General features: G+C 61.6%; 58 protein-coding genes, 1 tRNA gene and 1 riboswitch (2 of these 60 cut by a window edge). Of the genes, 31 read left to right on the top strand and 28 right to left on the bottom strand.

Going from position 1 to position 55584, the window contains the following annotated elements:
* A protein-coding gene (locus GTP23_RS15450) for a phage holin family protein (protein WP_161035969.1) crosses the window boundary here: on the bottom strand, positions 1–23 show its start. Its footprint begins 328 nt before the window's first position; 23 of the gene's 351 nt are visible here — the first part of the coding sequence; the start codon lies at positions 21–23; its stop codon lies beyond the left edge, outside the window.
* A 91-nt stretch (positions 24–114) separates the two neighbouring features.
* Positions 115–1542, bottom strand: coding sequence for an adenosylhomocysteinase (gene ahcY / locus GTP23_RS15445; RefSeq protein WP_155435410.1), 1428 nt, complete (start codon positions 1540–1542; stop codon positions 115–117).
* A 28-nt stretch (positions 1543–1570) separates the two neighbouring features.
* Positions 1571–1659, bottom strand: a riboswitch (S-adenosyl-L-homocysteine riboswitch).
* On the opposite strand from ahcY, the gene GTP23_RS15440 reads away from it, so the two are divergent.
* Positions 1632–2264, top strand: coding sequence for a hypothetical protein (locus tag GTP23_RS15440; protein ID WP_161035968.1), 633 nt, complete (start codon positions 1632–1634; stop codon positions 2262–2264). It overlaps the preceding riboswitch by 28 nt.
* A 128-nt stretch (positions 2265–2392) precedes the next feature.
* On the opposite strand, the gene metK is transcribed toward GTP23_RS15440, so the two are convergent.
* Positions 2393–3559, bottom strand: coding sequence for a methionine adenosyltransferase (gene metK / locus GTP23_RS15435; RefSeq protein ID WP_161035967.1), 1167 nt, complete (start codon positions 3557–3559; stop codon positions 2393–2395).
* 195 nt (positions 3560–3754) lie between these two features.
* On the opposite strand from metK, the gene GTP23_RS15430 reads away from it, so the two are divergent.
* Genes GTP23_RS15430 through dapF form a run of 3 tightly spaced genes read left to right on the top strand, consistent with a single transcriptional unit; the run spans position 3755 to position 6366 of the window.
* The gene (locus tag GTP23_RS15430; protein WP_161035966.1) at positions 3755–4606 is read left to right on the top strand and encodes a lysophospholipid acyltransferase family protein; all 852 of its coding nucleotides are present in this window, start codon (positions 3755–3757) and stop codon (positions 4604–4606) included.
* Positions 4603–5487, top strand: a complete 885-nt coding sequence (locus tag GTP23_RS15425) for an LpxL/LpxP family acyltransferase (protein ID WP_161035965.1) — start codon at positions 4603–4605, stop codon at positions 5485–5487. Before GTP23_RS15430 ends, GTP23_RS15425 begins: the two co-directional genes overlap by 4 nt.
* A gap of 15 nt (positions 5488–5502) precedes the next feature.
* A complete protein-coding gene (gene dapF, locus GTP23_RS15420) occupies positions 5503–6366 on the top strand; it encodes a diaminopimelate epimerase (RefSeq protein ID WP_161035964.1) in 864 nt (287 codons plus the stop codon).
* 9 nt (positions 6367–6375) lie between these two features.
* On the opposite strand, the gene GTP23_RS15415 is transcribed toward dapF, so the two are convergent.
* Positions 6376–7956: a tetratricopeptide repeat protein gene (locus GTP23_RS15415; protein WP_202412215.1), complete on the bottom strand. Its 1581-nt coding sequence runs from the start codon at positions 7954–7956 to the stop codon at positions 6376–6378.
* A 423-nt stretch (positions 7957–8379) separates the two neighbouring features.
* Here GTP23_RS15415 and GTP23_RS15410 point away from each other — a divergent pair, with 423 nt between their 5' ends.
* The 10 genes from GTP23_RS15410 to GTP23_RS15365 all read left to right on the top strand — a co-directional run bounded on the left by GTP23_RS15410 (position 8380) and on the right by GTP23_RS15365 (position 17123).
* On the top strand, positions 8380–9438 hold the full coding sequence (locus tag GTP23_RS15410; protein ID WP_161035962.1) for a porin: 1059 nt from the start codon (positions 8380–8382) through the stop codon (positions 9436–9438).
* 122 nt (positions 9439–9560) lie between these two features.
* Positions 9561–10229, top strand: coding sequence for a DUF484 family protein (locus GTP23_RS15405; RefSeq protein WP_161035961.1), 669 nt, complete (start codon positions 9561–9563; stop codon positions 10227–10229).
* A gap of 10 nt (positions 10230–10239) precedes the next feature.
* On the top strand, positions 10240–11175 hold the full coding sequence (locus GTP23_RS15400) for a tyrosine recombinase XerC (RefSeq protein WP_161035960.1): 936 nt from the start codon (positions 10240–10242) through the stop codon (positions 11173–11175).
* A 135-nt stretch (positions 11176–11310) separates the two neighbouring features.
* A complete protein-coding gene (locus tag GTP23_RS15395) occupies positions 11311–12381 on the top strand; it encodes a CobW family GTP-binding protein (protein WP_161035959.1) in 1071 nt (356 codons plus the stop codon).
* A gap of 89 nt (positions 12382–12470) precedes the next feature.
* Positions 12471–12920 carry an RNA polymerase-binding protein DksA gene (gene dksA / locus GTP23_RS15390; RefSeq protein ID WP_155435421.1) on the top strand — a complete coding sequence of 150 codons (450 nt, stop codon included), beginning with the start codon at positions 12471–12473 and terminating at the stop codon, positions 12918–12920.
* 66 nt (positions 12921–12986) lie between these two features.
* Positions 12987–14105: a hypothetical protein gene (locus GTP23_RS15385; RefSeq protein ID WP_161035958.1), complete on the top strand. Its 1119-nt coding sequence runs from the start codon at positions 12987–12989 to the stop codon at positions 14103–14105.
* A gap of 68 nt (positions 14106–14173) precedes the next feature.
* Complete coding sequence (gene hslV / locus GTP23_RS15380; protein WP_161035957.1) at positions 14174–14716, top strand: ATP-dependent protease subunit HslV; 543 nt, start codon at positions 14174–14176, stop codon at positions 14714–14716.
* On the top strand, positions 14713–16047 hold the full coding sequence (hslU, locus tag GTP23_RS15375) for an ATP-dependent protease ATPase subunit HslU (RefSeq protein WP_202412214.1): 1335 nt from the start codon (positions 14713–14715) through the stop codon (positions 16045–16047). Before hslV ends, hslU begins: the two co-directional genes overlap by 4 nt.
* A 14-nt stretch (positions 16048–16061) precedes the next feature.
* The gene (locus GTP23_RS15370) at positions 16062–16271 is read left to right on the top strand and encodes a hypothetical protein (RefSeq protein WP_161035956.1); all 210 of its coding nucleotides are present in this window, start codon (positions 16062–16064) and stop codon (positions 16269–16271) included.
* Positions 16272–16373: 102 nt separating this feature from the next.
* Positions 16374–17123 carry a helix-turn-helix domain-containing protein gene (locus tag GTP23_RS15365; RefSeq protein WP_161035955.1) on the top strand — a complete coding sequence of 250 codons (750 nt, stop codon included), beginning with the start codon at positions 16374–16376 and terminating at the stop codon, positions 17121–17123.
* On the opposite strand, the gene GTP23_RS15360 is transcribed toward GTP23_RS15365, so the two are convergent.
* The 18 genes from GTP23_RS15360 to gpmA all read right to left on the bottom strand — a co-directional run bounded on the left by GTP23_RS15360 (position 17113) and on the right by gpmA (position 37241).
* The gene (locus GTP23_RS15360) at positions 17113–19362 is read right to left on the bottom strand and encodes a patatin-like phospholipase family protein (RefSeq protein WP_161035954.1); all 2250 of its coding nucleotides are present in this window, start codon (positions 19360–19362) and stop codon (positions 17113–17115) included. The genes GTP23_RS15365 and GTP23_RS15360 overlap by 11 nt on opposite strands.
* A gap of 7 nt (positions 19363–19369) precedes the next feature.
* Positions 19370–19918, bottom strand: coding sequence for a type II secretion system protein N (locus tag GTP23_RS15355; RefSeq protein ID WP_161035953.1), 549 nt, complete (start codon positions 19916–19918; stop codon positions 19370–19372).
* Between the two features lie 21 nt (positions 19919–19939).
* Positions 19940–21160, bottom strand: coding sequence for a type II secretion system inner membrane protein GspF (gene gspF / locus GTP23_RS15350; RefSeq protein ID WP_155435428.1), 1221 nt, complete (start codon positions 21158–21160; stop codon positions 19940–19942).
* Positions 21161–21170: 10 nt separating this feature from the next.
* Complete coding sequence (gene gspE, locus GTP23_RS15345; RefSeq protein WP_161035952.1) at positions 21171–22592, bottom strand: type II secretion system ATPase GspE; 1422 nt, start codon at positions 22590–22592, stop codon at positions 21171–21173.
* A gap of 1 nt (position 22593) precedes the next feature.
* On the bottom strand, positions 22594–24813 hold the full coding sequence (gene gspD, locus GTP23_RS15340) for a type II secretion system secretin GspD (RefSeq protein WP_161035951.1): 2220 nt from the start codon (positions 24811–24813) through the stop codon (positions 22594–22596).
* Positions 24814–24833: 20 nt separating this feature from the next.
* Positions 24834–25607 carry a type II secretion system protein N gene (gene gspN, locus GTP23_RS15335; RefSeq protein ID WP_161035950.1) on the bottom strand — a complete coding sequence of 258 codons (774 nt, stop codon included), beginning with the start codon at positions 25605–25607 and terminating at the stop codon, positions 24834–24836.
* Positions 25608–25623: 16 nt separating this feature from the next.
* On the bottom strand, positions 25624–26154 hold the full coding sequence (locus GTP23_RS15330) for a type II secretion system protein M (protein WP_155435432.1): 531 nt from the start codon (positions 26152–26154) through the stop codon (positions 25624–25626).
* On the bottom strand, positions 26151–27398 hold the full coding sequence (gene gspL / locus GTP23_RS15325) for a type II secretion system protein GspL (RefSeq protein WP_161035949.1): 1248 nt from the start codon (positions 27396–27398) through the stop codon (positions 26151–26153). The genes GTP23_RS15330 and gspL overlap by 4 nt, the downstream gene beginning before the upstream one ends.
* A gap of 27 nt (positions 27399–27425) precedes the next feature.
* Positions 27426–28475: a type II secretion system minor pseudopilin GspK gene (gene gspK / locus GTP23_RS15320; RefSeq protein WP_161035948.1), complete on the bottom strand. Its 1050-nt coding sequence runs from the start codon at positions 28473–28475 to the stop codon at positions 27426–27428.
* A complete protein-coding gene (locus GTP23_RS15315; RefSeq protein ID WP_161035947.1) occupies positions 28472–29128 on the bottom strand; it encodes a type II secretion system protein GspJ in 657 nt (218 codons plus the stop codon). Before GTP23_RS15315 ends, gspK begins: the two co-directional genes overlap by 4 nt.
* Positions 29125–29496 (bottom strand): type II secretion system minor pseudopilin GspI, encoded by a 372-nt coding sequence (gene gspI / locus GTP23_RS15310; RefSeq protein ID WP_161035946.1) that lies wholly within the window; start codon positions 29494–29496, stop codon positions 29125–29127. Before gspI ends, GTP23_RS15315 begins: the two co-directional genes overlap by 4 nt.
* A 1-nt stretch (position 29497) precedes the next feature.
* On the bottom strand, positions 29498–29965 hold the full coding sequence (locus tag GTP23_RS15305; protein ID WP_161035945.1) for a GspH/FimT family pseudopilin: 468 nt from the start codon (positions 29963–29965) through the stop codon (positions 29498–29500).
* A gap of 20 nt (positions 29966–29985) precedes the next feature.
* Complete coding sequence (gene gspG, locus GTP23_RS15300) at positions 29986–30429, bottom strand: type II secretion system major pseudopilin GspG (protein ID WP_161035944.1); 444 nt, start codon at positions 30427–30429, stop codon at positions 29986–29988.
* A 152-nt stretch (positions 30430–30581) separates the two neighbouring features.
* Complete coding sequence (locus GTP23_RS15295; protein WP_229256113.1) at positions 30582–32699, bottom strand: amidohydrolase family protein; 2118 nt, start codon at positions 32697–32699, stop codon at positions 30582–30584.
* A gap of 22 nt (positions 32700–32721) precedes the next feature.
* Positions 32722–33480 (bottom strand): HesA/MoeB/ThiF family protein, encoded by a 759-nt coding sequence (locus tag GTP23_RS15290; protein ID WP_161035943.1) that lies wholly within the window; start codon positions 33478–33480, stop codon positions 32722–32724.
* The gene (locus GTP23_RS15285) at positions 33477–34997 is read right to left on the bottom strand and encodes a S41 family peptidase (protein WP_161035942.1); all 1521 of its coding nucleotides are present in this window, start codon (positions 34995–34997) and stop codon (positions 33477–33479) included. Before GTP23_RS15285 ends, GTP23_RS15290 begins: the two co-directional genes overlap by 4 nt.
* 14 nt (positions 34998–35011) lie before the next feature.
* Complete coding sequence (locus GTP23_RS15280) at positions 35012–36421, bottom strand: murein hydrolase activator EnvC family protein (RefSeq protein WP_371866939.1); 1410 nt, start codon at positions 36419–36421, stop codon at positions 35012–35014.
* A gap of 73 nt (positions 36422–36494) precedes the next feature.
* On the bottom strand, positions 36495–37241 hold the full coding sequence (gene gpmA / locus GTP23_RS15275; RefSeq protein ID WP_155435440.1) for a 2,3-diphosphoglycerate-dependent phosphoglycerate mutase: 747 nt from the start codon (positions 37239–37241) through the stop codon (positions 36495–36497).
* A gap of 106 nt (positions 37242–37347) precedes the next feature.
* On the opposite strand from gpmA, the gene GTP23_RS15270 reads away from it, so the two are divergent.
* The 5 genes from GTP23_RS15270 to GTP23_RS15250 all read left to right on the top strand — a co-directional run bounded on the left by GTP23_RS15270 (position 37348) and on the right by GTP23_RS15250 (position 40289).
* Positions 37348–37749, top strand: coding sequence for a rhodanese-like domain-containing protein (locus GTP23_RS15270; protein ID WP_161035941.1), 402 nt, complete (start codon positions 37348–37350; stop codon positions 37747–37749).
* A 14-nt stretch (positions 37750–37763) separates the two neighbouring features.
* Complete coding sequence (gene grxC / locus GTP23_RS15265) at positions 37764–38024, top strand: glutaredoxin 3 (protein WP_155435442.1); 261 nt, start codon at positions 37764–37766, stop codon at positions 38022–38024.
* A gap of 151 nt (positions 38025–38175) precedes the next feature.
* Positions 38176–38661, top strand: coding sequence for a protein-export chaperone SecB (gene secB, locus GTP23_RS15260; protein ID WP_161035940.1), 486 nt, complete (start codon positions 38176–38178; stop codon positions 38659–38661).
* A 104-nt stretch (positions 38662–38765) separates the two neighbouring features.
* On the top strand, positions 38766–39209 hold the full coding sequence (locus GTP23_RS15255) for an SH3 domain-containing protein (RefSeq protein ID WP_161035939.1): 444 nt from the start codon (positions 38766–38768) through the stop codon (positions 39207–39209).
* 42 nt (positions 39210–39251) lie between these two features.
* Positions 39252–40289, top strand: coding sequence for an NAD(P)H-dependent glycerol-3-phosphate dehydrogenase (locus GTP23_RS15250; RefSeq protein ID WP_161035938.1), 1038 nt, complete (start codon positions 39252–39254; stop codon positions 40287–40289).
* A gap of 80 nt (positions 40290–40369) precedes the next feature.
* On the opposite strand, the gene GTP23_RS15245 is transcribed toward GTP23_RS15250, so the two are convergent.
* From GTP23_RS15245 to mscL, 3 genes are read right to left on the bottom strand one after another with little or no spacing between them, the layout of a single operon-like run.
* Positions 40370–41059 (bottom strand): DUF2461 domain-containing protein, encoded by a 690-nt coding sequence (locus GTP23_RS15245; RefSeq protein WP_155435446.1) that lies wholly within the window; start codon positions 41057–41059, stop codon positions 40370–40372.
* Positions 41060–41067: 8 nt separating this feature from the next.
* Positions 41068–42237: a Do family serine endopeptidase gene (locus GTP23_RS15240; protein ID WP_161035937.1), complete on the bottom strand. Its 1170-nt coding sequence runs from the start codon at positions 42235–42237 to the stop codon at positions 41068–41070.
* Between the two features lie 36 nt (positions 42238–42273).
* The gene (gene mscL, locus GTP23_RS15235; protein ID WP_155435448.1) at positions 42274–42708 is read right to left on the bottom strand and encodes a large conductance mechanosensitive channel protein MscL; all 435 of its coding nucleotides are present in this window, start codon (positions 42706–42708) and stop codon (positions 42274–42276) included.
* A gap of 366 nt (positions 42709–43074) precedes the next feature.
* Between mscL and petA the strand changes: the two genes are divergently transcribed.
* The 12 genes from petA (at position 43075) to GTP23_RS15175 (ending at position 53022) form a co-directional block, all read left to right on the top strand.
* Positions 43075–43683, top strand: coding sequence for a ubiquinol-cytochrome c reductase iron-sulfur subunit (petA, locus tag GTP23_RS15230; protein ID WP_155435449.1), 609 nt, complete (start codon positions 43075–43077; stop codon positions 43681–43683).
* Between the two features lie 3 nt (positions 43684–43686).
* Positions 43687–45099, top strand: coding sequence for a cytochrome b (locus tag GTP23_RS15225; RefSeq protein WP_155435450.1), 1413 nt, complete (start codon positions 43687–43689; stop codon positions 45097–45099).
* 32 nt (positions 45100–45131) lie between these two features.
* The gene (locus tag GTP23_RS15220) at positions 45132–45896 is read left to right on the top strand and encodes a cytochrome c1 (protein WP_155435451.1); all 765 of its coding nucleotides are present in this window, start codon (positions 45132–45134) and stop codon (positions 45894–45896) included.
* Positions 45897–46017: 121 nt separating this feature from the next.
* Positions 46018–46629, top strand: coding sequence for a glutathione S-transferase N-terminal domain-containing protein (locus GTP23_RS15215; RefSeq protein WP_072788101.1), 612 nt, complete (start codon positions 46018–46020; stop codon positions 46627–46629).
* Between the two features lie 87 nt (positions 46630–46716).
* A complete protein-coding gene (locus tag GTP23_RS15210; RefSeq protein WP_161035936.1) occupies positions 46717–47202 on the top strand; it encodes a ClpXP protease specificity-enhancing factor in 486 nt (161 codons plus the stop codon).
* 26 nt (positions 47203–47228) lie between these two features.
* Positions 47229–47304, top strand: a tRNA-Thr gene (locus GTP23_RS15205).
* A gap of 214 nt (positions 47305–47518) precedes the next feature.
* A complete protein-coding gene (locus GTP23_RS15200; protein ID WP_202412213.1) occupies positions 47519–49078 on the top strand; it encodes a hypothetical protein in 1560 nt (519 codons plus the stop codon).
* 216 nt (positions 49079–49294) lie between these two features.
* Positions 49295–50128, top strand: a complete 834-nt coding sequence (gene rhlP / locus GTP23_RS15195) for a rhombotarget lipoprotein (protein WP_161035935.1) — start codon at positions 49295–49297, stop codon at positions 50126–50128.
* Complete coding sequence (rrtA, locus tag GTP23_RS15190; protein ID WP_161035934.1) at positions 50103–50711, top strand: rhombosortase; 609 nt, start codon at positions 50103–50105, stop codon at positions 50709–50711. Before rhlP ends, rrtA begins: the two co-directional genes overlap by 26 nt.
* 116 nt (positions 50712–50827) lie before the next feature.
* Complete coding sequence (locus GTP23_RS15185) at positions 50828–51832, top strand: hypothetical protein (RefSeq protein WP_161035933.1); 1005 nt, start codon at positions 50828–50830, stop codon at positions 51830–51832.
* 205 nt (positions 51833–52037) lie between these two features.
* Entirely contained in the window at positions 52038–52220 is a 183-nt protein-coding gene (locus GTP23_RS15180) for a hypothetical protein (RefSeq protein WP_161035932.1), read from the top strand.
* A gap of 34 nt (positions 52221–52254) precedes the next feature.
* Entirely contained in the window at positions 52255–53022 is a 768-nt protein-coding gene (locus GTP23_RS15175) for a GIN domain-containing protein (protein ID WP_161035931.1), read from the top strand.
* 94 nt (positions 53023–53116) lie between these two features.
* Here the strand turns inward: GTP23_RS15175 and GTP23_RS15170 are convergent, their stop codons facing one another.
* The 3 genes in view from GTP23_RS15170 to GTP23_RS15160 are tightly spaced (at most 8 nt apart) and all read right to left on the bottom strand, a layout consistent with a single transcriptional unit that may run on beyond the window.
* Complete coding sequence (locus tag GTP23_RS15170) at positions 53117–54049, bottom strand: type II secretion system F family protein (protein WP_161035930.1); 933 nt, start codon at positions 54047–54049, stop codon at positions 53117–53119.
* An 8-nt stretch (positions 54050–54057) separates the two neighbouring features.
* A complete protein-coding gene (locus GTP23_RS15165; RefSeq protein ID WP_161035929.1) occupies positions 54058–55035 on the bottom strand; it encodes a type II secretion system F family protein in 978 nt (325 codons plus the stop codon).
* Between the two features lie 4 nt (positions 55036–55039).
* Positions 55040–55584, bottom strand: the 3' portion of a protein-coding gene (locus tag GTP23_RS15160) for a TadA family conjugal transfer-associated ATPase (RefSeq protein WP_161035928.1). 802 nt of this gene lie beyond the right edge of the window; the window shows 545 of its 1347 coding nt (coding positions 803–1347); the start codon falls outside the window, past its right edge; the stop codon is at positions 55040–55042.

Here is a 55584-nt window from a genome sequence, read left to right as displayed (position 1 = left end):
AACCAGGTAAGGACCAAACGCATAATAGAGACTCGCTGCAAGTGGGAACGCTGTGGCAGCGCCCGCCATTGCTGGCGGACGGCAGCACAGCGCCGGCCTAAGCCGGATTACGGATTAATAACGGTAGTGCTCAGGCTTGTACGGACCTTCCTGCGACACGCCGATGTAGGCGGCCTGTTCGGCGGTCAGCACGGTCAGCTGGGCATTCAGTTTCTTCAGCTGCAGACGCGCCACTTTTTCGTCCAGATGCTTAGGCAGCACGTACACGCCGACCGGATATTTATCGGTGTTAGCGTACAGCTCGATCTGGGCGATGGTCTGGTTGGCGAACGACGACGACATCACGTACGAAGGGTGGCCCGTACCGCAACCGAGATTCACCAGACGGCCTTCGGCCAGCAGGATGATGCGTTTGCCCGATGGGAAGATCACGTGATCGACTTGCGGCTTGATGTTTTCCCAGGTGTACTTCTTCAGCGCAGCAACGTCGATCTCGTTGTCGAAGTGGCCGATGTTGCAGACGATGGCCTGATCCTTCATCTTCAGCATGTGCTCTTCGGTCAGGATGTGGTAGTTGCCGGTGCAGGTGACGAAGATGTCGCCGTGTTCGGCAGCGTAGTCCATGGTCACAACGCGGTAGCCTTCCATCGCCGCCTGCAGTGCGCAGATCGGATCGATCTCGGTGACCCAGACTTGCGCCGACAGGGCGCGCATGGCCTGGGCCGAACCTTTGCCCACGTCACCGTAACCGGCGATCACGGCGATCTTACCGGCCACCATCACGTCGGTGGCGCGCTTGATGCCGTCGACCAGCGATTCGCGGCAGCCGTACAGGTTGTCGAACTTCGATTTGGTGACGGAGTCGTTGACGTTGATTGCCGGGAAGTGCAGCTTGCCTTCCTTGTGCATCTGGTACAGGCGGTGCACGCCGGTGGTAGTTTCTTCGGTCACGCCCAGAATGTGCGGCAGACGCTTGGAGTACCACTGCGGATCTTGGGCCAGATGGGCCTTGATGGCGTTGAACAGGCAGATTTCTTCTTCCGAACCGGGGTTGGCCAGCACCGAGATATCGGTTTCGGCCCGGGCGCCCAGATGCAGCAGCAGGGTGGCGTCGCCGCCGTCGTCCAGAATCATGTTGGAGTACACAGCATTGCCGGCTGCGTCGGCTGGCCATTCGAAGATGCGGTGGGTGTAGTCCCAGTATTCGTCCAGGGTTTCGCCTTTGATGGCGAACACCGGCGTGCCGTTGGCAGCGATGGCGGCGGCAGCGTGATCCTGGGTCGAATAGATATTGCAGGAAGCCCAGCGCACCTGGGCGCCCAGCGCTTCCAGCGTCTGGATCAGCACGGCGGTCTGGATAGTCATGTGCAGCGAACCGGTGATGCGCGCGCCTTTCAGCGGCTGGCTGGCGGCGTATTCCTCGCGGATCGCCATCAGGCCCGGCATTTCGGTTTCTGCAATCTTGATTTCTTTATTGCCCCAGCCTGCCAGCGAGATGTCGGCAACGAGGTAGTCCTGGGAAGATTTGAGTACGGCGTTCATCACGCCCTCCTTTCATGTTTAGAAAAAAGTAACGTGAGCGCGGTTTGGAACTCCGAGCCTGGCGCATCAAGCGGCTGATTCAGCACTTGTTGACGCGTCGCAACGCTCCTCGGAATGCGGATTTTACCATCAAATGCAGCAAAAATCAGCAATTCCAAGCAATGGAGGCGTGCAAAACCATGGGAAGCGATCCGCGCGACGTCATCTGGACAGAAACCTATCAATTGAAATATCAGGTCAGCTACACGGCTGAAATTGAACAAACTCTGCTAGCGAGATGGATCAGGCTGGACAGCATTACGCGCGTGACACTTGCCGTTACGTCGGCGGGTTCGGCACTGGCCGGTCTCATCTTCTGGGACGCCAACGCTTTCGCCTTCCTTTGGCCATTACTCACTTCCTCCAGCGCCCTGCTGGCCATCATTTCAAAGCAACTAAATGTCGTCGAACGGGTCAAATTACATACAGCTTCCGTATCCACGCTGACGGCATTAACTGTCGATACGGCGACGTTAATGGTGCGTATGCGTATCAACGCACGCTTCCCCGTCGCCCTGTTTGAACGACGCTTGCTGGCACTTCGAGAGAGATATCGCACCGAATTGCAGAATGCGGATTCCGATCTATTGCTGACTAGGGGCGTCAGGCGCCGAGCTCAGGACAAAGTTGATCGGGAATTTAATAGTGCCTCAAAGTTAGGTGGATCCAATGACCAGAGATGAAATCCTCAGACGCTATCTGCCCCTCAAACCACCTCCGCCCGCGCCGCCACGCCCCAAATGAAACGCCCCGCTGGCACAGGGCGAGCGGGGCGTTTTAAAACAGGCGGCGGGGGCCGCGCTGGGCAGGATTATTTCAGGCCGGCGGCATCGCGCAGGATGGCAGCCTTGTCGGTGCGCTCCCAGGTGAACTCTGGCTCTTCGCGGCCGAAGTGGCCGTATGCAGCCGTCTTGCCGTAGATAGGACGCAGCAGGTCCAGCATCTGCACGATGCCTTTCGGACGCAGGTCGAAGTGGGCCATCACCAGTTCGGCGATTTTCTCGTCCGGAATCACGCCCGTACCTTCGGTGTAGACGGTGATGTTGATCGGGCGGGCCACGCCGATCGCGTAGCTGACCTGCACCTGGCACTGGCGTGCCAGACCGGCAGCCACCACGTTTTTGGCCACGTAACGGGCTGCGTAGGCAGCCGAACGGTCGACTTTCGACGGGTCTTTACCGGAGAACGCACCGCCACCGTGCGGGCTGGCGCCGCCGTAGGTATCGACGATGATCTTGCGGCCGGTCAGACCGCAGTCGCCCTGTGGGCCACCGATGACGAAACGGCCGGTCGGGTTGACCAGGAAGCGGGTGTTGGTCAGCCATTCGCGTGGCAGCACCGGCTTGATGATCTCTTCGATCACGGCTTCTTCGATCTGCTTGTGTTCCATTTCCGGCGCGTGCTGGGTCGACAGCACCACGGTATCCACTGCTACCGGACGGCCATCGACGTAGCGCAGCGTGACCTGCGATTTGGCATCGGGACGCAGCCATGGCAGACGGCCATCTTTACGCAGCTGCGACTGGCGTTCGACCAGACGGTGCGAGTAGTGGATGGCGGCGGGCATCAGCTCGGCCGTTTCATCGCAGGCGTAGCCGAACATCAGGCCCTGGTCGCCAGCGCCTTGATCGAGATCAATGCCCGCGCCTTCATCCACGCCTTGCGCGATGTCGGGCGACTGCTTGTCGTAGGCCACCAGCACGGCGCAGCCTTTGTAGTCGATACCGTATTCGGTGTTGTCGTAACCGATACGTTTGATGGTTTCGCGCGCAACTTGAATATAATCAACATTGGCGTGGGTGGTGATTTCACCGGCCAGTACCACCAGACCGGTATTGCACAGAGTTTCTGCGGCAACACGGGCTTTCGGGTCCTGGGTCAGAATCGCGTCCAGAATCGCATCGGAAATCTGGTCGGCAACTTTGTCGGGGTGGCCTTCCGAAACGGATTCGGAAGTGAAAAGATAATCATTAGACATCGCAAGCTCCTGAAGATTGGTGAAGAATAACGGTCGCTTACCAATACGGCTTGCGACGCTTTAGCGACATTTATATTCCGCTTCGCAAGTTGTCTGTTAACTCAGCGGTTACTGCTAACGTGGTATTTTACGCTTCTTTGAAAATTTTGGCACAGCAACACCGGCCCGCAGCACCGTAACCTAGATGAATTTCTCATGTTAGTTCCCATATTTCGCGCTCTTTCCATCTTACCTTTGCCAATTTTGCATGCTCTGGGCAGCGTGCTCGGCTGGCTGGTGTACCTGAGCTCGGCCTCGTACCGGCGCCGCATGCGCGACAATCTGCGTCAGGCCGGCTATGGCCAGCACCTGTCCGCCGCCATCGCCGAAGCGGGCAAATCCATCGTCGAACTGCCCTTCATCTGGTGTGCCCGGCCCGAACGGGTTTCACGCCATGCCAGCGATGAAGGCTGGTCGCTGGTGCAGACCGAACTTGATGCAGGTCGCGGTATTGTGTTTTTAACACCCCATCTGGGCTGCTTCGAAATCGTCGCCCAGGAAATCGCCCTGCGCACGGAACTGATGGTGATGTACCGCCCGCCCAAAAAAGCCGCGCTCAAGCCGCTGATCGAGGGCGCCCGTGCGCGCGACAACCTGCTGCTGGCCCCCGCCAATATGTCGGGCGTGCGCATGCTGGCCAAGACCCTGAAGAAAGGCAAACCTATCGGCCTGCTGCCCGATCAGGTACCGCAGGAAGGCGAAGGCGTGTGGGCCACCTTCTTCGGCCGTCAGGCTTACACCATGACGCTCCCGGCCAAGCTGGCCCAGCTGGGCGATGCCACCATCATCGTCACCTATGCGGAGCGCCTGCCGGGCGGACGCGGTTATGTGATCCGCTTCGTACCGTTCGAAGGGTCGCTGGAAGGCAGTGCGGCCGAACAGGCCCAGACCATCAATCACGCAATGGAACGCCTGATCGCGCGCTGCCCGGCGCAATACTTCTGGAGCTACAACCGCTACAAGGTGCCTGCCGGTATCAGCGCTCCGGCAGAAGGAGCACAGGCATGAAGCTGCTCCTCGGTTTTATGTGGCTGCTGCACTGGCTGCCCCTGCCGGTACTGGGCCGCTTCGGTAATCTGATCGGCAGCCTGCTGTTCATCCTGCTGCCGTCGCGCCGTCACATCACCCTGACCAATCTGCGCCTGTGCATGCCGGAACTGACGGAAGCCGAACGCGTGGTGCTGGCACGCCAGCATTTTCAGGCCTACTCGCGCAGCGTGTGGGAGCGCGGCATCCTGTGGTGGGCTTCGGAAGCCCGTCTGCGCCGTCTGATCCAGCTCGATCCGGGCAGCGTGCCGGTGGAACAGATGACGGCCCAGCCGACCATCCTGCTTTGCCCGCACTTCGTCTGCCTCGACGTGGCCGGTGCCGCCGTCGCGATGGAGACCAGTGCCTCCTCGATGTATGTGCAGCAGAAGAATCTGGCCTTCGACCGCGTGCTGCGCGCGGGCCGCTCGCGCTTCAAACCCGTCAAACTGTTCACCCGTCAGGATGGCATCAAGCCCATCATGCGCGCGCTGCGCGACAAGCTGCCCTACTTCATGCTGCCCGATATGGACTTTGGCGAAAAAGATGCCGAGTTCGTGCCCTTCTTCGGCGTCGATGCCGCTACCCTGACGGCTACGGCACGGATTGCCGCCACCACCGGTGCGCAGGTGCTGCCCGTGATCGCCACCTTCCTGCCGGATTTCCAGGGCTGGCGTGTGAAATTCTATCCGGTGTGGGACAATTACCCTGGCACCGACATGGTGGCCGCCACCCGCCGCATGAATGCCTTTATCGAGGACCGCGTGCGCGAAGCGCCGGCAGAATATTTCTGGACCCATAAGCGCTTCAAAACCCGTCCGAATGGTGAACCGTCGCTGTATCAGCGCGCACCGAAACCGTAAGCACAGACTATTGCGATGAAACTCAAATTCACCAAAATGCATGGCGCCGGCAATGACTTCGTCGTCATCGATGGCATTAATCAGGATATCCGCTTCACGCCGGAACAGTGGAAGCTGCTGGGCGACCGCCGCTTCGGCGTCGGCGCCGACCAGATACTGCTGGTGGAAAAGCCGACCGAAGCGGGCTGCGATTTCCGCTACCGGATTTTCAATGCCGACGGTGGCGAAGTGGAACAGTGCGGCAATGGTTCGCGTGCCTTCGTGAAATTCGTCGCGGAAAAAGGCCTGACCAGCCAGCGCAGCATCACGGTGCAGACCAAGGCCGGCATCATCGCGCCGCGTCTGGAAGACGATGGCAGCATCACTGTGGACATGGGTGCCCCTGTGCTGGAACCGGCCCGCGTACCGTTCGATGCAGAAAATCTGCAGGGCCAGCCGCAAGGCAACGACCTGCTGTGGCCGCTGATGCTGGAGCTGGGTGGTGCGCGCGAAGACGTGCTGATCTCGGTGGTATCGATGGGCAACCCGCACGCCGTACAGGTGGTCGACGATGTGGATACCGCCCCCGTCGAACTGAGCGGCCCGCTGATCGAGCGCCATGCGCGCTTCCCTAACCGCGTCAACGCCGGCTTCATGCAGATCGTCGACCGCCAGCATATCCGTTTGCGCGTATTCGAACGGGGCGTGGGCGAAACGCTGGCCTGCGGTACGGGCGCTTGCGCTGCGGCCGTGGCCGGTATCCGCCGTGGCCTGCTCGATAGTCCTGTGCGGGTCGATGCGCGCGGCGGCCAGCTGTCGATCAGCTGGGCCGGTCCGGGCCAGCCCGTGTTCCTCACCGGCCCCGCCGTGACGGTGTTCGAAGGCGAGATCGAGATTTAAACGCCAAATTCAAGCGGCCAGCAGGTCATCCACATGGGCCGCCACCGGCGCCCAGGTTTTCAGACGGTACAGACGCTGGCGGTAATTGCCTTCGACGCCGTCAGCACTGTTATCGAAAGGCTCGAACAGGCGCACCAGCCGGTCCAGCGCCTGCCGCTCGCGCGCCGTGCGCAGCAGCACCAGCCGGCGCTTGCTGCGGCCATAGCTGGCACGGATATCGATCACCAGACAGTGGCCCTGATCTGCCGCCGGGATATCGAGCAGCAGCGCTTCCGGCCGGCTCAGACCGAACAGACAGGCCAGTTCCAGCCGTGCCGTCAGCAAAGGCTGGCATTCCAGCGATTCGCGGCTCAGGCTGTTGAGTATGGCTTCTGCCCACAGGGCCGGCTTGGGCGCTGCCGCCACCCGCGCCAGCGCAGCTTCGGCCGCACGGCAGCCTTGCGCTACCGCCTTCTGCAGCCAGTAGGCCGCGCGCACATCGCTCTGCTCGTCGGTGCGGCGGTTACGCCAGGCATACATGCCGCACTCGAGCTGGGCGCCGCTATGGCCCATGTCCGCCGCCCGTTCCAGATAGCGCTGGGCTTCGGCCACGCAGCGCTGGGAAAATTCCGGCTTCAGATAGATGCGCGACAGGGCAAACCACGCTTCGGCCAGGCCCTGCTCGCCTGCCAGCGTGAGCCAGCGGATGGCGCGTTTGAAATTGGCGGCGGCGATGCCGTGGGTCTGGCGCCGCCCTTCGCCATCCATGCGGGCAAACCACAGCCCCAGCGCCAGCTGGGCCTGACGGTCGCCACCATAGGCCGCCAGTTCGCGGTATTGCAGCAATTCGGCCTGTACTTCGTCGCGCCCATCGGCGCGCGCTTCCAGCAGCTCGGCGCAGCGCGACAGCATGGTCAGTTGCACGGGCAGCACAGCCCAGTCCACATTGCGCGCCGCTTCCGCATCGATGGGCGCGCCGGCCAGCAGCTGGCGCGATAAGGGCAGCGCCCGCTCCAGATAAGCCTCCGGATCACTATTCCAGGCCTGTTCCAGCACGGCATACTGGGCTGCTGCCAGGCCGCTATCCGCCGCCCGCGCCAGCCACTGCTGACCGCTTGCCGCAGTCTGCGTCACGGCCTCCGCTCCACTGCCCTCGCTGTCGCGATCCGCTGTATCCGCCACGGCCTGCGCGACCGGCTGCTGGGCCAGCAGCCACTGGGCTTCGGCGCAGCCGCTACGGGCCGACACTTCGAGTAATTGCAGCGCTTTGCCCTGCAAAGCCTGCACGGCCGGCGCCGCGCCGCCATTCAGTACCAGCTGGGCCAGCACCAATCCGGCCTGCTCGATACCGGCTTCATAGGCGCGCTCGTACCAGACCAGCACTTCCGGCATTTTGTGCTGCGCCTGATCATAGGGAATGTAACTGCCTATCAACATCCAGGCTTCGTCCTGCTGCTGGGCGGCTGCACGATCTAGCCAGTGCAGTGCCGTGGGCAGGCTGCGCGGCAGGCTGGCCCCGCCAAACAGATAAAGCTTGCCAAGTGCCAACTGGCACGCTGCGTCCCCTGCGCGCGCGCCACGTATGATCCCCAGTTCTTCTCGATTCGCCATCGTCTCTCTATTACTCCGATTCATAGAAGCGGGTGGTGCTCCCTACCTGTCTACTCAGGTTTATGGCAACCATTGGTAACGGAGAGTGTAGCGTGCCATTGGCGCCACACAGCAAACAATATGCTGAACATTTTGATATCACTCAAGGCCGCAACGCGACGGAACGGGGTACGCTAGAGGCAAATAGATGCCTGTGTGAAAGGAATCGATACCTTAAACAGGGCAAGGCGGTAGGCTGGGACGCGTTTCATTAATACAACAGGAACTCCGTTTAGACGGGCTTTCGACCAAAATTAAGCGTCCTAATCGACCATTTCGACGATTTTAAGGCGGCAGCAGATTAAGGTTTCAGCATCCGCGGGGCTCAAACCACGCCCTTCAGCTTCAGATGTATTGATGTTCACTCTTAAAGGAATAGCTAAAATGAAAAAATCTTTAGTGGCTCTGGCGCTCATGGGCGCATTTACGGGCGCAGCGTATGCCCAATCGTCCGTGACCGTCTACGGCACTGTGGATGCAGGTATTTCCAAACTGACTGGCGGCCCTACCTCCGTCGGCAAGCGCGATAACAACAAACTGGGCTTCAAAGGCGTAGAAGATCTGGGCAGCGGCCTGAGCGCTCTGTTCCAGCTGGAAATCCGCTACGAGCCAGACACCGGCACCATCGAAAACACCTCGGGCGCCAACAGCCGTCCGCTGTTCCAGGGCCAGAGCCGCGTTGGTCTGCAAGGCGACTTCGGTACCGTACGTCTGGGCCGCGGTCTGACCGCCTTCCAGGAAACCAGCACCCTGTTCGAACCATGGAGCGGCATGCCAGCCGTGGCCGGTTACCAGACCGACCTGCAAGTAGCCGGCTACACCAGCGATCCTATGAGCGCGACCGGTAACTCGAAAAACCGTTTCTCCAACTCGGTGTTCTATAACAGCCCGGTGATCGGCGGCATCTTCCAGCTTAACGTGACGGTGCAGGCGAAAGAAGCCAACCAGAACCCTGTGATCATCGGCAAAGGTACGGCGGCCAACCCGCAATTCCCGGCCAACTCGGCACCAACCACCACCCCTTACTCGCTGAGCGCAACGGCCATCAATGGTCCAGTTGGCGTGTACGGTGCGTACGAAAAGAATGCCATCGAGACCAAGATCTGGTCGCTGGGTGCCTTCTACAAACCTATGCCTGAGCTGAAACTGATGGGTTCCTACCAGTCGCAAGACCAGTCCGGAAACGTCACCATCAATCCTAAGACCAAAGCCTGGCTGGTCGGTGCTAACTACACCGTGGGCGCCGGTCTGGTACGTCTGGGCTACGGTCAGAAAGACCCGGACAATGCCCTGAACAGCCCAGCCATCGCCAAAACCAAACAGGTTTCGATCGGCTACGACTACAACCTGTCGCCACGTACCTATCTGTACGTCGATGCCTCGAACAAGAAGGCAACTACCACGGCTAACTTCTACAGCCTGGGTATCCACCACAACTTCTAAGCAACTTTACCGGCCCGCCAGGGCCGGTATCGGGCGGAAGGAAGCACGGACATGGGTGACCATGTCCGTTTTTTTCGTTTAGAATGAAGCTCGATCTTTCACCTAGTAAATAAAGCACCACCATGACTGTCCCACTGGATTCCACCCTCGTCGCCCAGTACCTGAGCGACAATCCGAAGTTTTTTGAAGAACACGCTGACCTGCTGGCGGAAATCAAGCTGTCCAGCCCGGTAACTGGCCGCGCAGTCTCGCTGCAGGAGCGCCAGATGGAAGTCATGCGCGACAAATACAAGACGCTGGAATTGCGCATGGGCAATCTCATGCGCCTGGCCTCGGAAAACGAAGCCATCGCCAACAAATTCCACCGCTGGACTAAAACCCTGCTGGAATCGGAAGATGTGGGTTCCATACCACACGCTGTCACCAGCGGTCTGAAGAGCGCTTTTGATGTGCCGCAAGTGACTTTGCGTATCTGGGGTGCCGAAGCAGACTATCAGGATGAATGGTTTGTGCGCGGCGTATCCGACGATGCCCGCATCTTCGCCAACAGCCTGCAGGCACCGTATTGCGGCACCAACAAGGACTTCGAAGCCGTGCGCTGGCTGGACGATCCGGCCGGCATCACCTCGACCGTGATCATTCCCCTGCGCAAGCCCGGCAACAAGGACGCTTTCGGCCTGCTGATCCTCGGCTCGGAAGACCCGGCCCGCTTCACCTCGCTGATGGCGACCGATTTCCTGGTCCACATCGGCGAAACCAGCAGCACGGCACTGGCCTGGCTGCTGGCCTGATCTGACCATCATGAGCGACTATCCAGACCCGCGGCTGGGCTGGATAGACGGCTATCTGGCGCAGCTACGTTCGCAGCGCCAGCTTTCTCCCCACACCGTCAGCGCCTACGGGCGCGACCTGCACGAACTGGCCAGCCTCACCCCGGGGCAGGACTGGCCCGCCATCCAGCACACACAGATCCGCCGCCTCGCTGCCAGCCTGCACGCACGCGGACTCGATCCCCGCTCCATCGCCCGCAAACTGTCGAGCTGGCGCGGCTTTTTCGACTGGCTGGGCGAACAGCAGCAGGTCGCCAGCAATCCGGTGCACAACGTGCGCCCGCCAAAACGGGCCAAAACCCTGCCGCGCGCCCTGTCCGTGGAAGATGCTGTGGCACTGGTCAGCGGCGCCGCAGTGCACGCCGGCACCAGCCCCGAACCGGCCCAGCTCTGCAACCGCGCCATGTTCGAGCTGCTGTATTCGAGCGGCTTGCGGGTATCCGAACTGACGGCGCTCGATCTGCAGGCCAGCCCGGCGGCAAAAGGCTGGCTACTGCCCGACAGCGGCGAAGTCATCGTCACCGGCAAGGGCAACAAGCAGCGCGTGGTGCCCGTCGGGCAGGCCGCGCTGGACGCGCTGCGCGCCTGGCTGGCCGTGCGCCCTGCCCCCAGCGATGGCAGCCATGCCCTGTTCCTCAGCACACGGGGCAGCCGCATCAGCCCGCGCGTGCTGCAGCAGCGCCTGCAGGCACAAGGGCTGGCGCAGGGCCTGCCGGTGCACGTGCACCCGCACATGCTGCGCCACTCGTTCGCCTCCCATGTGCTGCAATCCTCGGGCGATCTGCGTGCCGTGCAGGAAATGCTCGGTCATACCAGCATCAGCTCGACTCAGGTCTACACGGCACTGGATTTCCAGCATCTGGCGGCCGTCTACGATCAGGCCCACCCGCGCGCCAAAGCAAAGTAGCCGCAACTGGCAGCGCCCTGCGCTGGCTCAATCGTGCGGTTTGCTCGCTTCGGCAGAATTCCGGCATAATCAGGCGCTTGCATTTTCGCACTTCACCCCCATCTAGCTTCCCCCTAGACCAGACTGGTACGCACCATGGCACTGATACCCACCACCATCCTCACCGGCTTTCTTGGCGCCGGCAAAACCACCCTGCTCAACCGCATCCTGCAGGAGCAGCATGGCATGCGCATCGCCGTGATCGAAAACGAGTTTGGTCAGGAAAATATCGACAATGAAATTCTGGTGCAGGACAGCAGCGAACAGATCATCGAAATGAATAACGGCTGCATCTGCTGCACCGTGCGCGGCGATCTGATCGTGGCCCTCAGCAAGCTGGCCCAGCAGCGCGAAGCCGGTACCCTGCAGTTCGACCGCGTCGTCATCGAAACCACCGGCCTGGCCAATCCCGGCCCGGTAGCCCAGACCTTCTTCGTCGACGAAGAAGTAGGCACTTACTACATGCTCGATGCCGTGGTCACGGTGGTGGATGCCCGTCATGCCATGGATCAACTCGATCAGCATGAAGAAGCCCAGCGCCAGGTCGGCTTTGCCGACAAGCTGCTGCTGTCCAAGACTGATCTGGTGACGCCCGAGCAACTGGCCGCCCTGACGGAACGCCTGAAACGCATCAATCCCCGTGCCGCCATCAGCACCAGCGACTTCGGCCGCGCTCCGCTGTCGGAAGTGCTGGACCTGAAGGGCTTCATGCTCAACGACAAGCTGGAACTCGATCCGGACTTCCTGCGCACCGAACAGACCCATGAAGAAGGCCATGTGCACGACGAGCACTGCGGCCACCATCACCACGAACACGAACATTGCGATCACCACGAGCACGGGCATAATCACCACCATGCCCACCACAGCGACGATATCGCTGCGTTTGTGTTCAAAAGCAACCGTCCGTTCGATCCTGCCAAGCTCGACGATTTCCTCGGCGGGCTGGTGAACGCCTACGGTCCGCGCATGCTGCGCTACAAAGGCGTACTGTGGATGCGCGAAGCCGACCGCAAGGTGGTATTCCAGGGCGTGCATCAAATCATGGGCAGCGATCTCGGTGCCAAATGGGGAGAAAACGACGTTCGTGGCAGCAAAATGGTATTTATCGGGAAAAATCTGCCGAAAGACATCTTTATTAGCGGTTTAGAACAATGTCTGGTATAAACTATCGGGGTTTTGTGGGGATGGCTAAAAAGCCACAAAATTCGGGCTGATTAAATGTAAACTCTGTCGTATCGAAGGTAAGCGAAGTTATGACCAAAACTAATAAATCGACCCCCGCCGCCGAAGCCGAACGCATCCTGACTGAAGAAGAAATTCTGAAGATGGATGAAAAGGATTATATGAATCCGGCACAAATGGCCTTTTTCAAAGCCAAGCTGCAAGCGCTGGAAAAAGAGCTGCTGAAGAACGCTGGCGAAACCACCGAACACCTGCGCGAAACCGTGCTGGTGCCGGATCCGGCCGACCGCGCAACCATCGAAGAAGAGCATGCGCTGGAATTGCGTACGCGCGACCGCGAACGCAAACTGCTGAAAAAAGTCCAGCAATCCATCGTAGCCATTGATGGCGGCGACTACGGCTGGTGCGAAGAAACCGGCGAACCGATCGGCATTCCACGCCTGATCGCCCGTCCGACGGCCACGCTGTCGCTGGAAGCCCAGCAACGCCGCGAACTGAAACAGAAGCTGTACGGCGATTAAGGCCGCGCTTCCCGAAAAAAGCACGCAGCCGCGTGCTTTTTTTTACTCTGCGTCACGAGGATCACTGTGGGACTGTTTTCCCGTTTCGGCAAGAACCCTAACCCGCCCGCCGCCGGCGAAGGCAGCGCTACGCCCCTGACGGCGGAACAGCAGCAGCAACGCCAGCGCGAACTGGCACGCGAAGCTGCGCGCAAGATCGACGAAATCGAAGCGGCCATGGCAGCCGACATCTTTCCGCCAGCGGCCGCGTCTGCCCCGGTTTCTGCACCGGGTTCTGCACCGGCTCCTGCGCCAGTGACCGCGCCGGCCACAGAGGACGACCTGCCACACGCGGCCGCAGCGCCGGAAACAGCCGCCGTGGTCGACGAGGTCGCCATCCTGTATGCCCAGGGCCAGCTTGAACTGGCCGCCGAACTATTGCGCAACAACCTGCACAGCAGCGCTGAACCTGATCTGTGGTGGCTGCTGTTCGACCTGTATCAGCTGGACGGCCAGCGCGACGCCTTCGACGCTCTCTCGCTCGACTATGCGCGCCGCTACGAAACCTCGCCGCCAGGCTGGACCGGCACAGCGCCGCTGGCCCAGCCCTTGCCGCGCCTGACGCTGGGCAGCCAGCACATCGCCAGCGCCGAAGAACAGGCCAGCCTGCTGGCCACGCTGCGCGCCAGCCCGCCCGAACTGCGCCTGAGCGGCGCCGAAGCACTGCTGGCAGCGCTGCGCAGCAGTCTGGCAGGCGACACGGAAACCCCGTGGCTGCTATTGCTGGAACTGCTGCAAAGGCTGGGACGGGAAGAGGAATTCGACCAGCTCGCGCTCGACTACTGCGTCACTTTCGAAGTTTCACCGCCCGCCTTCCGTCCCCTGCCGGCCAAGCCGGTAGCCAGCGCGGGCACAGCGGTCTCTACGGCAAGCAGCGATAGCTTCGAACTGCCGGCCGCCATGCATGCCCCGCTGGCAGGGTTGCAAAGCCGCATCATTGTCTACGCGGCGCAACACCCGCGCCTGATCTTCGATGCTAGCCGCCTGCAAACGCTGGATTACCTGTGCGCCCAGCAACTGCTAAGCTGTCTGGGCAATCTGTCCTGCACCAGCATCGAGTTCCGCAACGTCAACCATCTGGTGGCGGCCCTGCTGCGCCTGCTGGGCTTTGCCACGCTGGCGCGCATCGTGCCCCGGCAATACTGAAGCTTGCAATCGGCGCTAGCTGCCCCATATTGAACACTACGGCAGTTCGCTTATTCTTAGAGGTCACTATGGAACAATTTCACGGCACCACCATCCTGTGCGTGCGACGCGGCAACGATGTCGCGCTGGGCGGTGATGGTCAGGTAACGCTGGGCAACATCGTCATGAAGGGCACCGCCCGCAAAGTCCGCAAAGTCTATGGCGGCAAGGTGCTGGTCGGCTTCGCTGGCGGCACGGCCGATGCCTTCACCCTGCTGGACCGCTTTGAAGGCAAGCTGGACAAGCATCAGGGCAATCTGCTGCGCGCCTCCGTGGAACTGGCCAAGGACTGGCGTACCGACCGCGTGCTGCGCCGGCTGGAAGCCATGCTGCTGGTAGCCGACGCCAGCTCGACGCTGGTGATCACTGGCAATGGCGACGTGCTGGAGCCGGAAGGCGGCGTGGGCGCCATCGGTTCGGGCGGCACCTATGCCCAGTCGGCCGCCAAGGCGCTGGTGGAAAACACGGAACTGAGTCCCGCCGATATCGTCAAAAAATCGCTGACCATCGCCGGCGAACTATGCATCTACACCAATCTGAACCACATCATCGAAACACTGGATCCAGCATGAACATGACTCCGCAAGAAATCGTCGGCGAACTCGACAAGCATGTGGTCGGTCAGGCCAAGGCCAAGAAGGCAGTCGCCATCGCCCTGCGCAACCGCTGGCGCCGGCAACAGGTGGCCGAACCGCTGCGCCACGAAATCACGCCCAAGAACATCCTCATGATAGGCCCGACCGGCGTGGGTAAAACGGAAATTGCGCGCCGCCTGGCCAAGCTGGCCGACGCGCCCTTCATCAAGATCGAAGCCACCAAGTTCACCGAAGTCGGCTACGTGGGGCGCGATGTGGATACCATCATCCGCGACCTGATCGATATCGGCGTCAAACAGACCCGTTCGGCGGAAATGGCCAAGGTGCGCGCCCGCGCCGAAGATGCAGCGGAAGACCGCATCCTCGACATCCTGCTACCGCCGGCACGCGACTTCGGCTTCAATGCGGCCAGCGAAGCGCCGAAAGAAGGCGACAATACGCGCCAGACCTTCCGCAAGCGCTTGCGTCAGGGCGAGCTCGACGATAAAGAAATCGAAATCGAACTGGCCGAACCGGGCGCGCAGATGGAAATCATGGCGCCACCAGGCATGGAAGAAATGACGGAGCAGATCAAGAGCATGTTCTCCGGCATGGGCAATGCGCGCAAAAAAGCCCGCAAGGTGAAAATCCGCGAAGCCATGAAAGTGCTGGTGGATGAAGAAGCCGCCAAGCTGGTCAACGAAGAGGAAATGAAGCAGAAGGCTATCCAGAACGTCGAGCAGAACGGCATCGTCTTCCTCGACGAGATCGACAAGATCGCTTCGCGTTCGGAAGTGGGCGGCGCCGACGTGTCGCGCGCCGGCGTGCAGCGCGACCTACTGCCGCTGGTGGAAGGCACCACCGTCAACACCAAGTACGGCATGATACGCACCGACCACATCCTGTTCATCGCCTCCGGCGCCTTCCATCTGGCCAAGCCGTCCGACCTGATCCCGGAACTGCAGGGCCGCTTCCCCATCCGGGTGGAACTGGAGTCGCTCTCGATCGCCGATTTCGAACGCATCCTGACCAGCACCGATGCCTGCCTGACGCGCCAGTACGCAGCCCTGCTGGCGACGGAAGAAGTTCAGGTGGAATTCGCGCCCGACGGCATTACCCGTCTGGCCGAAATCGCCCACTCGGTCAACGAGCGCACGGAAAACATCGGCGCGCGCCGGCTCTACACGGTGATGGAAAAACTGCTGGAAGAACTATCCTTCAGCGCCAGCGAAACCAGCGGCAGCACCATCACTATCGACGCGGCGTATGTGAATGCCCGCCTCGATGCGCTGGCCGTCAACGAAGACCTGTCGCGCTACGTGCTGTAAGCAAGGGGGCAGACATGGCCAACAAGGCACTGGCAACACGGCAGAAAATGCGCATACGGGTGGAACCGTCGCAGCAGCCGCCACGCAATCCCGTGGCGGTGGCCGCCAAAGCCCGTTCCGGCGGTGCCGGCCCCCATGCCAAACCGCATGCCAACGAACGCCAGGCGGCCAAGCGCCTGCTGGCCAAGCTGACCCAGAAGCTCGACCCCGATCCGGACGCCTGAAGGCCTGCGCGCCAGCACGCCGGCAAAGTCCTTCCTCACGGAACTGTCCGCCGCTAGCGGTAGCGTGATACGATACCTTTTGTTCTTTTCACAAGGGTCGTCATGAGCTCACCGGAAATCATCCTGCAAGTGCTGCGCAGCCATCTGCGCGCCGCCGATGTCACCTACAAGATGCTGGCCGAGCGCATCGACATGAGCGAATCCAGCGTCAAGCGCATGTTCGGTCAGGCCGATATGCCGCTGTCGCGGCTGGCCCAGATCTGCAAGGCGGCCGGGGTGGCCATGGAAGACGTGCTGCGCGCCGCGGCCGACGCCACGCCGCAGGCCGATACCCTCACGCTGACGCAGGAAAAATCGCTGCTGGCCCAGCCCCATCTGCTGCTGATGGCAATCTGCTGTCTGGGCCACTGGACGCTGGAACAGGTGCTGGAAACCTATAACCTGACCGAACCCGAATGCATCCTGCTGCTGGCCGAACTGGACCGGCTAGGCCTGATCGAACTGAAACCCCTGAACCGCTACCGCCTGCGCGTCTCCAACGCCTTCCGCTGGCTGCCGGACGGCCCGGTGCAGCAATTCTTCCGCGCCCATGTGGTGGACGATTATTTTGCCGGCAGCTTCAACGGTGCCGGCGAAACCCTGCTCTGCCTGCCTGCAAGGCTGTCGCTGCCCAGCGCACAGGAACTGGTGGGCCGCATCCAGCAGCTGGCCGGCGAACTGGCGCGGCTGCACCAGAGCGACCGCCGGCTGGCCGCGCAGGAGCGCGACGGCTTCACCCTGCTGATCGGCTTCCGCTCGTGGGAATTCTCCGCCTTTACGGCGCTGCGCCGCAACCCTGCCCTTACCAGATAGGGCCGAGGAACAGATAGCCGCTGCTATTGCCGCCCTTGGTGGTGCCGGCACCGAAATACAGCGGGCCGAAACGGGTATCCACCGCCACGAAAGCGCTGGCCGCCTGATGCAGCGCGCCCCAGCGCAGCGGGCTTTCCGGGCTATAGGCGCCACCCGCTTCCAGCGAGAAGCCCAGCCGCACATCGCCGCCCAGCGCAGCCGGCATGGCCCCCACGCTGCGCGCCATCACCATCCGTCCCAGCACGGTACGGCTACCCACCACCGAGCCCGGTGTCGATCCCGACAGGCGCAGGAAGCCGCCCAGCGTGTTGGCATTGACGTTGCCCAGACTGCGCGACCACTCGGCATACAGGTGGCCGGCCCAGCGCTCCAGATGGAAGGCCTGCAGACCCTGCACCGACTGGCGCGCCAGCACGGGACCTTCCTCTCTGGAATGCATCAGGCGCTGCCAGCCCAGCGAAAACAGGGTGCCACGCGTGGGGAAGGCCACCGTATCGAGGCTATCGACCGTGAATGCCAGCTCCTGCACGGTGCGCACCTCGCTGACTTCCTCATGGACTTCCGGGATAGACTGGTGCAGCACCTGCTTGACGCGCCCCACCGAATAGCGCAGATCACCCCAGCGTCCCAGCGCGCGCCCCAGCGCTAGCCGCGCCAGACCGGTCTTGACGCCATAGCGGGCCTGACGGAAACCGCTGTTATCGAATACATCGCCACCGGTCGAGCTATAACTGAGCTCGGGCGCGATATACCATGGTGACCCTATGCCCAGCGGCTGCCAGAACTGGGTACCCAGCGCGCGCTCCGTGCCCACCCGGGCAATGGTGCGCAACTCGCCGCCCCAGTCGTTCAGCGAGGTAAGCACGTGCATGCCTTTGAGTTCGAAGGCATTGTTGTCGGCAAAGTCGCTGGTCAGTTCCAGCCCCACACGCAAGCGGCTATGCGTCCAGTCGGCCTCGGTGGGCTTGATCAGCACTGTGCGGCCATCGCGGTCATCGCGGATTTCCGTTTCCACCCGCGCCAGATCGCCCCGTCCGAACAGGTGGTTGGCAGCCTGCTGCGCCTGTTCGCTGGTGACCTCGGTGCCCACTTTCAGGCCCGACTGCACCAGCAGTTCCTGCGGATTGATGCGGCCACTGGGTGCCACCTCCACCTTGGTCAGCATCACCGGATGGTCTATGCCTACCGGTGCCGACAGACGCTTGACTTCATACGCTGCATACTGCGCTTCCGGCAGCGCCAGCTGCAGCAAACGTGCGCTCATGGCGCGCACGGCTGCCTCGCCGGATTTCATGGCGCGGTCATGGCGGGCAAAGTCGAGGAAACCGATACCGCCCAGATCGGGCTGCAGCAATACGTCGCCGGGGCGCAGCTCCTTGAGCGAACGCTGTACATTCTGCTCGGTCAGTATCTGCAGCATCTGCTGCGCCACGCTGACAGCGCTGATCAGTTCCTTCTCCTGTGCCAGCGGCGTGCCCACATTGACGGCGATGATGATGTCGGCCCCCATTTCGCGCGCCACATCGACCGGCAGGTTGCGTACCAGACCACCATCGACCAGCAGGCGCTGGTTCACCCGCACCGGCGCAAACACGCCCGGCACGGCCAGCGATGCGCGCATGGCCAGAAACAGCGGAGTATCGCTGAGCTCCACCAGTTCGCCCGTGACCAGATCGGACGCCACGGAGCGGAACGGCAGCTGCAGCAGATTCACCGGCTTGTCGCGCGCGCCGTGGGGCAGCACCCGCGTCAGCGCCAGTTCCAGTGCTTCATTGCCGGCGGCCGCCGGCGGCAGCGAAACTCCATCCATGCGCGCACCGAATTCGATACGCGAAGGCAGCAGCAGATCTTCTTCCCGCCGGCGGTACACCAGTTCATCGCGCGGCGGCCGGTCGGCCACCACGGCATTCCAGTCGGTGCGGCGCACCAGCCGCTCCATCTGGTCGAGCGAACTGCCGGCCGCATAGGCGCCGCCCACCACGCTGCCCATACTGGTGCCGACCACGATATCGACCGGCACGCGCAGCTCCTGCAAAGCGCGCAGCACGCCGATGTGGGCGAAGCCGCGCGCACCGCCACCGGACAGCACCAGCGCCACTTTCGGACGCGGCTTGAGCGCCGCATCGGGCGCCACCGAGCTGGCGGCCGGCACGCTATCCTGCGCCATGGCAGGGTTGAGCAGACTGGAAAACAAAAGGCCGCAGCAGAAAGCGGCGGCCAGAGTACGGGAGATCAGCATAGTGGGCCTATTGCAGTCGGTCGAAGCCGGGGACGGGGGCTATCGGAGCAGGAGTACTGGCGGGATTTGCTGGCTGCGCCGGGGTTGCCGGTGTAGCGGGACTGGCCGGCTGGGGCGTAGGCATAGCCTGCAGCAGCGATGGTGCCGGCGTAGTGCTGGCAGCAGCATCACTGGCCAGTTCGATGCGCTTCAAAGCGCCGCCTTCCGACAGCACCACATATTTCGCCTGCACTTCCTTGATGGTGACGCCGGGCGCGATTTCGCGGCCCTGCCCGTAAGCCATCGCCGGCTGGCCATCCACCGAAATGATGGCGGCACTGTCGCTGCCCTGCGCCGCCACCACGCCTCTGAGCTGGTAGTTGCTGGCGGCAGCCACGCTGACCTGACCACCGAACAGGCCCTTGGCCGCATCCAGATTGAGCGGCACGGCCAGCGCCTGCGGTGCCGCAGCCAGTGGACGCTGGGCTGGTTTGAACAGCTGCAGCGCCCAGTAGGCCAGCGATGCCGACAGCAGCACCACGGCGAAAACAGTGAGAATTAAGGGCAAACGCTTCATGGTCTAGAGTTTTCTTCCGGTTTAGCGAACCAGCTGGTTAATTTCGATAATAGGCATCAGCACTGCCAGCACGATCAGCAGCACCACCACGCCCATGGCCAGAATCAGGGCCGGTTCCAGCAGGCCGGCGATGGTCAGGGTGCGGCGTTCCAGATCGGATTCCTGTGCCGCCGCAGCGCGGTTCAGCATGGCGGGCAGCTCGCCGGTGATTTCACCGGCCCGTATCATGTGGATCAGCATGGGCGGGAAGTGCTTCTGCGCCGACAGAGCGCGCGCCAGACTGACGCCTTCGCGCACGGCATCGCTGGCCTGTTCCACCAGTTCGCGCATGGCCACGTTGGACAGGGTATCGCGGCTAGTTTCCAGCGCGCGCAAGATCGGCACGCCGGAACCGGTGGTAATCGCCAGCGTGCTGGCAAAACGGGCCGTATTTAGGCTGCGTTCGAACTTGCCGTACAGCGGTGCCGTCAGCAGCCAGGTATGCCAGCGCCGCTTGAGCACGGGATTTTGCAGCGCACGGCGCCAGCCCACCCACGCACCCACCAGTGCGATCGCCACCACGATGCCGTAGTGGCGGACGAAATCGGAGATCGCCAGCATCACGATGGTCAGCAGCGGCAGCTTCTGTTTGGTGTTGGCGAACACGGAAACGATTTGCGGTACCACATAGGTGAGCAGGAAAATCACGATGGCAAACGCCACCACTGTGACGATGGCCGGATAGGTGAACGCCAGCCGTACTTTCTGGATCAGCGCATTGCGCCGTTCGATGTAGTCGGCCAGCCGCGATAGCACGCGCGACAGCTGGCCTATCTGTTCGCCCGAAGCCACCAGTGCACGGTAGATTTCGGCGAAGTCGCGCGGGTGGCGCGACAGCGTATCGGACAGCGCTGCCCCGCCGATCACTTCGGAACGGATAGAGGCAATCAGGTCGCGCACATAATTGCGTTCGGCCTGTTCCAGCAGCGCCGTAAAGGCTTGCTCGAGCGGCAGCCCGGCTTCCAGCAGGCTGGCCAGCTGGCGCGTGAACAGGGCCAGCTCATTGGCCGACAGGCGCTCGCCCAGACCGTGGCTGCGTGCGGCGCCGCTGGCATCGACCTGCGCGGCGATGACATCCACCGCCAGCGGCACCAGTCCCTGCGCGCGCAGCTCGGCACGGGCCGAACGGGCACTATCGGCATTGAGTACGCCTTTCTTGCTGGCGCCACCGGCATCGACGGCTTCATAACGGAATGCTGGCATGGTCGCTCGTCTAGTCCTTGGTCACACGCAGCAGTTCGGCCTGCGTGGTCACGCCCTGTTCCAGCCAGCGTTCGCCATCGGCGCGCATGGTCTGCATGCCGCCCGCAATCGCGCTGGCGCGCACTTCCGCTTCCGAAGCGCGGTTATGGATCTGGGCCCGGATCTGCTCCGTGGTCTGCAGCAGTTCGTATATCCCCACCCGGCCCTGATAGCCCGTGTGGCCACAGTGCTCGCAACCCACTGCATGCCACACACCCTGCTCGTGGCGCTTGCAGCTGCCGCACAGTTTGCGCACCAGCCGCTGTGCCAGTACGCCCAGCAGCGAGGACGACAGCAGGAACGGTTCTATGCCCATGTCCAGCAAGCGCGTCACGGCCGCGGCAGCATCGTTGGTGTGCAGCGTGGCCAGCACCAGATGGCCCGTCAGCGAAGCCTGCACGGCTATCTGCGCCGTTTCCAGATCGCGGATCTCGCCTATCATGATCACGTCCGGGTCCTGGCGCAGAATCGCGCGCAGGGCCTTGGCAAAAGTCATGTCGATACGCGGGTTGACCTGGGTCTGGCCGACGCCATTCAGGTCGTACTCAATCGGGTCTTCCACCGTCATGATGTTGGTGCTGGTGGCGTTCAGCATGGACAGCGCTGCATACAGCGTGGTGGTTTTACCGGAACCGGTAGGCCCCGTCACCAGCACGATGCCGTGCGGCTGCTTGATCAGCGCGTCGAAATCACCGAGCATCTCGCGGCCCATGCCCAGATGCTGCAGATCGAGCCGGCCCGCTTCCTTGTCCAGCAGACGCAGCACGGCGCGTTCGCCATGGCCGGTCGGCAAAGTAGAGACCCGTACATCGACCGGCTTGCCGCCTATGCGCAGGGTGATGCGGCCATCCTGCGGCAGACGTTTTTCGGCGATGTCGAGCTGCGCCATGATCTTGATACGCGAAATCAGCGAACCGTGGATGGCCTTGCGCGGCCGCACAATGTCGCGCAGCGCGCCGTCGATGCGGAAGCGCACCACCGAGGTCTGCTCGAACGGTTCGATGTGAATGTCCGAGGCGCTATCGCGCAGCGCCTGCGTCAGCAGCGCATTGATCATGCGGATCACCGGCGCATCGTCGGACGATTCCAGCAGGTCCTCGATGGCCGGCACATCCTGCAGCAAACGGGTCAGATCAAGGTCGGCATCGAATTCTTCCGCCACCACCGAGGCATTGCCGCCCGAGCTGGCGTAGGCGGCGGCGATGGCGGCATCGAGATCGGCCCGCGCCAGACTGGTGAGCTGGATGCGGCCAAAACGGCGCGACACTTCGGCAATGGCTGCCGGCGCCGTGGCGCCGCATACGCGTACTTCGACCGTGCCTTCGGCCGTGTCGCTAGGCTGGGCCAGCAGCAGGAAATCGCGTGCAAACGCGTAAGGTAACAGGTTGCTCATGTTACTGCTGCTTGCCGGTTTCGCCTGCGCCCGGAGCGCGCGCCGGCACTGGTGCCGGCGGTACGGGGCGTGCTACTGCACCGCTACCGATAGGCACACCATCCTGCAGCTGCGGCAGCAGCGGCTGGCCCAGATCCTTGACCAGTATGCTGTCGGCCGGTTTGACAGCTTCCTGCGCCGCCCGCATGTAGTCGTAACGGTCGGTGGCCAGCGACGTGCTCTGCTCCTTGTTGCGGATCACCACAGGGCGCAGGAACACCATCAGGTTGGTCTTCTTGCGGGTGCGGCTCTGGTACTTGAACAGATTGCCCAGCACAGGGATATCACCGAGGCCGCGCACCTTGTCCGTGCCATCGCCTTCGGTATCTTCGATCAGGCCGCCCAGCACGATGATCTGGCCATCGTCGGCAATCACATTATTTTCGATCACGCGCTTGTTCAGGGTGATGCCGGAGGCCGCCGTCAGCGTCGATTTATCCACGCTCGAAGTCTCGTGATAGATCGCCATCTTGATGGTGCCGCCTTCGGAAATCTGCGGCCGCACTTTCAGTGTCAGGCCCACTTCGCGCCGCTCTATGGTCTGGAACGGGTTGCTGGCGGTGCCGGAGGTGGTGGTGAACTGGCCGCTCAGGATAGGCACGTTCTGGCCTACCTGTATCGATGCCAGCTCGTTATCCAGCGTGATCATGTTCGGCGTGGACAGAATGTTGGCATTGCCGTCCGATTCCAGCGAGTGCGCCAGTGCGCCCAGTCCGAGACCGCCCGCCACCTGCTTGAACACGCCGATCGACAGGCCATTGCCGGGCAGCGTGGAACTGCTGGAGGTGCTGCTGGTCGAAGTCTTGCCGCGCAGCGTGCTGGCGATAGTGGCGATATTGTTGTTGGTGCCGCCCGTCGAATACGACTGCAGGCCGCCCACGCGGTAGGTGCTGTTCTCGTTGCCGGTAGCGCCTACCCACTGTACGCCGAATTCGGAGGCCTTGTCGGACGATACTTCGACGATCAGCGATTCGATGTACACCTGCGCGCGGCGCACGTCGAGCTGGTCGATCACGGCACGCAGATTGCGATACACCGATTCCGGCGCCGTGATGATCAGGGTGTTGGTGGTGGAATCGGCCTGGATGTAACCAGCGCTGCCGCCACCAGCCTGTTGCTGCTGCGAGCTATTGCTCAGCAGCGGATTGGTAGGCCCGCCGGACGAGCTGCTGCTGCCGCTGTTCTGGCTAGTCATGCTGCTCTGATTCTGGCCCGACTGGCCGCCGCTCTGCACCCCGGTGGCCGTAGCAGCCGAGGTATCGCCCGACATCACCGAGCGCAGCGTCTGCGCCAGCTTGGCCGCTTCTGCATTCTTCAGGTAGACCACGTGCACATTGCCCAGTTCTGCAGTCGGCTGATCGAGCTTGGCGATCAGCGACTTGGCCAGATTGGCACGCGCAGCCGATGGCGCGCGCAGCACCAGCGAATTGGTACGGGGGTCGGCCAGCACACTGGTCTTGCCTGCATCGCCGGCACTGGCGCCGCCTTCCAGCAGCTTGTTGACCATGGTGGCCAGATCGCTGGCGATGGCGTAACGCACGGGAATCACGTCGAGATCGGCTACAGCCGGCACGTCCAGCGCCGCCACGATCTTGGCCAGCCGCTTGATATTGTCGGCGTAGTCCGTCACCACCAGGGTATTGTTGCCGGGGTTGGCGTTAATCGTGTTATTCATCGAAATCAGCGGGCGCAGCACCGTCGCCACGTTGGCGGCCGATTCGTAATTGAGCTGGAAAATCTGGCTCACTACCTGATCGCCTTTGGCGGCAACCTGGCCGGCCCCCACCTGGGTCGGACCGGCCTGCAGCTTGGCATCGGCTTCCGGCACCACTTTGGCATAGCCGTCACCACTGACCACGGCGAAGCCCTGCAGGCGCAACGCGGAGGTCAGCAGATTAAAGGCCTGCGCCTTGCTGATGGACTTCTCCGACACCAGCGTCAGCGTGCCTTTCACGCGCGGGTCGATCACGAAGGTGATGTTGGTGTAATGGCCCACAGCCTTGATCACGGATTCGATATCGGCGCCGACAAAGTTCAGAGCCGCTTCCTCCGCCGCCTGTGCGCTCAATGGCAGCAGCATCAGGGCGGTGGGCAGCGTGCCGAGTGCGCAGCACAGCATCGCACCGGCGCTCAGGCGACGCAGCGCAGGAAGGTGGGTTCGTTGCAGGGACGGTGTTTTCATTGTCTGAACTTTTTCTGAACTTAGTGGAACTCTAAAGCGATGATGTTGCGCTCACTATTCGGCTTGCGCTGGCCCAGCAGATTAAGCAGGTTGGCCAGTGCTTCTTCACTTCCTCGTGCTGCTTCGGCCTGACCGGAAAACTGCAGCCGGCCATGATCGAGACTGCCTTTACCGCTTAGCAGCAAAGGCCCGCTGGTCGAAGCCAGCGTCAGCGCCGCCGACTGGCCCTGCCAGTCCAGCGCCAGCTGGTAACTGCCAAGCGGCCGCACGGACGACAGGCGCGAAGCCATCTCGCGCATCTCCAGCGTGGTACGCCCCTGCACTGTCAGCTGGCGTTCGGCCAGCGCCAGTTCCAGCGTGCTCCACGACAGCCGCATCACGCCGCTAGGCGCAATGGTATTCAGCGGCGCGCCCAGTCCGGACAGGCCGGTAGCGGGCAGCAGCAGCGCCGATGGACTGAGCTGCCAGTGCGTCCAGCTGCCTTTGACGGTGAGCGGCTGCGCCAGCGATACACTGTTCGCCAGCTGAACTTCCACCATGCCCAGCAAGGCCAGCGGCGAAATCGACCAGCTGAAACGCCCCGGCAGCAGCGGCGTCACGGCACTGTTTTTGCCCGGTGCACCGCCGATAAACGCGGAACCGCGCCACAGCGTACCCTGCGCATCTCCCAGCGTCAAACGGCCGCCGCTCTGCTGCTCCACCAGTGTCCCCAGCCAGCTGGCCGGCAGAAACACGGCCAGCGTCAGCAACGCACTCAGGAGCACGGTCAGCAACCATAACATGCTACGCTTCATCGTCCTGCTTTCCCGCCTAGCGACCGGCACTGCTCTGGCGCAGCGTCAGCGTGGCATTCACCATGCCCGCCGCGTCCTGCGCGCTGATGCTGGCATCCTGCAGCTGGATCTTGCTTTCCACCCGCACTGCATCGAGCCATACCACCAGCGCGGCAAACGGCACACCATTCAGCTGCACCTTGGCGTATTCACCCGTGATCGCCAGCGACTGGGGATTCAGGCCACGTGTCGTCAGGCTGCTGTTCAGCGTATCGCGCGACATGGGCGAAGGCGCAATGCTGTTCTGGTTGCGCAGTGCTGCCGCCTGCGCGGCCAGCGCCTGCAGCTCGGCCGCCTGCTGACGCAGTTCCGGCAGCGCCTTGCGTAGCTTGTCGCGCCCTTCCAGCGCCGGCCCCACCAGCACGGAATAGAACAGGGCCGCCCCCAATACCAGGCCACCGACGCGCAGGAAAGTGCGTTCCTGTTCCGTGCGCGCACTCCAGAATGCCGCTGCGCGGGCCCGGTAGTCACTGATCTGCTGATTCATCTGTTGCGTCATAGCGCTCATGATTTTCCTCCGGCGGCACCACGCAATACCCGGATCTGCCAGCTACCGGCAGAACTTTCCACCAGATCGAGCTGACGTGCCGTCAGCGCGGCACGCAATTGCCCCAGTGCGGCCGCATCCACCATATTCGGTTTCACTTTCAGGAACAGCGCACGTTCGCGGTACTCCAGCGTGGCAATAATGTCTTTACGGGGCAGCACGGCCAGCGCCTCGCCCAGCGCCGCACTGAGGGCGGTAAATTCGTCGGCACCCGCTTCGCCACCATCGGCCTTGGCCAGTGCGATATTCTTGCGCATCTGCTCGAGCGGGTAGATCGCCGGTTCGTTCGGATAGCTCGCCTTGAACGTCTGCAGCATGGTCTGGCGCACGCTCTCGGCATCGCGCCGCAAACCTAGCCATTCCACATTCAGCCCGATCACATTCACCAGTAGCGCCAGCACACCTAGGCGCAGCGGCCAGCGCCAGCGCTGCCACTGACGGCCGGCGTTGCCGGTGGTGCCCAGCGCAGGCGCCAGATCGAGCGCGCCGGCACGGGCCGCAGCGATCCAGTGCACCCACTGGTCTTCCTGCACGCTGATGCCATGCACGGCGTCGCTGCCCGCCTGCAGGGCGGCAAATTGAGGCAGCAGGCCGGCCGGCAGATACAGCGTGACCGGATCGCTGCCGGCCAGTGCGCGCAAAGTCTGTAATGCGGCCTGCGGCTGGGCCGGCAGAGTCATGCCGAAACCGGCCGACTGCGCTGCGCGCACGGCCAGCTCGTAGCCGGCATCGCTGACGCCCAGCGCCGCCGTTACCGTACCCGGTTGATACGGCAGGCAGAGTTGCGCAGGCAGCAGCGCAATACTGTGCGCGCCCTGTGCGAGCAAGGCCTGCGCCAGCCGTTCCAGCCAGACGCGCTGCGCCACCGCCACCGTGCGCAGGCCCTGCGCATCGGCCGCGCCGGCAGCCAGCACGCATTCGGCCGGATCGCCCAGCACCTGTTCTTCCACCAGGCCGGGCAAGGCCGCTTTCAGGCGGGCCGGCGACAGCGGTGGCGCCGTCACTTGCAGCAGCGTGACATCGGCCGCTGCCAGCAGCAGCACCACGCGACGCGCCGCCGCCACCAGATCAGCCAGATTGCCCAGCGGCGCAGCGCCCTGCTGCATCAGATTGCCGGCATCGCCCACCAGCGCAAACGCGCAGCTCTGGGCGGCGCCGTTTTCGACGCTGGCCTTGGCCGGATAGCGGATAAAAAGTGTACTCAAAGGGTCTCGCTTTCGTTCTTGCCTGTTCTAGTTTTCCCGTATCCACAGCACTGTGGTCGCACCATTATTGCCGGCGCGCTTGAGCAATGACACCGTATCGAGCGTGGCGCGATCAAGTTTTACCTTGCTCAGCGCCAGAAAATAATTACTTTTTACGTCAACGGGAATGTTCGCCTTCAGAGCGCCGTTCTGAAACATCTGCATCTGATCCTCGAAATTCTGCCGGTTCTGGAACGGCGTACGGCGGCGCACATTCACCAGCGTGGCAGCATCGGCCAGCGACAGGCGGTCCACCGCTGCCGCCAGCAATTCTGCCGGTGCCGTGTTCACATTCAGATCGGTCCGTTCCGGCAGCACGATCACCAGCTCGCGCAAGCGCTCGATGGCCGCCGGCGTGAAACCGCTGATCGCCAGCAGATCCTCCACCCGCAACATGCCCAGCGGCTGCGGACCGCTAGCCTGCTGGCCCGCCGGCTGCGGGTTGGCCGTACCGCCTGCCGGCAGATTCGGCGGGATGAGCGGCGCGCTCGCTGCTGCACCACCGGCAGCATTACCCGCCGCCTCCTGCGCCAGCGTCGGCAGCGACAGCGCATTCACCACCGTCGTCGCCACCGTCTGCGCCAGCGCGGGATCGAGCTGCACATGCTTGAGCAGGCGCTGGAATGCCGCCACCTGCTGCGGATCGGGCGCGCGCTGCCCGGCCTTCACCAGATTAGCCAGATTGTAGCGCGACTGGGCATCCATCATGCGGCCGGACAGCGTGGCATTGAAATTTTCTGCCTGCGCGCGCTCCCGTTCGATGTAGTCATCCAGCCGGGTCTCTTCCAGCGGCGTGGCCCACACGCCGTTCAGCCGGGTTTGGCCGGAAGAGTCGATAAAGTCCTGATACAGCACCAGCCGGCTCAGATCGAGCGCACCGCGCACGATCCAGCGTGTCTGCAATTGCAGCCGCTGGTTCTCCATCGAGCGCACCTGCACCTGCTGCTGCCAGAACAGGCTGGCGACGATGGTCACCGCCAGTGTGGTCAGCAGCAGCGCCGTCACCACCGCCACCCCGCTTTCACGCCGGCGCATCATAAAGCCCCCAGCAGAAACGATTTCACCAGCGGCTGGCCGCCATCCTGCAGGGTCAGCGCCACTTCCATCCCGGTCGGCTCATTGGCGGGTTTCAGGTTACCAGCGGTGGAAATGCCGGCGGCAGGCACCCAGCCCGTTCCTATCCAGTAGCGCACGCTCAGGCCCTGCACATCACCCTGCAGCGCCACACTGCCCTGCTGCTCCTGATCGTCATTGCCCAGCGCCGCCTGCCACAGTGCGTCGAGCTGCTGCAGATCGCGCGTGGCGACCGATTCGCGCCGCAGCAGTTCGCCGTTGCGCAGGCGGTAGGACACCACCTGCAAGCGGGTCGGCTGCATATCATTGAGTACCAGCCGCACCAGTGTCAGGCGCTGATTTTCCGCCTGCAGATAGGCCCGTCCCTGCAACAGCGTGGCCGGTGCCAGATTGGCGGCATCGCTCTGCATCTGGGCGAAAGCCAGCTGCATGCCGCGCGTCTGGCCCATCTGCTGCGTCAGCGCACTGCGCGAGCGGATGATGCCATCGAGGCCGCGCCAGCCCAGCACGGCGACGATGGCCAGTATCGAAATCGCCACCAGCAGTTCGATCAGCGTAAAACCGCGCGCACGCGGCGTTACACAGGCAGGCTGACGCTGCAGACGGGTAGGCATCATTGATTCAGCACCAGTTGCACCAGTTTGACGATGCGCCGTTCCGGCGCGGCCTGATCGTAGACGCTCACTTCCACGCGGCGGAAGCGGGGATTCGGGCTGGCGATGACTTCCTCTTCGCACATCAGTTTCAGATCGCCCTGCGGGCAGTCGTAGGTCTGCTTGCCCACGGCAGGGAACTGCTTACTCAGGCGCATCTGCACCATGCGGTTCTCCGCCGACCACGTCGCCATCATGGAACTGCGCAGGCCATCGCTATTGGCCGTCAGGCTGCCCACGGCGCGCAGCGAAGCGCCCAGCGCCGTGCCGACGATCACCAGCGCCACCAGCACCTCCAGCAGGGTAAAGCCGTTCTGTCGCGTCACGTCCATGCTAGTCCACCGTGAAATGGCCGACACCATCGGCGTGGATGGCAACGCTGGCCTCGCCGCTGCGCAGCGACAGCACAAAAGGCTTGTCCACCGGCTCGCGGCCGAACACGATGCGCAGGCCGGGGTTGACGTCGTTCGGCGGCGGATCGAGCACCAGCGTCAGCGGCGTATGCTTGAAACTGCGCTCGCGCAGCATGTCATCCTGCTGCGGTAGTTCCCACTGCGTGTCGTTACGGATCATGAAGCGGTAGCCCTCGGTGCCCGCTTCGAAAGCGATCTGGCGGTTGCGCACAATGGCTTCATCGCGCGCTACCTGCAGCAGCAGAGCGATACGCTGAGCGTCCTCGCGCATGCCCTGCTCCTTGCCCGGCAAGGCGTTCAGGCTCACCAGCCCCAGCGTGATGCCCAGAATGACCATCACCACCAGCAGCTCGATGAGCGTAAAACCGCGTGCCGGGGCGGTCTGCATGATCAGGCTTCCCGGCCGGCTCAGTTATCCCACGAACCGATGTCGGCATCGTCGCCAGTACCACCGGGGGCGCCGTCGGCGCCGTAGGAAAACACATCTACCTCGCCATGGATGCCGGGCGAGAGGAACTGGTAGGGATTACCCCACGGGTCTTTCGGCATCTTCTCCAGATAGCCGCCCGCCTTCCAGCCATTGGCGGCAGGACCGGCCGTGGGCTTGGTCAGCAGTGCCTGCAGGCCCTGCTCGGTGGTGGGATAGCGCTGGTTATCGAGTTTGTACAGTTTGAGCGCCTGCATCACGGTGGCGATATCGACCTTGGCCGCCGCGATCTTGGATTCGCCCGTACGGCTCAGCAGCTTGGGCACCACCAGTGCTGCCAGCACGCCCATGATGACCACCACCACCATGATTTCGATCAGCGTGAAACCACGTGCAGCACGACGCGGGAAGGAGAATTTTTTCATAATCAGAATACGGGCAAGTGCAAAAAGTGAGTGCGAAAGTATAAATGGGATTCATGACAGCTTGACTAAATACCAGCAATTTTTGCGTTGCCTGCCTTAGCTGCCACTTAAACGGGCAGCCGCGCTGCCCGTTCTTTACGCCGTTTTACCGCTTAGTCGTGTTTGCGGGTGGTCGCTTCGAGGCGCTGCATGGCCCCCTCATTGCCGCCACCGGCTGCTGCCGCCACGGGCGTACTCACCAGTTTCGGTGTGGCGCCAACGAAAGGTGCGATACCCAGTTCCGCATCGATTTCGCGCGGCGACACCAGATAGCCGCGGGTAATCACCGCCGCCACCTTGCGCAGATCGGCGATATCTTTGGTCGGGTCGCCATCGACCAGCACCAGATCGGCCAGCTTGCCCGGCGTGATGCTGCCACGATCATTGCTGGTGCGGGTGTAGCGCGCACCATTACGGGTGGCCACCTGCAGCGCCTGGGCCGGGGTCAGGCCGGCTTTTACCAGCTGGGCCAGTTCGGAATGCAGGGTGAAGCCGGGAATATCGTCCGTGCCGGCCACGATAGGCACGCCGGCACGGTACATGATGCCGACGAATTCGATCATCTTGCCGTAGGACTTCTGATAGCGCTTCCACACCGTGTCGTTTTCGATCTTCATGCCGCCCACCGAGAAGCCGCGCGCCACATCGGGCGGCATGTTGGACGCAAAGCCGCGATACGGCTCGTTCATGTCGCCGTCACGCTGCTGCAGGAAAGCGAAGGCCGTCAGGGTAGGGTCGATGGAAATCTGCTTCTTCACCAGCCCCGCCACGAAATCCTTGTACGGTTTGCTGTTGAAATCCATATCCGCCACTTTCTCGGCCGGCAGCACGAAGCGGTTCAGGTTACGGGTTTCCGTATCCGGCTTGACGAGGAAGTTCAGCAGCACCTGATTGATGTGCTGGATTTCATCGTAGCCGGCATCCAGCGCTTCCTGCGCGCGCAAGCCAGCCGGAATGTGGCCGGAGACGCGCATGCCACGGCTGTGCGCATACGCCACCGTGTCCTTCAGGATGGCTTTGGGGAAGGAGTTATAAATTTTCAGCTGCGGGTAGCCATGCTGGGCATACCAGTCTATGGCTTTTTTGGCTTCGGCCAGATCCTTGATGACAAAGCCGTTATTCGCGCTGAACGGGCTCTCGCCTTCGAGGAAGCCGGCCGGCACCACTTGCGGCGCCAGCAGCTTGCCGGCCGCCGTTTCATCCAGCATGGCCTGCAGCTGGGCGTTGTCATTGCCCATGTCGCGCACACTGGTCACCCCGGTGGACATATTCAGTGCGCCGGACCAGCGGTCCACGTGGCCGTGCATGTCGAACAGGCCGGGCAGCACAATGCGGCCTTCCGCATCGATGGTGTTGACCACGCCCTGCGCCGGCGAACCGGCTGGCAGCACCGAGGTAATGCGGCCGCGCAGCAGATAGATATCGGACAGCGCGCCGACTACGGCTTTTTCGCTATCGAACACGCGCGCATTGCGCACCACCGTCAGGCCATTGAGCGGATGCTGCAGTCTGGTGGCCAGATCTTCCAGCATCTTGTTCTCGGCCTGCTTCTGGCGTGCCGCCATCTGTGCCGCCGCACCCTGCCAGCCCTCTTCGAGGATATTGGCGAAGCCGGGAATGATCACGCCGAACAGGCGCGGTTTACTGCCCGTGGTGGCCCAGTAAAACGCCGGCGACAAGCCCACGCCTGTCTGCGCGACCAGTTGCACGGTCTGTTTTGCCCCGCTCGCGCTGCTCACTTCCAGCGTATCGAGCACGCTCTGGCTCAGCGTACCGGAAGGCAGCAGCGCCATTTTATGGTCCGGCGCAGCGGCCAGCACGCCGATATAGGCCGACACCACTTCGAAGGAACTATTCAGCGGCAGATAGCCGGCTGCACCCTTGACGGTTTTCTGGCCCTGCTCGGAAGTGGACTTCCATTCGGCCTGATCACCCTTGCGCTCGAAACGCTCGTTGACCACGGCGCCGAAGGTGGAATTGCCCTGCACGCTGTAGCTGCTCATGCTGCCATCGGCCGTCATGCGGAACTGTTCCGTCAGATCCGGGCCGCGGCCATTGTTCTTGAACTCGAAGCGTACCTTGGTGCTGCCATCATCAAGATGCTCGGTAACCTGTGCGCCTATCTGCTTGGCGTTTTCGGAGATGATCAGATACTTGGTGATGCTGGCGGCATGTGCACTGAATGCGGCAGCCAGCGCCAGCGGCATAATGGCGAGTCGTTTGAGCAGCAAGATAGTCCCCTTATCTGGTTGATTACTTGGCAGCGCTGCTAGCGCAGACGGGACAATCGCCGTTGCGTGCCACGCTGATACTGGTCCACTCCATATACAGCCCGTCGAGCATCAGCAGGCGGCCGGCCAGTGAGGTCCCGACGTCCATCAACAGCTTGAGAGCTTCGGCCGCCTGCATGGCACCGACCACTCCCACCAGAGGCGCAAACACGCCCATGGTCGAACAGGCTACATCTTCGAATTTCTGATCCTGCGGGAACAGGCAGGAATAGCAGGGCTGGGTGCCGCTGCGCGGATCGAACACGCTGATCTGGCCATCGAAACGGATCACGGCGCCCGATACCAGCGGCTTGCGCAGCGCCACGCAGGCGCGGTTGACGGCATGGCGGGTGGCGAAGTTGTCGGTGCAGTCCAGCACCACGTCGGCTTCTGCCACCAGCGCGTGCAGGCGCGCTTCATCGGCACGCTCGTTCAGTGCAGTCACGCTGATTTCAGGATTGATCTGGCCCAGCGTCTGACGTGCCGATTCCGCCTTGGGCTGACCTACCCGCTCGGTAGTATGGGCGATCTGGCGCTGCAGATTGGTCAGGTCCACCGTGTCGTTATCGACCAGCGTGATCTGGCCCACCCCGGCCGAAGCCAGATACATGGCAGCGGGCGAACCGAGGCCGCCCGCACCGATCACCAGCGCATGCGCGGCCAGCAGCTTCTGCTGGCCCTCGATGCCGATCTGGTCGAGCAGAATATGGCGCGAGTAGCGCAGCAGCTGCTGGTCGTTCATGGCCGTGGTGCTGGTGCAGATTTGGCGCTGGCAGCGGAAGCGGCCTTGGCGGCAGCCGAGGCCGGGGCCGCAGCGGAGGCGGAAGCTGCCGAAGCCGCCGTTGCGGCCACGGCCGCTCCGTCCGCCTTGGACAGCTGCACCGGCAGGCCTTTGAAGTGGCGCAGTGCCTGCTGCAGCTGGAAATCATCCTTGGAACCGAATTCCACCGGCCTGGATTTCTTCGCCAGCGCAGCGGCACGCAGATCTTCTTCCAGTTCGTCGCGCTGCGGCCCTTGCTGCTGGGCGGCCGCGCTATCGGCTTCGTTATTCAGATGTTTCGCCAGATCCGCTTCGCGCACATGCAAGCCTTTCATGGCGTCGCCTTCGGCGCTTTCATCCACCAGCAGATCGGGCACAATGCCGCGCGCCTGGATGGAGCGGTTGAGCGGGGTGTAATAGCGGGCCGTAGTCAGCTTGACGGCCGTATCTGCCGTCAGCTGGCGCAGCGTCTGCACCGAGCCCTTGCCGAAGGTCTGCGAACCCATGATGATGGCGCGCTTGTAATCCTGCAGGGCACCGGCGACGATTTCCGACGCCGAGGCCGAGCCGACATTTACCAGCACCACCATAGGCACATCTTTCAGCGCGGCGGGCAGCTTGGCCAGCGGATCGTTTTTGCCGCGCACGATGTAGTACTCGGGGCGGGCATAGAAGGTCTGTTTGGAATCGGCCAGCTGGCCATTGGTGGAAACCACCACCGCATCTTTCGGCAGGAAGGCGGCGGAGACGCCGATCGCACCCGGCACCACACCGCCCGGGTCATTGCGCAGATCGAGCACCAGCCCTTTCAGATGGGGGTCCTGGGCGTACAGGGCGCTGAGCTTCCTGGCCATGTCTTCCACCGTCGGCTCCTGGAACTGCGAAATACGCAGCCAGGCGTAACCGGGTTCTATGATCTTGGCCTTGACGCTCTGCACGCGGATTTCTTCGCGCATGATGGTCAGCACCAGCGGCTTGTCTTCATCCTTGCGGCTAATGGTCACCGCCACCCTGGTGCGCGGCTCGCCACGCATTTTCTTCACGCTTTCATCGAGCGACAGACCTTTGATGGGCGTGTTGTCGATGCGGGTGATCACGTCACCGGCCTTGATACCGGCCTTGAAGGCTGGGGAATCTTCAATCGGCGAGACCACCTTCAGATAGCCATCTTCCATGCCTACTTCGATACCGATGCCGACGAATTTACCCTCGACGGTTTCGCGCATTTCGGCAAAGGCCTTTTTATCGAGGTAGACGGAATGGGGATCGAGCGAGGCCACCATGCCGGATATGGCTTCCGTCAGCAGCTTCTTGTCGTCGACGGGTTCCACATAATCGCTCTTGATCAGGCCGAACACATCGGATAACTGGCGCAGTTCTTCCAGCGGCAGCGGCGAGCCGCTGGCTTTCTGCGCTATCGCGGGATACTGCAGGGAGACGGCCACACCAGCCACCATTCCCAGTCCAACCAGGACCATGCTTTTGACTTTGTTGCCCATTTTTCCCGCAAACCTTAAAACTTGATCCAGCCAGCCGGATCGAATGCTGCGCCCTGATGGCGTAGCTCGAAGTATAGTCCCGATTCTTCCTGCCCGCCGCTGTTACCGGCCGTGGCGATCTGATCGCCGGGTTTGACGATTTCGCCTATGCGCTTGAGCAGTGTCTCGTTATTCCCGTAGATGCTCATGTACTGGCCACCGTGATCGACGATGATCAGGTTGCCGAAACCGCGCAGCCAGTCGGCGAACACCACCCGCCCTGCCGCAATGGCCTGTATCCCCGTGCCTTCGCTGGCGCGGATGAACACGCCCTTCCAGCTGGGGCCATCACCGCGTTTGCTGCCGAAGCGGGCCGCCAGCTTGCCGCTCACGGGTGGGCGCAACTGCCCTTTCAGGCTGGCGAAAGCACCGGCCGGCGCGGCCGGTGCCAGGGCGATATCGGCCGGTTTGGCCGCTTCTTCCTCGCGTGGCAATGGCTTCGGTGCTTCCACCGGCTTCTGCACCACCACTTTCGGCTCGTCCGCCGGTTTGACGCTGCCAGCCTTGCTGCCATTGGCCCGCGCCAGCCGCTGGCGCTCGGCCTCGGCAGCGGCCGCTTTGGCCTGTGCGCGGGCTTCCGCTTCGGCCCTGGCCTTGGCTTCGGCCCGTGCCGCTGCTAACTGTTCCTGACGTTTTTTCTCGGCGGCCGCCGCGATGGCCTGTTCCTGGATCAGCTTGTTGAGCTTATCTACCAGCCCGCCCAGACGCTGTTCGTCGCGTTCCAGATTGCCCGCTTCCTTGCGCTGGGCCACCAGTTTTTTCGACAGATTGGCCAGCAGCGTGGCGCGCCGGCCTTTTTCCTGTTCCAGCTTCTGCTTCTGCTGCTTCTGCTCTTCGGCGATTTCCTGCAGCTCTTCCTTGGCGTTTTCGGCATCGGCCTGATTGGTTTCCACCGCTTTCAGGTTGGCACGCAGCGATTCCAGCAAGCGTGCCTGGGCCTGCGACACATAGGCCATCATCTGCAGATCGCGGTTGATGCGGTTGGGGTTATCGCCCGATAGCAGCAGCTTGATGCGGTCTTCATTACCGGCCACATACTGCTCGCGCAGCAGCCTGGCCAGCTGCTGCTTCTGCTGCCCCACCACCTGTGCCAGCCGCTCATGTTCGGCCGCCAGCTGCTGCAGCCGCACATTGGTGCCGTCCTGCTCCTGCGCCAGCTCGCGCAGCGAACGGTTGGCGTCGGAAATCGCCTGCTCCGATTCGGCCAGTGTATCGGCCGCGTCGTCTTTGGCGCTTTCCGTCTTGCTGATGTCCTTCTTGAGCGCGCTGAGCTTCTGCTGCAAACCGGCACGCTCGGCCTCGGCCGCCGCTTTCTGCTTGCTGCGTTCCGTGGTCTTGCCGAAGGTGACAGCCTGCGCGCCCTGCAACGGCAGGGCAAGCAGCAGCGCGGAGACTAAGGACGGCACTGCGGCGCGCTGCAGGGCAGCGCGCCAGCGTGGGGGAGCAGTATGAGACAAATTACTTGGCCTTACCCTGGTTAGCCACAGCAGCCTGCGCTGCAGCGATAGCTTCGGCGTCGCCCAGATAGTAGTGACGGATCGGTTTCAGGTTTTCGTCCAGTTCGTACACCAGCGGCTGGCCGTTAGGGATGTTGAGGCCGACGATATCGTTATCGCTGATGCCATCCAGCATCTTGATCAGGGCGCGCAGGCTGTTGCCGTGGGCCGAAATGATGATTTTCTTGCCAGCGCGGATGGCCGGGGCGATTTCTTCTTCCCAGGCCGGCATCACGCGGGCCACGGTGTCTTTCAGGCACTCGGTGAGGGGAATCTGATCCTTGGAGAGGCCGGCGTAGCGCGGGTCGTTGAACGAGGTGCGGTCGTCGCCTGCTTCCAGCGCTGGCGGCGGGGTGTCGTAGCTGCGGCGCCATACCAGCACCTGATCGTCGCCGTATTTGGCCGCCGTTTCAGCTTTGTCCAGACCCTGCAGGGCGCCATAGTGACGCTCGTTCAGGCGCCAGTCGTTTTTCACTGGCAGATACATCATATCCATCTCGTCCATGGCCAGCCACAGGGTGCGAATCGCACGTTTCAGTACCGAGGTATAGGCCAGATCGAAGCTGTAACCGGCATCTTTGAGTACTTTACCGGCGGCTTTGGCTTCGCTCACGCCTTTCTCGGTCAGATCAACATCGGTCCAGCCGGTGAAACGGTTCGAGAGGTTCCAGGTGGACTCGCCATGGCGCATGAATACGATTTTATACATGTGAACTATCTTCAAAAAGTGTGAACGGGACGGAAAACCGGTACTGCAAGAACTCTTCCAGCTTCTATTTTATAATGCGCGGATTAAGTTAAACCATTGGATCCCTGTGAAATTCTTCATTGATAATATTTTCGTCATCGGCATCGTGGCTCTTTCGGGCGGTGCTCTGCTCTGGCCTGTGCTCACCCAGCGCGGCAAACGCGCCACGGCGCACGAGGTCACGGTCTTGATAAATGGCGGCAAAGCCACCATTGTTGATGTACGCGACGCAACGGAATTTGCTAATGGTCATTTGGCTAACGCTAAGAATATTCCGCTGGCCGATCTGGACAGCCGCATCGGCGAACTGGAAAAAGCCAAGAGCAAATGCGTGATTCTGGTCTGCCAGAGCGGTGCGCGCTCCGGTGCGGCCGCTGGCAAATTGCTGAAAGCGGGCTTCACCGACGTGGTCAATCTGGATGGCGGTGTTGCCGCATGGCAAAAAGCCAACCTGCCGCTGGTGAAATAAAGGAAGGAATACTCATGACTGCCCGTGTAATCATGTACACCACTGCCGTATGCCCTTACTGCGTACGTGCCGAGCGCCTGCTGGAAGCCAAGGGCGTGACTGCGCTGGAAAAGATCCGCGTCGATCTGGATCCGGAACAGCGCATGGCCATGATGGAAAAGACCGGCCGCCGTACCGTGCCACAGATTTACATCGGCGACACCCACGTGGGCGGTTTCGATGATCTGTATGCGCTTGATCAAGCCGGTGGCCTCACCCCCTTGTTAAATGGCTAAGCGCCACCAAATACAACGTCGGCATGGTTGAAAAGCTTTGAAATCATAATGATTTTGATACAATTGCCCTCGCGTTTGGATGGCAGTACAACCAAGCAAACATTCTCGGAGCGGCGCCAGCCGCTCGATTTCACTACAACGAAAGCGTTCCATGTCTGACGAAACTCAACAACCAGTTTTCCAAATCCAACGCGTCTACCTGAAGGACCTGTCGCTGGAACAACCAAATTCCCCGGCGATCTTCCTGGAACAAGAAGCTCCTAGCATCGAAGTCGCTCTGGACGTAGGCGCTACGCCACTGGCCGAAGGCATCTTCGAATCGACCGTCACCATCACCGTGACCGCCAAAGTCAAAGACAAGGTCGCTTTCCTGGTAGAAGGCAAACAAGCCGGTATCTTCGAAGCACGCAACATTCCTGCCGAACAGCTGGATCCGCTGCTGGGCATCGGTTGCCCTAACATCGTTTACCCTTACCTGCGTGCCAACATCGCTGACGTGATCACCCGCGCTGGTTTCCCTCCAGTACATCTGGCGGAAATCAACTTCGAAGTGTTCTACCAGCAACGTCTGCAAGCAATGGCTGAAGCCGCTGCTGCTGCACCAGCTGAAGGCGCTGACGGCGCTACCACCCACTAAGCACTTAGCTGGCTGGTTCCTGCTGCCGGACGCCCGTCCGGCAGCTGCAACACCCCCGATACCGATAGCGAGCGCCTGCGCTCCCGTCTGTTGCTAGGCATTCCATGACCCTTCCCCGCTTTCTGATCAGTCTATCCCTGATGCTGGCCGCGACCAGCAGCCATGCGTTCGACTTCAAAACCGTGGGTGCCGCCCCTGTGATCCTGTATGACGCCCCTTCCACCAAAGGCGGCAAGCTGTACGTCGTGCCCCGTGGCGCACCGCTGGAAGTGGTGCTGGCCTATGGCGACTGGCTGAAAGTGCGCGATGTGGGCGGCGAGCTGGCATGGACCGAAGCCAAAGGCCTGAGTGCCAAACACAACGTCATCGTCCGCGTGGCCAATGCCAAAGTGCGCGCCACGGCCGAAGATAATGCCAGCCCTGCCTTCAGCGCCGACAAGGGCGTACTGCTCGAAGTACTGGAACCGGCCGCCAATGGCTGGATCAAGGTGCGTCATCGCGACGGCCTGAGCGGTTACGTCAAGAGCAACGAAGTCTGGGGCATATAATGTTGCCACGGCGCGTGTGCGCCGTCTGGCCAACGAGGTAGTATGCAAGATTCAACTAAACAAACGACGGGCGTCCGTCAGGTCACCGTGCTGGGCGCTGGCGCCTGGGGCACGGCCGTTGCCATGGCACTGGCCCAGCGTCACGATGTGCTGCTGTGGGGCCGCAACAGCGCCGCCATGGCCGCCATGGCCGAGACGCGCGTCAATCAGGATTACCTGCCCGATCAGCCCTTCCCTGCCGGCCTCAAGGTCAGCGGCGACTTCGCTGCCGCACTGGCCCACGTGGCCAGCCCTGACAGCCTGCTGATTGCGGCCTGCCCCGTGGCCGGTCTGCGCCCCCTGCTGGCGCAACTCAAGGCTTACCCGATACCGAATGTGGTGTGGCTGTGCAAAGGCTTCGAATACGAGACGGGCCTGCTGCCGCACCAGATCGTGCGCGAGGTACTCGGCAACAACGTGGCCGGCGGCGCTCTGTCCGGTCCATCGTTTGCGCAGGAAGTGGCACGCGGCCTGCCCTGTGCCCTGACCATTGCATCAAACGACGCCGCTTTGCGCGAACGCGTGGTGGCCACTGTTCACGGCGGCAATCTGCGCGTCTATTCGAGTACCGATCTGGCTGGCGTGGAAGTCGGTGGCGCCGTCAAGAATGTGCTGGCCATCGCTACCGGCGTGGCCGACGGGCTGGGGCTGGGCCTGAATGCCCGTGCCGCCCTGATTACCCGCGGGCTGGCCGAAATCACCCGTCTGGGCACCACGCTGGGCGGACAGACGGAAACCTTTATGGGCCTGACCGGCATGGGCGACCTGATTTTGACCTGCACGGGTGATCTGTCGCGCAACCGTCGCGTGGGTCTGGGGCTGGCGCAGGGCAAGGCGCTGGAGCAGATCGTGCAGGAACTGGGCCATGTGGCCGAAGGCGTGCCTTGTGCCAAGGCCGTGCGCGAACTGGCAGCCAAGCTGGGCGTAGACATGCCGATTACCAATGCCGTAGCCGGTGTGCTGTTCGATGGCGACCAGCCGCAAGTGATGGTGGCGCGCCTGCTGGCGCGCGATCCGCGCGACGAAGCCGTACAGCGCTAGTCTGGCGCGAGTCCGGCACCACTCTGGCCAAGGCCAGCCGTGCCGGCTGGCCGCAGGCGGGGCGAGCGCCCCGCCGCCCCTTATTCCTCGCTGACTTCCTCTTTCGCCGTACGCATCCACTGCACCAGCGGGTAGGCATCTTTCAGCCCGCTGACCAGCGTGGGCACCAGCAATTCCGGCTGGTTCAGCGGCAAATCGATTTCAGTCCAGACAAAGAAGCTCTTGAGCTTGATGTACTCGATGTGCTCGTGCTCGGGATCGAAGCCCTTGGGCGGGCGCTGCAGCTTGCCTTCGTTCTGGATATCGCCAAAAGTCGCGCGCAACTTCTTGTTTTTCAACACTTTGGTGAAACCGGCCGCATCGTCCACCATCAGCTGGCGCAGCGCTTTCAGGCGCGGTGGCGGCGGCATGTATTCACCGGCGCCGAACAGCAGACGGCCCGCGGCATCGATCTGCATGTAGTAGGTCGGGCCACCGGCCTTGCTGGGGCGGCGCATGTCGTTGGGTGCTACTGCCGCCGAGAAGCGCGTCTTGTACGGGCTTTTGTCGTGGGCAAAACGGACGTCGCGGTTGATGCGGAACATGGCTTTCTTGGGATCGCAGAACTTCACGGCCGGATCGAATTTGCCCAGTTCGGCAATCATCTCCGTCACCACCTGCAGGAATTCCGCGCGCAGGATGTCGTAACGGGGCTTGTTCATGATGAACCATGGCCGGTTATTGTTCTCGGTCAGTTCGGACAGAAAATGTTTGAGATCGCGTAAATGCATGGGCTTCCTTATCGCTTGCTGCTGGGACGCTTGCCCACCTGAACGGTAAGCGTGCTTTCCTGATTCTTGCGTAACACTTTGAGGCTGGCTTTTTCGCCCGGCACCAGCTGGGCAATCACGTTCAGCATCTGGTTGGTATCGGTAATCGCCTGCTCGTTCACGGTCAGCAGGATATCGCCCGGTTTCACGCCGCCATGATCGGCCGGACCGTTCTTCACCACACCGGCGATGATGGCGCCGCTCTGGCGTTTGAGGCCGAAGCTGCTGGCCAGTTCCGGCGTAATTTCCTGCGTCTCCACGCCCAGCCAGCCGCGCACCACCTGCCCGTTCTTGATGATGGCTTCCATCACCGATTTGGCGGTGGAAACGGGAATGGCAAAGCCTATGCCTATCGAGCCGCCCGTCTGCGAATAAATGGCGGAATTGATACCGAGCAGATTGCCATTGGTATCGATCAGCGCGCCACCGGAGTTACCGAAATTGATGGCTGCGTCCGTCTGTATGAAATTCTCGAAATGGTTGATGTGCAGGTTGTTGCGGCCCAGCGCGGAGATGATGCCCATGGTCACCGTCTGGCCCACGCCGAACGGATTGCCGATTGCTAACACCACATCGCCCACCTGCACCTGTTCCACCTGGCCCAGCACCATCACGGGCAGTTTTTCCAGGCTGATCTTGATGACGGCCAGATCGGTTTCCGGGTCCGTGCCCACCACCTTGGCCGCAGCTTTGCGGCCATCGGCCAGCACCACTTCGATTTCGTCAGCCGCTTCCACCACGTGGTTGTTGGTGAGGATATAGCCTTCGGCCGAAACGATCACGCCCGAACCGAGACTGGACTCGTCTTCATCGGCCTCGCCGTCATGGTCGCGGTCGCCAAAGAATTTCTTGAAGAACGGATCACGCAGCAGCGGATGCTTGCCGCGCTTGGGTTTCTTGCTGGTGAGGATGTTGACCACGGCCGGCATGGCGCGTGCCGCGGCCGCGCGATAGGAACCGGCGGCGGCAACCGGCGCCTTGGCCGGCCGCGCTTCCAGCATCACGGCCGGATGCTCGGCATCACCCATCTGCTGCGGACGTGCGGGCTGGCGCCGCTCCGGTCCTACGGCGGTGTACACCATATACAGTGCCAGTAACACGGTCACCGTTTGGGCAAACAATAACCAGAGTCGTCGCATCGCCGTAGGCCTTGCCGTCACAGGGACGGCAGCTGGTTATTTTTTCAGGGAGTCGCGGATTTCGCGCAGCAGGGCGATGTCTTCCGGCACCGGCGCTGGTGCTGCCTCGGCAGCCTCTTCGGCCTGCTTGTGGCTGAGGTTGCGCGCCTTGTTCATCAGACGCACCATCTGGAAGATTACGAAAGCCAGAATGATGAAGTTGAGCAAGATGGTGGCGAAGTTACCGTAAGCGAATACGGCGCCCAGTTTCTTGGCTTCCACCAGACTCAGATTCGAGGCCTGGCCGTTGAGGCCGATGTAGTAGTTGGCAAAGTCCAGACCGCCAAACAGCTTACCGATAGGTGGCATGATGATATCGGCAACCAGCGAGTCCACGATCTTGCCGAAAGCTCCGCCGATGATCACACCGACGGCCAGATCGACCACGTTGCCCTTCATCGCGAATTCTTTAAATTCCTGCATCATTGCCATAGTCTTTATCCCCGCTGTGTGGTCAATTGTGAACAAAACCGCGCTTGGATCATACTATTTTTTCAATCAGATTCAAAACACCGCTATCAGATGCGCATTTTGGTGCGGTTTTAGGCTATAAATTTGTCTTGCATCAATATCTACCGTTTGTGCGCCCCCAAGTAGGGCATCACCCTGCAGAATTCAAGCGTGCAACGGCGCATTCTGCAGCAACATGCGGGGCCCGAGGAGGATTTTTTCTTTAGTTCGAAATCTGCTTACCCTATAATTTAAGGTTGCAAGAAGCTCCGTATAGGGAGTTTTCGCTTCCGATTTTGGCGTATGCGGTTTCGGATTTTGTTCGCACTTTGACTGATTGGGGTTTGTATGAGTAACGAAAAGCAGGTCGATTCCGGCCGACGCGGATTGCTCGTCGCTACTGGCGCGGCGGGTGGTGTAGTGGGGCTGGCAACCGCTGGCGCGTTGGTAAGTACGTTCCAGCCGTCCGAGCGCGCCAAGGCCGCCGGCGCACCGGTAGAAGTGGATATTGGCAGCCTCAATCCGGGCGAAATGAAGACCGTAGAATGGCGCGGTAAGCCGGTCTGGATCATCAAGCGTACGCCTGAGATGATCGCTTCGCTGAAAAACACCGACGGCAAAGTGGCCGACGCTGAATCGAAACGTAATCCGGACGAATTCACCCCGGAATATGCCCGCAACGAACACCGCTCGCGCAAACCGGAAATTCTGGTGGCCGTCGGTATCTGCACCCACCTGGGCTGCTCGCCCTCGTCGAAATTCACCCCGGGCCCGCAGCCATCGCTGCCGGACGACTGGGAAGGCGGCTTCCTGTGCCCATGCCACGGCTCGACCTTCGACATGGCTGGCCGCGTGTTCAAGAACAAACCGGCACCGGACAATCTGCAGGTTCCGCGTCACATGTTCCTGAGCGACACCAAGCTGGTGATCGGTAAAGACGAGAAAGGCGAGGCATAAATCATGGCGGCTTTCAAAGAGACCAAATTCCCGGCCGACGCGCCGGCTGCACAAAAAGCCCTGGGCTGGGTCGATGACCGCTTCCCGCTGAGCAAACTGTGGAACGACCAGTGGGGCAAATACTACGCTCCCAAGAACTTCAACTTCTGGTACATCTTCGGTTCGCTGGCCATGCTGGTACTGGTGCTGCAGATCGTTACCGGTATTTTCCTGACCATGCACTACAAACCGGACGCGCTGCTGGCCTTCGCTTCGGTGGAATACATCATGCGCGAAGTACCGTGGGGCTGGCTGGTGCGCTATATGCACTCGACCGGCGCTTCGTCGTTCTTCATCATCGTCTACCTGCATATGACGCGCGGTCTGCTGTACGGTTCGTACCGCAAGCCACGTGAACTGATCTGGCTGTTCGGTTTCGCCATCTTCCTGTGCCTGATGGCCGAAGCATTCTTCGGCTACCTGCTGCCATGGGGCCAGATGTCGTACTGGGGCGCCCAGGTGATCGTCAACCTGTTCGGCGCAATTCCGCTGATCGGCCCTGACCTGTCGCTGTGGATCCGTGGTGACTATGTGGTGTCCGACGCTACCCTGAACCGCTTCTTCGCCTTCCACGTGATCGCGATTCCGCTGGTTCTGCTGGGTCTGGTTGCAGCCCACCTGATCGCACTGCACGAAGTGGGTTCGAGCAACCCTGACGGTATCGAAGTGAAAGAAAACCTGGGCGCCGATGGCCATCCAGTGGATTCGATTCCTTCCCACCCTTACTACACCGTGCACGATCTGTTCGGCGTATCGATCTTCCTGACCATCTTCAGCGCCGTCGTATTCTTCGCGCCGGAAATGGGCGGTTATTTCCTGGAATACAACAACTTCCTGCCGGGCGATTCGCTGAAAACCCCGCTGCACATTGCGCCTACCTGGTACTTCACGGCGTTCTACTCGGTGCTGCGTGCTACCACCGCAGACTTCATGTGGGTACTGATGTTCTTCGTCGCTGGCTATGTCAGCTTCGTGTGGCTGAAGTCGAATCTGGCACGTACCACCAAGACCGCCATCGCCGCGATCGCTCTGGTGGCCGTGGTCGGCATGCTGCCACAGGTACTCGATGCGAAATTCTGGGGCGTAGTGTTCTTCGGCGGTTCGGTAGTGATTCTGGCCTTCCTGCCATGGCTGGATAAATCGCCGGTCAAATCGATCCGCTATCGTCCAAGCTGGCACAAATATGTGTACGCCGTGTTCTTCCTGAGCTTCCTGACGCTGGGCTACCTCGGTACCCTGCCTCCGACGGAAGGCCGTACGATTATTTCGCAAGTCTGCACGCTGCTCTACTTTAGCTTCTTCCTGTTCATGCCATGGTGGAGCGCCATGGGCACGTTCAAGAAAGTGCCGGACCGCGTGGTATTCCACGCGCACTGATCGACTTGGCTAAAGTATAAAAAGGACATTACATGAATTTCCCTAAAAAACTGCTCGCCATGCTGGCTCTGGTGCCGGCACTGGCACTGGCCAACGAAGGCGGCGTCGCTCTCGACAAGGCCCCGGACCGTTCCAACAACATGGCTGCCCTGCAGAATGGCGCGAAACTGTTCGTCAATTACTGCCTGAACTGCCATAATGCGTCCTCGATGCGTTACAACCGCCTCAAGGACCTCGGTCTGACGGAAGACCAGATCAAGGCTAACCTGTTGTTTACCGGTGAAAAAGTGGGCGAAATGATGACCACCACCATGCAGGCCAAAGATGCGAAAGCATGGTTCGGCGTGGTACCACCGGATCTGTCGGTGATCGCCCGTGCCAAGGCATCGAACGCCGGCAGCGGCGCCGACTACCTGTACACCTACCTGCGCACGTTCTACAAGGATGACACCCGCCCGACCGGCTGGAACAACCTGGTTCTGAACAATGCAGCGATGCCGCATGTGCTGTGGGAGCTGCAAGGTGAACAAAAGGTTAAAATGAAGGAAGTGCCGGATCCGCACGAAGCCGGTAAAATGACGCACCAGTTCGATGGCTTCGAACAAATTACTCCTGGGAAACTGAGCAAGATCGATTACGACAATGCTGTCGGCGATCTGGTCGGTTACATGGAGTGGATGGCCGAACCGGCTGCTGCTACCCGTAAAAAACTCGGCGTGGTAGTGGTCATGTTCATGGCCTTGTTCGCCTTCCTGGCATGGCGTTTGAACGCGTCCTTCTGGAAAGAAGTGAAGTAAAACCAAATCGAGAGCGCCGGTTCGCCGGCGCTTGTTTTTGCGATGCCCGCACTGGCGGGCGATCGATTCAGGATGAGCCGTTCGCGGCGTCATCCTTTTTGTTTCTAAGGAACTATAAAAAATGATGGTTCTCTACTCGGGTACGACCTGCCCATTTTCGCAACGCTGCCGTCTGGTCCTGTTTGAAAAAGGCATGGACTTCGAAGTGCGCGACGTTGACCTGTTCAACAAGCCGGAAGACATTTCGACCATGAATCCTTATGGTCAGGTGCCGATTCTGGTGGAACGTGAACTGATCCTGTACGAATCGAACATCATCAACGAGTACATCGACGAGCGTTTCCCACACCCGCAACTGATGCCGGCCGACCCGCTGATGCGCGCGCGTGCCCGTCTGATGCTGTTCAACTTCGAAAAAGAACTGTTCGTGCACGTGCACACGCTGGAAAGCGAGCGCGCCAAGGGCAACGACAAGAGCCACGACAAGGCCCGCGCTGAAATCCGCGACCGCCTGACCACGCTGGCTCCGCTGTTCCTGAAGAACAAGTACATGCTGGGCGACGAGTTCTCCATGCTGGACGTGGCCGTGGCCCCGCTGCTGTGGCGCCTCGACCACTACGGCATCGAACTGTCGAAAACCGCGGCACCGCTGATGAAGTACGCCGAGCGCATCTTCTCGCGCCCAGCCTATATCGAAGCGCTGACCCCGTCGGAAAAGGTAATGCGCCGCTAAGCGCAGTACCGCTGTTCTTGAAGTCTATCGGCGCGTTTGCTGGCTCAGTCTGGCGGCGCGCCGGGTTTTATCGCAGTCTGGAAACCCATGTCTGAAATTTCTACCAAGCCCTATATGCTGCGCGCCATTTACGAATGGTGCACCGATAGCGGCTACACGCCGTATCTGGCCGTCAAGGTCGACCGTGCTACCACGGTGCCGATGGAATACGTGAAAAACGGCGAAATCGTGCTCAACATCAGCTTCGGCGCCACTTCGGGCCTGAAGATGGACAATGATGCGATCCGCTTCCACGCCCGTTTCGGCGGTGTGTCGCGTGAAATCTTCGTGCCGGTCAACAATGTGATCGCCATCTACGCCAGCGAAAACGGTCAGGGCATGGCCTTCGAAGCAATGCTGGGCATGGCCGACGCCGAGCCGGAAGAAGAACCGGAAGATAGCGCGCCGACGCTGTCGCTGGCCCCCGCGCCCAGCCCTGCGCCGGCCGCGGAAAGCGCGCCTTCCGGCACGCCGGACGACGATGGCACGCCGCCCAAAAAGGGCGGCCGCCCCACCCTTACGCGTATTAAATAGCGTATAATTCGCCCCGTACAAGTTTCGCCGACTTAGCTCATTTGGTAGAGCAGTTGATTTGTAATCATCAGGTGGCCAGTTCGAAACCGGCAGTCGGCACCAGCATGTCAAAGAAGCCCAGCCCTCACCGGCTGGGCTTTTTGTTTTCCCGGCCGGGAAATCGCTAGCGCACGATTTAAGCTAGTACAAGTTGCATTGTATTTTTCTAAAGTATCCCCTCGTCCTGACGTAAATAGAACACGAGCGTCTTTTTGCCAAATCCGCCATCTTGGTAAAAATGCACTTCGCTCCGGAACCACGTACAGGCCACTATCCCATGTCTACCATCACTGCGCTCACTCCCATCACCGCCCCATCAGCGCCGGCTGTGACGAACACCAGCCGCACTGCCACTGCGGGCGCAGCTCCGGTCTCCGGCGCGGCCAGCTCGACGGTGGTGCGTCTGGGCGAACAAGGCGAAGCCAGCTCCAGAGCACTGGTCTGGGAGAACCGCACGCACAGCACCTCGGCCACGCTGATGGCCCGCAATATGGGCAATGACGAACTCTCCACCCGCCTGAGCGGCCTTGGTAGTGAGCTACTCAAACAGGTTGCCTACGACGGTGCCGACTTTTCCCAGTCCGTACAGCAGCTGCCGGCAGGCGCAGCGTCCGACACTTATGCCTTGCAGGTGTCACCAGCGAAAATCTCCCAGCACGGCTTAGGTGACAACCAGATCAGCCTGAGCATCACTACCACCAGCGGCATCAAGGTGGACTTGAAACTCGATGCCAGCGATGGCAGCATCGCCGTCGAGGCGCACAGCAGTGGCAAGCTCAATGAAGTGGAGCGTAAAGCACTGGGCAAGTTATCCGAAGCGTTCCAGAAATCCATCGATGGCCTGACCGAGAACCCGCCGCGTATCGACCTTGCCGGACTCACCCAGTTCGATAGCAATGTGCTGGCTGCTGTGGACCTGAAAGGCCAGATCAAGATCGATGCCAAGGATACCCAGCGGCTGGAATTTCACGCCGATAGCATAGGGCGCAGCCTGAGTTTCAGTGGCCCGGCGGGGGTGGCCAATATTGCCGTCGACCTGAGCAAACCGGCTAGCTGGGGCAGCAAGGAACAGCAGGCGGGCGCGCTCGAGCATTATCTGCAGCAGGTCGATCAGGCCGCCACGCGCGGTCAGGGCCGTGGCGCCATCATCGGCATGTTCAAACAAGGCTTCAGCGCCCTCAACAGCGATTACGGCAGCCGCCCCGTGGCACAGCAAGCCATCGCCCTGAACCAGCAGGACCATGCGCTGACGACAGGGCTGGCCGACTTCAATGCGTCGTTTGCACAGACCGAGGAGTTCCCCAACCCGGCCCGCAGCACGGAGAAGGATAGCTTTGCCTACGAGCTGGCGCAGAAGACCAGCATCAGCGGCGGCTCGCAACTCAATCGCAGCATCTCGCAAGAGCAGAGCTCGCATCTCAAGGCACGCTACCATGCACCCATCAAGGCCGATGCCATACTGGCTCTGGATCTATCGCCCAATTCGCAGAACTACAACTACGTGACGATAGACGATGCCGCTTCCAGCGCTACCGAGATCGCCTATAACAAGGGTGTGCTGGCCAAAGCCACGCTCGATATGCAGGCCAGCCAGTCGACCCGCACTTTGCGCTACTCGCTGGGCAAGCTGCAAGACGACCACACCACGCCGCTGGGCAAGCACAGCACGCGCGATCTGCTGGCGACGCTGGAACCCGAGCGCACAGGGCGCGATCCGCTTTCCGCTAGCGAGCAGGCGCAAATGCTGGCAACCCTGCATCAGCAGATACTGCTGCAGCAGAATCCGGACGCGCTTTCCGCCAGCCCTCTTCCCGAACGCCTGCGCACTGGCCGCTAACCCGCAGGAAGGCGCACACGGTCGCCTCTCCGGTAGCAGCACACGCTACCCCTCAAGAAATTCCGGCCACGTGAGAATGCACGTATTTCGCGCCAGCCTGATCTGATAGGCTTGCTTGCTTTCGGACTTGCATAGGTGCCGAGTCTCGCTCGGGCCAGCGCAGGCATGCACCTGCGACACCTCAGTCCTCATCACAGCCTCAGCAGGAGTTTAAACATGCATTTCATCAAAGGCGTGCTGATCGCGCTGCTGGTCACCAGTTTATCGGGCTGCGCCTTCTGGGGCTCAGGCCATCGCGTGCAGCAGAACGGCAGCGTGGTCGATTACCTCTACCCCAACGCCAAGCAGCCGACTGCCATGGTGCCTGGCGTGACCCAGCTGCGCCCGCCGGTGCGGGTAGGCATCGCCTTCGTTCCGGGTGGCGGCTGGGGTAACGGGCCTTCGGAACAGCAGAAGATGAAGCTGCTCGAGCGGGTCAAAGCTTCGTTCTCCAAACATGCTTACATCGGCAGCATAGAAATCATCCCGTCGGCCTATATGCAGGCGCGCGGCGGCTTCGATAATCTGGATCAGGTGGCGCGCATGTTCAATGTGGAAGTGATCACGCTGCTGTCCTACGATCAGGTGCAGTTCAACGATAGCAACCGCCTGTCGCTGCTTTACTGGACCATCATCGGTGCCTACGTCATCAACGGTAATCAGTACGATATCCAGACCATGCTCGATGCCTCCGTGTTCGATGTGAAGAGCCGCAAGCTGCTGTTCCGCGCACCGGGCACCAGCCGCGTCGGCGGCAATGCCACCATGGCCGGCTTCAGCGAGAAGTCGCGCGCGGCCCAGACCGATGGCTACAACCAGGCTGTCGATCAGCTGATCCCCAATCTGCAAACGGAACTCGACAGTTTCCGCGAACGGCTGAAATCCGACAGCACTATTCAGGTGAGCAACAAAGAAGGCTATCACGGTGGCGGTGCCGCTGACTGGAGCCTGCTGGCACTGGCTGCCGCGCTGGCTGCCCTGTACTATGGCCAGCGCCGCCGCGCCCGCTAAGTGGCCCAGCGCCAGTGCCTTGCTGGCACTGGTCGCGCTGGTACTGGTGTATGCCCCGCCCCAGTTGATCGACTTGCTCGCTTACGACCGGCAAGCCATCCTGTCCGGCCAGTGGTGGCGGCTGTGGAGCGGGCATCTGGTGCACTATTCGGCATGGCATGCCTTGGTCGATGTCGCCATGCTCTTGCTGTGCGGATGTGTACTGGAACCCCTGATAGGCACACGCCGCCTGTGCCTGTCCTTGAGCTGCTCTGCTCCGCTGATGGCTATCGCCCTGATGTCCGGCGTGCCGGCTCTGGCGCACTATCGCGGGCTATCCGGCCTCGTCGTCATGATGGCGACCATGACACTCATTGCGCTCTGGCGTGGCGCCCAGCTGCCGCGCCACTGGCTGGTGCTGCTGACCGCCCTCCTGCTGCTTAAAACGGGCTGTGAAGCACTAGGAATTTCTACGGGCAGCAACTCGCTACCGCCCGGCATACGCGTCATGTGGCAGGCGCATGTGCTGGGGGTGGCCTTGGGTCTGCTGGAAGCAGCCCTGAACTCGCGTCTGACGCGGCCCACGCGCGCTGAACGGTCATAGGCTTGCGCGCAGCATTGTTCTAGAATGCAATGTGTCAGTTTCGCTATTTCATACTATGCTTTTTCGATGCAGAATAAAGGTTTCCAAAAAGAAATAGTCACTTCGGAATTGCTAGCTTGCCTACTCCTTTCACTGCCATGCGCACGCCCCGCTTGCTGTACCGTTACTCCCTGAGCTTGCTTGGCGCCAGTCTGCTTGCACTCGGTCTCTCGCCGTGCCGCGCACAGGAGACGCCCATGGTGGTGCGCATGGAGCGCGCCAATGAAACGGATAATCCCGTCATTACTTACCGCAAGGAACTGCTGGAAAAAGCCCTGACAGCCGCCGGCAAGCACTACACCATCCAGCACTGCGATTTCCCTGCCAACATTACGAATGATGCGCGCGTGCGCTATAGCAAGCGTATGCAGCCCTACTGCGACGTCATTGCCACCTCGGCCGGCGGCAAAGCCAGCCGCGAGCTAGCGCTGGTGGCAGTGCCGATCTATCTCGGCGGCAATGGTTACCGTGTGTTCATGGCCAACCAGCAGGGGCTGGCCAAGGTCGCCAAAGTCAAAAAGCTACCGCAATTAAGTCAGCTCAGCGTCGGCAGCGGTAGCGACTGGCCCGACAGCGATATCATGACCGACGCCGGCCTCAAGGTGGTACGGGACAAGACCGAAACGCTATTCGACTTGCTGGCGCAGAATCGTTTCGACCTGCTCACGCGCGCCGTCTACGAAGTCAGCAGCGAGTTTCGCCAGATCGGTCTGGAAGACGGCATCCTGCTCGAGCCGCAACTGATGCTGCACTACCCCAACGATCTTTTCTTTTACGTCGCGCCGCAGCGCGCAGATCTGCAGCAGGCGCTCAGCCTGGGCATGAAGATTCTTTACTGCCAAGGTGAAATCAATCGCCACCTGCGCGACCATCCATCCACCCGCAATATGCGCAGCGTGATACGGCCCGAGCAACGCACAGTCTTCGAGCTGCCGAACCGCCATCTGAACCCGATGGAAGCGCAGGCGCTACAAACCTATACCGCTGCGGCTTTCGTCCCCGGCAGCAGCGGCCGGCCTATGCGCCCGGCTGCCGCGCGCGCCTGCGCCGGCATCAATGGCAAACCTGCCATCGCCCATTAAGCCACACTAGCCCGCAGCCCCCTGCTGGCAGGGCCTCCGTGCCCCGTTGCCAGCATCCGCCTTGCCCATTTCACGCCGTTTTTGCGCATTCTGCTCCCTGTTTTTTGCAGTTCGTCACATGCCGATGGAAGCGCCGCAGGTGCTTGTTTATAGTTCACTCATCGCAAGACAAAACGTAGTTCAACCAACCACCAAGGAGCTGAAAATGAACATCGCAAAAAACATGGAAGCCATCTTCCTCGCCGCACTCGTGATCGCTGGTGCTACCTCGTTCGCCACTGCCGCCGTACCTGAACAAGTCGTCGCTGCCAAAGCAGACACCGCCGCCGTTCAAGTCGTACACGTAACGGCCAAACGTCTGACCGCTGCAGAAAAAGCTGCCATCTAAGCCGCCTACCATCACCACCACGACGGAGCATACGATGAAAAAAATTCTGCAGGCCGCCATGCTGGCCACTCTGATCGGCGGCGGCGCACAAGTAGCGCAAGCGGCCGACGTCAGCAGCGAGAACCGCAGCGTCGATGCACGTACCGTCAACGTTGATCTCGATGGCGTGATCAACCTGAAACTCAAACAAGGACCAGTCGCGTCGCTGACTCTATACGGAGAGGCTGACGCGCTGAAAAAAGTGACGGTGGAGCAAAGCGGTGACACGCTGCGCATCGGCACAGTAAAACAGCGCAGCATCAGTTTCGGTAACAACCGCGAGCTGCGCGCCGAGCTAACGCTGCCGAATCTGCGTCAGCTCACTTCCGGCGGCGTGGGTGCCGCCGAAGTCAGAGGCTTTAGCGGCGACAGCCTGCGACTGGCACTGGAAGGTGCGGGTGCCGTCAACGTCAACTCGCAGTACCGCAACGTCAACGTGCGGCTCGGTGGCGTCGGCAGCATGAACGTCAATGCAGGCACCAGCGACAACGTCGAGCTCGATCTGCACGGCGCCGGGCATATCGAAATGAGCGGCCAGACCCGGCAGCTGCATGTGAGTCTGGGCGGCGTGGGTGGACTCGATGCGCAGAAACTGCGCGCCGACGCCGTCGATGTCAATCTGACGGGTCTGGGCAGCGCTTCCGTGTACGCCAAAAATAGCGCGGCCATGAGATTAACGGGACTGGGTTCGGCCACCGTGTATGGCAACCCGGCCCAGCGTAGCGCCACGACCAAAGGTATGGGCAGCATCAGCTGGCAGTAGACCGCTGATCGTAAGGAATGCGGTAGTCCGCAGCAGTAAACACATGGGTGTGTTTTTCACCGTCCGCCTGGTTACCCCCTAGCGGACGGTTTTTTTATTTGCCCAGCATGGCAGGCAGCATGTGATACACCTGTATTCCCGCGGGACCGATCAGCACCAGCATCAGCGTGGGGAAGATGCAGAACACCAGCGGGAACAATAGCTTCAGCGCGATCTTGGCCGCAGCTTCCTCCGCGATCACACTGCGCTTGGCACGCAGATTCTCCGAATGCACACGCAGCGACTCACCCATGCTGGTGCCGAAGCGTTCGGACTGGATCAGCATGGCCACCAGCGTATCCACATCTTCCACCCCGCTACGCAAGGCCAGATTGCGCAAGGCTTTCTCTTTGCTGAAGCCGGCCCGCATTTCCATCAGCACCAGCTGCAGTTCCTGCGCCAGCGCTGCGCTCTTGATATGGATTTCGCCCGCCACCTTGGCCAGCGCCCGTTCCAGACTCAGACCCGCTTCCACACAGACGGTCAGCAAATCCAGCGCATCGGGAAAATTCTCGAAGATGTCGCGGCAGCGATGGGCCGCGCGCCGTGCCAGCACCACATTCGGCAAATAGTAGCCAAACGCTGCACCGGCCAGCAGCAGCGGAAACAGGCCACGCGAGAGCTGCAGCTGCCATAGCGTTGCGGCAGCCAGCATCAGCAAGGCCGGCAGCACCAGTGCCAGCACTGTCTTGGTGGCGAAATACAGCGAAGGCGCAGAGGCGCCGCGCCAGCCCGCATTCATGAAGCGGGTGCGCAGCGGCGAACGTTCCCAGCCATCTTCCGGCAGGGACAGGCGTGACAGCGGCTGCGCCACCTGTGCCACGCGCTCCACCCAGGCCTGCTGGTTCTGTGGCGACGGTGCCTGTGCTGCCAGCATACCTAGCCGTGCGCGCAGGGCCGCCGATGAAAACAGCAGCAGGGCCAGCAAGGCGATGCCGGCCACCACCAGAAACACGATCAGCAGAAATACGATCTGGCCAGTCTCCATGACGCCTCCTAGACCCGTATGCGGATCAGCTTGCGCATCCACAGCACGCCGACAGCGGCCATGCCCAGCGCATACCAGATCAGGCGTATGCCTATGGGATCAGTCCACAGCACGCGCACGTAGACGGGATTGGTGACCATCATCAGTAGCAGCACCCCGAGCGGCAGCAGGCACAGTATCCACGCCGACATGCGCCCCTCGGCCGACATCACCCTGACCTGCGCCAGCAGGCGCAGGCGCGCGCGGATCAAGCGGCTGATACTGCCCAGCACCTCGGCCAGATTGCCGCCCGACTCGCGCTGTATCAGTACGGCGATGACCAGATAGCGCAAGTCCGTCAGCGGCACCCGCAGGGCCAGATTGTACAGGGCTTCGTTCATGGGCACACCATAGTTGATTTCCACGTAGGCGAATTTGAATTCGCCCGCGATGGGCTCGGGCATTTCTTCGCCCACCATCTGCATCACATTGGCAAACGAATGGCCGGCGCACAGGGCGCGGGCAAAAAAATCCGCCGCTTCCGGCAACTGCTCTTCCAGCTTGATCAGGCGGGCCTGACGCCGCTGCCATATCAGCAGCAGCGGCAGACATGGTGGACCCAAGAACAGGCCGGCGCGCATCAGCCAGGGCAGTTGCAGCAGCAAGGATGCACCTGCACCGGCCAGCAGCAGAACCAGCATGCTGCCCAGCGTCTGCGCCACCGACCATGGCACACCGGCCTGTAGCAGCAAGCGGTCCAGCAAGGCCGGTGCGCGGTAACGCCGCAGCAGTTGCTCCAGCAGCGCATGGCGGCTGTAGCTGCGCTGCTTGAGGATGTCGATGCGTTCGCCGTGGCGCTCGCCCTGCGCCGCCATCAGGCGCAGACGCTTGCTGATGCGGCGCGCCGCGCTGCCATGCGCCGCAGACCACCAGATCCACAATGCTTCCAGCAGCAGGATCAGCGCAGCAAACAGCAGAATGAAAAAGCCGGCCAGCAGAGCACTCATGACGCTACTCGAAAATGCGGTCAGGATCGAACACGCTGTCGGCCACGGCGGCGCCGAACATGCGCAGGCGGTCGGCAAACCGGGGCCGCACACCGGTAGCGGAAAAGCGGCCCTGCACCTTGCCGTCGGCCGCCACGCCGCGCTGTTCGTAGCGGAAGATTTCGTGCATGGCGATCACGTCACCTTCCATACCCGTGATCTCCTGCAGGCTGACCAGCTTGCGCGTGCCATCGGTCAGGCGCGAGACCTGCATCACCACCGTCACGGCAGAACAGATCTGCTGGCGGGTTGCGCGCGGCGTCAGGTTCAGGCCCGTCATGCCCACCATGTTTTCCAGCCGCGCCAGCGCATCGCGCGGTGTATTCGAGTGGATGGTGGCCAGCGAGCCTTCATGCCCCGTATTCATGGCCTGCAGCATGTCGAGTGCTTCCGGTCCGCGCACCTCGCCGAGGATGATGCGGTCCGGCCGCATACGCAAGGCATTGCGCACCAGCGAGCGCTGATTCACTTCGCCCTTGCCTTCGATATTCGGCGGCCGGGTTTCCAGCC

The organism is Duganella fentianensis, assembly GCF_009857835.1.
In the GTDB taxonomy this organism is placed as follows: domain Bacteria; phylum Pseudomonadota; class Gammaproteobacteria; order Burkholderiales; family Burkholderiaceae_D; genus Rugamonas; species Rugamonas fentianensis.
The sequence above is the reverse complement of the archived record's forward strand: the minus strand, read 5'-3'. Positions and strand labels throughout refer to the sequence as shown.

What these genes read in the sequence shown, in the direction of transcription:
- ahcY (WP_155435410.1), bottom strand. Translation starts at nt 1,542, where the DNA reads ATGAACGCCGTACTCAAATCTTCCCAGGACTACCTCGTTGCCGACATC.
- metK (WP_161035967.1), bottom strand. Translation starts at nt 3,559, where the DNA reads ATGTCTAATGATTATCTTTTCACTTCCGAATCCGTTTCGGAAGGCCAC.
- GTP23_RS15430 (WP_161035966.1), top strand. Translation starts at nt 3,755, where the DNA reads ATGTTAGTTCCCATATTTCGCGCTCTTTCCATCTTACCTTTGCCAATT.
- GTP23_RS15425 (WP_161035965.1), top strand. Translation starts at nt 4,603, where the DNA reads ATGAAGCTGCTCCTCGGTTTTATGTGGCTGCTGCACTGGCTGCCCCTG.
- dapF (WP_161035964.1), top strand. Translation starts at nt 5,503, where the DNA reads ATGAAACTCAAATTCACCAAAATGCATGGCGCCGGCAATGACTTCGTC.
- GTP23_RS15415 (WP_202412215.1), bottom strand. Translation starts at nt 7,956, where the DNA reads ATGGCGAATCGAGAAGAACTGGGGATCATACGTGGCGCGCGCGCAGGG.
- GTP23_RS15410 (WP_161035962.1), top strand. Translation starts at nt 8,380, where the DNA reads ATGAAAAAATCTTTAGTGGCTCTGGCGCTCATGGGCGCATTTACGGGC.
- GTP23_RS15405 (WP_161035961.1), top strand. Translation starts at nt 9,561, where the DNA reads ATGACTGTCCCACTGGATTCCACCCTCGTCGCCCAGTACCTGAGCGAC.
- GTP23_RS15400 (WP_161035960.1), top strand. Translation starts at nt 10,240, where the DNA reads ATGAGCGACTATCCAGACCCGCGGCTGGGCTGGATAGACGGCTATCTG.
- GTP23_RS15395 (WP_161035959.1), top strand. Translation starts at nt 11,311, where the DNA reads ATGGCACTGATACCCACCACCATCCTCACCGGCTTTCTTGGCGCCGGC.
- dksA (WP_155435421.1), top strand. Translation starts at nt 12,471, where the DNA reads ATGACCAAAACTAATAAATCGACCCCCGCCGCCGAAGCCGAACGCATC.
- hslV (WP_161035957.1), top strand. Translation starts at nt 14,174, where the DNA reads ATGGAACAATTTCACGGCACCACCATCCTGTGCGTGCGACGCGGCAAC.
- hslU (WP_202412214.1), top strand. Translation starts at nt 14,713, where the DNA reads ATGAACATGACTCCGCAAGAAATCGTCGGCGAACTCGACAAGCATGTG.
- GTP23_RS15370 (WP_161035956.1), top strand. Translation starts at nt 16,062, where the DNA reads ATGGCCAACAAGGCACTGGCAACACGGCAGAAAATGCGCATACGGGTG.
- GTP23_RS15365 (WP_161035955.1), top strand. Translation starts at nt 16,374, where the DNA reads ATGAGCTCACCGGAAATCATCCTGCAAGTGCTGCGCAGCCATCTGCGC.
- GTP23_RS15360 (WP_161035954.1), bottom strand. Translation starts at nt 19,362, where the DNA reads ATGCTGATCTCCCGTACTCTGGCCGCCGCTTTCTGCTGCGGCCTTTTG.
- GTP23_RS15355 (WP_161035953.1), bottom strand. Translation starts at nt 19,918, where the DNA reads ATGAAGCGTTTGCCCTTAATTCTCACTGTTTTCGCCGTGGTGCTGCTG.
- gspF (WP_155435428.1), bottom strand. Translation starts at nt 21,160, where the DNA reads ATGCCAGCATTCCGTTATGAAGCCGTCGATGCCGGTGGCGCCAGCAAG.
- gspE (WP_161035952.1), bottom strand. Translation starts at nt 22,592, where the DNA reads ATGAGCAACCTGTTACCTTACGCGTTTGCACGCGATTTCCTGCTGCTG.
- gspD (WP_161035951.1), bottom strand. Translation starts at nt 24,813, where the DNA reads ATGAAAACACCGTCCCTGCAACGAACCCACCTTCCTGCGCTGCGTCGC.
- gspN (WP_161035950.1), bottom strand. Translation starts at nt 25,607, where the DNA reads ATGAAGCGTAGCATGTTATGGTTGCTGACCGTGCTCCTGAGTGCGTTG.
- GTP23_RS15330 (WP_155435432.1), bottom strand. Translation starts at nt 26,154, where the DNA reads ATGAGCGCTATGACGCAACAGATGAATCAGCAGATCAGTGACTACCGG.
- gspK (WP_161035948.1), bottom strand. Translation starts at nt 28,475, where the DNA reads ATGATGCGCCGGCGTGAAAGCGGGGTGGCGGTGGTGACGGCGCTGCTG.
- GTP23_RS15315 (WP_161035947.1), bottom strand. Translation starts at nt 29,128, where the DNA reads ATGATGCCTACCCGTCTGCAGCGTCAGCCTGCCTGTGTAACGCCGCGT.
- gspI (WP_161035946.1), bottom strand. Translation starts at nt 29,496, where the DNA reads ATGGACGTGACGCGACAGAACGGCTTTACCCTGCTGGAGGTGCTGGTG.
- GTP23_RS15305 (WP_161035945.1), bottom strand. Translation starts at nt 29,965, where the DNA reads ATGCAGACCGCCCCGGCACGCGGTTTTACGCTCATCGAGCTGCTGGTG.
- gspG (WP_161035944.1), bottom strand. Translation starts at nt 30,429, where the DNA reads ATGAAAAAATTCTCCTTCCCGCGTCGTGCTGCACGTGGTTTCACGCTG.
- GTP23_RS15290 (WP_161035943.1), bottom strand. Translation starts at nt 33,480, where the DNA reads ATGAACGACCAGCAGCTGCTGCGCTACTCGCGCCATATTCTGCTCGAC.
- GTP23_RS15285 (WP_161035942.1), bottom strand. Translation starts at nt 34,997, where the DNA reads ATGGGCAACAAAGTCAAAAGCATGGTCCTGGTTGGACTGGGAATGGTG.
- gpmA (WP_155435440.1), bottom strand. Translation starts at nt 37,241, where the DNA reads ATGTATAAAATCGTATTCATGCGCCATGGCGAGTCCACCTGGAACCTC.
- grxC (WP_155435442.1), top strand. Translation starts at nt 37,764, where the DNA reads ATGACTGCCCGTGTAATCATGTACACCACTGCCGTATGCCCTTACTGC.
- secB (WP_161035940.1), top strand. Translation starts at nt 38,176, where the DNA reads ATGTCTGACGAAACTCAACAACCAGTTTTCCAAATCCAACGCGTCTAC.
- GTP23_RS15255 (WP_161035939.1), top strand. Translation starts at nt 38,766, where the DNA reads ATGACCCTTCCCCGCTTTCTGATCAGTCTATCCCTGATGCTGGCCGCG.
- GTP23_RS15250 (WP_161035938.1), top strand. Translation starts at nt 39,252, where the DNA reads ATGCAAGATTCAACTAAACAAACGACGGGCGTCCGTCAGGTCACCGTG.
- GTP23_RS15245 (WP_155435446.1), bottom strand. Translation starts at nt 41,059, where the DNA reads ATGCATTTACGCGATCTCAAACATTTTCTGTCCGAACTGACCGAGAAC.
- GTP23_RS15240 (WP_161035937.1), bottom strand. Translation starts at nt 42,237, where the DNA reads ATGCGACGACTCTGGTTATTGTTTGCCCAAACGGTGACCGTGTTACTG.
- mscL (WP_155435448.1), bottom strand. Translation starts at nt 42,708, where the DNA reads ATGGCAATGATGCAGGAATTTAAAGAATTCGCGATGAAGGGCAACGTG.
- petA (WP_155435449.1), top strand. Translation starts at nt 43,075, where the DNA reads ATGAGTAACGAAAAGCAGGTCGATTCCGGCCGACGCGGATTGCTCGTC.
- GTP23_RS15225 (WP_155435450.1), top strand. Translation starts at nt 43,687, where the DNA reads ATGGCGGCTTTCAAAGAGACCAAATTCCCGGCCGACGCGCCGGCTGCA.
- GTP23_RS15220 (WP_155435451.1), top strand. Translation starts at nt 45,132, where the DNA reads ATGAATTTCCCTAAAAAACTGCTCGCCATGCTGGCTCTGGTGCCGGCA.
- GTP23_RS15215 (WP_072788101.1), top strand. Translation starts at nt 46,018, where the DNA reads ATGATGGTTCTCTACTCGGGTACGACCTGCCCATTTTCGCAACGCTGC.
- GTP23_RS15210 (WP_161035936.1), top strand. Translation starts at nt 46,717, where the DNA reads ATGTCTGAAATTTCTACCAAGCCCTATATGCTGCGCGCCATTTACGAA.
- GTP23_RS15200 (WP_202412213.1), top strand. Translation starts at nt 47,519, where the DNA reads ATGTCTACCATCACTGCGCTCACTCCCATCACCGCCCCATCAGCGCCG.
- rhlP (WP_161035935.1), top strand. Translation starts at nt 49,295, where the DNA reads ATGCATTTCATCAAAGGCGTGCTGATCGCGCTGCTGGTCACCAGTTTA.
- rrtA (WP_161035934.1), top strand. Translation starts at nt 50,103, where the DNA reads ATGGCCAGCGCCGCCGCGCCCGCTAAGTGGCCCAGCGCCAGTGCCTTG.
- GTP23_RS15180 (WP_161035932.1), top strand. Translation starts at nt 52,038, where the DNA reads ATGAACATCGCAAAAAACATGGAAGCCATCTTCCTCGCCGCACTCGTG.
- GTP23_RS15175 (WP_161035931.1), top strand. Translation starts at nt 52,255, where the DNA reads ATGAAAAAAATTCTGCAGGCCGCCATGCTGGCCACTCTGATCGGCGGC.
- GTP23_RS15170 (WP_161035930.1), bottom strand. Translation starts at nt 54,049, where the DNA reads ATGGAGACTGGCCAGATCGTATTTCTGCTGATCGTGTTTCTGGTGGTG.
- GTP23_RS15165 (WP_161035929.1), bottom strand. Translation starts at nt 55,035, where the DNA reads ATGAGTGCTCTGCTGGCCGGCTTTTTCATTCTGCTGTTTGCTGCGCTG.